This window comes from Massilia aerilata, from assembly GCF_042656905.1.
Taxonomy (GTDB): domain Bacteria; phylum Pseudomonadota; class Gammaproteobacteria; order Burkholderiales; family Burkholderiaceae_D; genus Telluria; species Telluria aerilata.
On the sequence record NZ_JBHSMZ010000016.1, the window covers coordinates 53,527 to 111,197 of the forward strand.

The 57,671-nt window shown below is 63.0% G+C and carries 44 protein-coding genes, 2 pseudogenes and 1 other annotated feature (2 of these 47 only partly in view); of the genes and pseudogenes, 13 read left to right on the forward strand and 33 right to left on the reverse strand.

Features of this window, described 5'->3' with window-relative positions; genetic code table 11:
- Nucleotides 1-780 carry the 5' portion of a tRNA dihydrouridine(20/20a) synthase DusA gene (gene dusA, locus ACFPO9_RS19795; RefSeq protein ID WP_379773870.1) on the reverse strand. Its footprint begins 213 nt before the window's first position, so the window shows 780 of its 993 coding nt (coding positions 1-780); it begins with the start codon at nt 778-780; its stop codon lies beyond the left edge, outside the window.
- A 101-nt stretch (nt 781-881) separates the two neighbouring features.
- Between dusA and ACFPO9_RS19800 the strand changes: the two genes are divergently transcribed.
- From ACFPO9_RS19800 to ACFPO9_RS19835, 8 genes are all read left to right on the forward strand, one after another.
- Nucleotides 882-1,916, forward strand: a complete 1,035-nt coding sequence (locus ACFPO9_RS19800) for a tyrosine-type recombinase/integrase (RefSeq protein ID WP_379773873.1) — start codon at nt 882-884, stop codon at nt 1,914-1,916.
- Between the two features lie 783 nt (nt 1,917-2,699).
- On the forward strand, nt 2,700-3,125 hold the full coding sequence (locus tag ACFPO9_RS19805; RefSeq protein ID WP_379773876.1) for a hypothetical protein: 426 nt from the start codon (nt 2,700-2,702) through the stop codon (nt 3,123-3,125).
- A gap of 41 nt (nt 3,126-3,166) precedes the next feature.
- Entirely contained in the window at nt 3,167-3,877 is a 711-nt protein-coding gene (locus ACFPO9_RS19810) for a CPBP family intramembrane glutamic endopeptidase (RefSeq protein WP_379773877.1), read from the forward strand.
- Nucleotides 3,870-5,129, forward strand: coding sequence for an HlyD family efflux transporter periplasmic adaptor subunit (locus ACFPO9_RS19815; RefSeq protein WP_379773880.1), 1,260 nt, complete (start codon nt 3,870-3,872; stop codon nt 5,127-5,129). Before ACFPO9_RS19810 ends, ACFPO9_RS19815 begins: the two co-directional genes overlap by 8 nt.
- Before the next feature lie 245 nt (nt 5,130-5,374).
- On the forward strand, nt 5,375-6,307 hold the full coding sequence (locus tag ACFPO9_RS19820; RefSeq protein WP_379773883.1) for a hypothetical protein: 933 nt from the start codon (nt 5,375-5,377) through the stop codon (nt 6,305-6,307).
- 36 nt (nt 6,308-6,343) lie between these two features.
- Nucleotides 6,344-6,781 (forward strand): hypothetical protein, encoded by a 438-nt coding sequence (locus ACFPO9_RS19825; protein ID WP_379773885.1) that lies wholly within the window; start codon nt 6,344-6,346, stop codon nt 6,779-6,781.
- On the forward strand, nt 6,778-7,215 hold the full coding sequence (locus ACFPO9_RS19830) for a toxin-activating lysine-acyltransferase (RefSeq protein WP_379773888.1): 438 nt from the start codon (nt 6,778-6,780) through the stop codon (nt 7,213-7,215). The genes ACFPO9_RS19825 and ACFPO9_RS19830 overlap by 4 nt, the downstream gene beginning before the upstream one ends.
- On the forward strand, nt 7,190-9,328 hold the full coding sequence (locus ACFPO9_RS19835; protein ID WP_379773890.1) for a peptidase domain-containing ABC transporter: 2,139 nt from the start codon (nt 7,190-7,192) through the stop codon (nt 9,326-9,328). Before ACFPO9_RS19830 ends, ACFPO9_RS19835 begins: the two co-directional genes overlap by 26 nt.
- 120 nt (nt 9,329-9,448) lie before the next feature.
- Here ACFPO9_RS19835 and ACFPO9_RS19840 read toward each other — a convergent pair.
- From ACFPO9_RS19840 to ACFPO9_RS19885, 10 genes and pseudogenes are all read right to left on the reverse strand, one after another.
- A pseudogene (locus ACFPO9_RS19840) lies at nt 9,449-10,554 on the reverse strand (IS3 family transposase).
- Nucleotides 10,277-10,393, reverse strand: a sequence feature (AL1L pseudoknot). (Overlaps the previous pseudogene by 117 nt.)
- Nucleotides 10,545-11,132: a TadE/TadG family type IV pilus assembly protein gene (locus ACFPO9_RS19845; protein ID WP_379773892.1), complete on the reverse strand. Its 588-nt coding sequence runs from the start codon at nt 11,130-11,132 to the stop codon at nt 10,545-10,547. Before ACFPO9_RS19845 ends, ACFPO9_RS19840 begins: the two are co-directional and overlap by 10 nt.
- 1 nt (nt 11,133) lies before the next feature.
- Nucleotides 11,134-11,646 (reverse strand): TadE/TadG family type IV pilus assembly protein, encoded by a 513-nt coding sequence (locus ACFPO9_RS19850; protein ID WP_379773895.1) that lies wholly within the window; start codon nt 11,644-11,646, stop codon nt 11,134-11,136.
- On the reverse strand, nt 11,643-13,091 hold the full coding sequence (locus ACFPO9_RS19855) for a TadE/TadG family type IV pilus assembly protein (RefSeq protein WP_379773897.1): 1,449 nt from the start codon (nt 13,089-13,091) through the stop codon (nt 11,643-11,645). The genes ACFPO9_RS19850 and ACFPO9_RS19855 overlap by 4 nt, the downstream gene beginning before the upstream one ends.
- A 533-nt stretch (nt 13,092-13,624) precedes the next feature.
- A complete protein-coding gene (locus ACFPO9_RS19860; protein WP_379773899.1) occupies nt 13,625-14,152 on the reverse strand; it encodes a hypothetical protein in 528 nt (175 codons plus the stop codon).
- A 325-nt stretch (nt 14,153-14,477) separates the two neighbouring features.
- On the reverse strand, nt 14,478-15,230 hold the full coding sequence (locus ACFPO9_RS19865) for a hypothetical protein (protein WP_379773901.1): 753 nt from the start codon (nt 15,228-15,230) through the stop codon (nt 14,478-14,480).
- Nucleotides 15,231-15,252: 22 nt separating this feature from the next.
- On the reverse strand, nt 15,253-15,792 hold the full coding sequence (locus ACFPO9_RS19870) for a DUF2059 domain-containing protein (protein ID WP_379773903.1): 540 nt from the start codon (nt 15,790-15,792) through the stop codon (nt 15,253-15,255).
- 39 nt (nt 15,793-15,831) lie between these two features.
- Nucleotides 15,832-17,427 (reverse strand): OmpP1/FadL family transporter, encoded by a 1,596-nt coding sequence (locus ACFPO9_RS19875; protein WP_379773905.1) that lies wholly within the window; start codon nt 17,425-17,427, stop codon nt 15,832-15,834.
- Nucleotides 17,427-18,467: a transporter gene (locus ACFPO9_RS19880; RefSeq protein WP_379773907.1), complete on the reverse strand. Its 1,041-nt coding sequence runs from the start codon at nt 18,465-18,467 to the stop codon at nt 17,427-17,429. Before ACFPO9_RS19880 ends, ACFPO9_RS19875 begins: the two co-directional genes overlap by 1 nt.
- Nucleotides 18,468-18,488: 21 nt before the next feature.
- Nucleotides 18,489-19,250, reverse strand: coding sequence for a C39 family peptidase (locus ACFPO9_RS19885; RefSeq protein ID WP_379773910.1), 762 nt, complete (start codon nt 19,248-19,250; stop codon nt 18,489-18,491).
- A gap of 198 nt (nt 19,251-19,448) precedes the next feature.
- Between ACFPO9_RS19885 and ACFPO9_RS19890 the strand changes: the two genes are divergently transcribed.
- Both ACFPO9_RS19890 and ACFPO9_RS19895 read left to right on the forward strand, forming a co-directional pair.
- A complete protein-coding gene (locus ACFPO9_RS19890; RefSeq protein ID WP_379773913.1) occupies nt 19,449-20,279 on the forward strand; it encodes a helix-turn-helix domain-containing protein in 831 nt (276 codons plus the stop codon).
- Nucleotides 20,280-20,429: 150 nt separating this feature from the next.
- Nucleotides 20,430-21,464 carry an AraC family transcriptional regulator gene (locus ACFPO9_RS19895; RefSeq protein ID WP_379773916.1) on the forward strand — a complete coding sequence of 345 codons (1,035 nt, stop codon included), beginning with the start codon at nt 20,430-20,432 and terminating at the stop codon, nt 21,462-21,464.
- Here ACFPO9_RS19895 and ACFPO9_RS19900 read toward each other — a convergent pair.
- The 18 genes and pseudogenes from ACFPO9_RS19900 to ACFPO9_RS19985 form a co-directional block, all read right to left on the reverse strand.
- Nucleotides 21,461-21,919, reverse strand: a complete 459-nt coding sequence (locus tag ACFPO9_RS19900; protein ID WP_379773919.1) for a hypothetical protein — start codon at nt 21,917-21,919, stop codon at nt 21,461-21,463. The two genes, ACFPO9_RS19895 and ACFPO9_RS19900, sit on opposite strands and share 4 nt — an antisense overlap.
- Nucleotides 21,916-22,770 carry a hypothetical protein gene (locus ACFPO9_RS19905; protein ID WP_379773921.1) on the reverse strand — a complete coding sequence of 285 codons (855 nt, stop codon included), beginning with the start codon at nt 22,768-22,770 and terminating at the stop codon, nt 21,916-21,918. Before ACFPO9_RS19905 ends, ACFPO9_RS19900 begins: the two co-directional genes overlap by 4 nt.
- Complete coding sequence (locus ACFPO9_RS19910) at nt 22,770-23,549, reverse strand: hypothetical protein (RefSeq protein ID WP_379773924.1); 780 nt, start codon at nt 23,547-23,549, stop codon at nt 22,770-22,772. The genes ACFPO9_RS19905 and ACFPO9_RS19910 overlap by 1 nt, the downstream gene beginning before the upstream one ends.
- 82 nt (nt 23,550-23,631) lie before the next feature.
- The gene (locus ACFPO9_RS19915; protein WP_379773926.1) at nt 23,632-24,168 is read right to left on the reverse strand and encodes a DUF6160 family protein; all 537 of its coding nucleotides are present in this window, start codon (nt 24,166-24,168) and stop codon (nt 23,632-23,634) included.
- Between the two features lie 430 nt (nt 24,169-24,598).
- Complete coding sequence (gene typA, locus ACFPO9_RS19920; RefSeq protein WP_047824427.1) at nt 24,599-26,434, reverse strand: translational GTPase TypA; 1,836 nt, start codon at nt 26,432-26,434, stop codon at nt 24,599-24,601.
- 306 nt (nt 26,435-26,740) lie between these two features.
- A complete protein-coding gene (gene truB, locus ACFPO9_RS19925) occupies nt 26,741-27,661 on the reverse strand; it encodes a tRNA pseudouridine(55) synthase TruB (RefSeq protein ID WP_379773928.1) in 921 nt (306 codons plus the stop codon).
- Nucleotides 27,658-28,086: a 30S ribosome-binding factor RbfA gene (gene rbfA / locus ACFPO9_RS19930; protein ID WP_379773930.1), complete on the reverse strand. Its 429-nt coding sequence runs from the start codon at nt 28,084-28,086 to the stop codon at nt 27,658-27,660. Before rbfA ends, truB begins: the two co-directional genes overlap by 4 nt.
- Before the next feature lie 189 nt (nt 28,087-28,275).
- The gene (gene infB, locus ACFPO9_RS19935) at nt 28,276-31,146 is read right to left on the reverse strand and encodes a translation initiation factor IF-2 (protein ID WP_379773933.1); all 2,871 of its coding nucleotides are present in this window, start codon (nt 31,144-31,146) and stop codon (nt 28,276-28,278) included.
- A gap of 44 nt (nt 31,147-31,190) precedes the next feature.
- Nucleotides 31,191-32,756 (reverse strand): transcription termination factor NusA, encoded by a 1,566-nt coding sequence (gene nusA, locus ACFPO9_RS19940; protein ID WP_379773936.1) that lies wholly within the window; start codon nt 32,754-32,756, stop codon nt 31,191-31,193.
- Complete coding sequence (rimP, locus tag ACFPO9_RS19945; RefSeq protein ID WP_230027462.1) at nt 32,753-33,241, reverse strand: ribosome maturation factor RimP; 489 nt, start codon at nt 33,239-33,241, stop codon at nt 32,753-32,755. The genes nusA and rimP overlap by 4 nt, the downstream gene beginning before the upstream one ends.
- Nucleotides 33,242-33,640: 399 nt before the next feature.
- Entirely contained in the window at nt 33,641-35,722 is a 2,082-nt protein-coding gene (gene rluB / locus ACFPO9_RS19950) for a 23S rRNA pseudouridine(2605) synthase RluB (RefSeq protein WP_379775038.1), read from the reverse strand.
- A gap of 23 nt (nt 35,723-35,745) precedes the next feature.
- A pseudogene (gene scpB / locus ACFPO9_RS19955) lies at nt 35,746-36,369 on the reverse strand (SMC-Scp complex subunit ScpB); the annotation flags it as partial.
- A 357-nt stretch (nt 36,370-36,726) separates the two neighbouring features.
- Nucleotides 36,727-37,767 carry a glucokinase gene (locus tag ACFPO9_RS19960; protein WP_379773939.1) on the reverse strand — a complete coding sequence of 347 codons (1,041 nt, stop codon included), beginning with the start codon at nt 37,765-37,767 and terminating at the stop codon, nt 36,727-36,729.
- A gap of 161 nt (nt 37,768-37,928) precedes the next feature.
- The gene (locus ACFPO9_RS19965) at nt 37,929-38,882 is read right to left on the reverse strand and encodes a DedA family protein/thiosulfate sulfurtransferase GlpE (RefSeq protein WP_379773941.1); all 954 of its coding nucleotides are present in this window, start codon (nt 38,880-38,882) and stop codon (nt 37,929-37,931) included.
- A gap of 67 nt (nt 38,883-38,949) precedes the next feature.
- Complete coding sequence (locus tag ACFPO9_RS19970) at nt 38,950-39,858, reverse strand: Gfo/Idh/MocA family protein (protein WP_379773944.1); 909 nt, start codon at nt 39,856-39,858, stop codon at nt 38,950-38,952.
- Between the two features lie 119 nt (nt 39,859-39,977).
- The gene (locus ACFPO9_RS19975) at nt 39,978-41,666 is read right to left on the reverse strand and encodes an ABC transporter ATP-binding protein (protein ID WP_379773946.1); all 1,689 of its coding nucleotides are present in this window, start codon (nt 41,664-41,666) and stop codon (nt 39,978-39,980) included.
- 7 nt (nt 41,667-41,673) lie between these two features.
- A complete protein-coding gene (locus ACFPO9_RS19980) occupies nt 41,674-42,690 on the reverse strand; it encodes an ABC transporter permease (protein WP_379773948.1) in 1,017 nt (338 codons plus the stop codon).
- An 8-nt stretch (nt 42,691-42,698) separates the two neighbouring features.
- Entirely contained in the window at nt 42,699-43,637 is a 939-nt protein-coding gene (locus ACFPO9_RS19985; protein ID WP_379773950.1) for an ABC transporter permease, read from the reverse strand.
- 306 nt (nt 43,638-43,943) lie between these two features.
- Between ACFPO9_RS19985 and ACFPO9_RS19990 the strand changes: the two genes are divergently transcribed.
- Nucleotides 43,944-46,715 carry a TonB-dependent receptor gene (locus tag ACFPO9_RS19990; protein ID WP_379773952.1) on the forward strand — a complete coding sequence of 924 codons (2,772 nt, stop codon included), beginning with the start codon at nt 43,944-43,946 and terminating at the stop codon, nt 46,713-46,715.
- Between the two features lie 100 nt (nt 46,716-46,815).
- On the opposite strand, the gene aroG is transcribed toward ACFPO9_RS19990, so the two are convergent.
- Nucleotides 46,816-47,874, reverse strand: coding sequence for a 3-deoxy-7-phosphoheptulonate synthase AroG (gene aroG / locus ACFPO9_RS19995; protein WP_379773954.1), 1,059 nt, complete (start codon nt 47,872-47,874; stop codon nt 46,816-46,818).
- Nucleotides 47,875-48,284: 410 nt separating this feature from the next.
- Between aroG and ACFPO9_RS20000 the strand changes: the two genes are divergently transcribed.
- Together ACFPO9_RS20000 and ACFPO9_RS20005 are read left to right on the forward strand one after the other, a co-directional pair.
- Nucleotides 48,285-51,155: a TonB-dependent receptor gene (locus ACFPO9_RS20000; protein WP_379773957.1), complete on the forward strand. Its 2,871-nt coding sequence runs from the start codon at nt 48,285-48,287 to the stop codon at nt 51,153-51,155.
- 12 nt (nt 51,156-51,167) lie between these two features.
- A complete protein-coding gene (locus ACFPO9_RS20005; protein WP_379773959.1) occupies nt 51,168-54,023 on the forward strand; it encodes a TonB-dependent receptor in 2,856 nt (951 codons plus the stop codon).
- A gap of 180 nt (nt 54,024-54,203) precedes the next feature.
- On the opposite strand, the gene tldD is transcribed toward ACFPO9_RS20005, so the two are convergent.
- From tldD to ACFPO9_RS20020, 3 genes are all read right to left on the reverse strand, one after another.
- Nucleotides 54,204-55,664 (reverse strand): metalloprotease TldD, encoded by a 1,461-nt coding sequence (gene tldD, locus ACFPO9_RS20010; protein WP_379773962.1) that lies wholly within the window; start codon nt 55,662-55,664, stop codon nt 54,204-54,206.
- Between the two features lie 121 nt (nt 55,665-55,785).
- Nucleotides 55,786-56,589: a carbon-nitrogen hydrolase family protein gene (locus tag ACFPO9_RS20015; protein ID WP_379773965.1), complete on the reverse strand. Its 804-nt coding sequence runs from the start codon at nt 56,587-56,589 to the stop codon at nt 55,786-55,788.
- Nucleotides 56,589-57,671, reverse strand: partial view of a YhdP family protein gene (locus ACFPO9_RS20020; RefSeq protein ID WP_379773967.1) — the end only. 3,210 nt of this gene lie beyond the right edge of the window; only the last 1,083 of its 4,293 coding nucleotides appear in the window; its start codon lies off the right edge, out of view; it ends in the stop codon at nt 56,589-56,591. Before ACFPO9_RS20020 ends, ACFPO9_RS20015 begins: the two co-directional genes overlap by 1 nt.

A 57,671-nucleotide genomic window follows, 5' to 3' on the forward strand; every position in this document is an offset into this window, starting at 1 on the left:
CAGCACCTGCTCGCGCGAGGCCGGGCCGCCCTGCTCGTCGCCGTAGAAACGGGCGTCCCAGTCGGCCATCAGCCAGGGGTTGTGATAAGCCTCGCGGCCGATCATGACGCCGTCGACGTGCTGCAGGTGGCTTTCGATCTCGTCGCTGGTCTTGATGCCGCCGTTGATGATGATTTCCAGGCCGGGGAACTCGCGCTTGAGTTCATAGGCGACCTGGTAGCGCAGCGGCGGGATCTCGCGGTTTTCCTTGGGCGACAGGCCCTTCAGCACGGCATTGCGGGCGTGCACGATGAAGGTCTTGCAGCCGGCGTCGGCGATCGTGCCGACGAAGTCGCGCACATAGCCATAGTCTTCGTTGTAGTCGATGCCGATGCGGTGCTTGACGGTCACGTCGATGGAAACGGCGTCGCGCATCGCCTTCACGCAGTCGGCCACCAGTTGCGGCTCGTTCATAAGGCAGGCGCCGAACGCGCCCTTCTGCACGCGCTCGGACGGGCAGCCGCAGTTCAGGTTGATCTCGTCATAACCCCACTGCTCGCCCAGCTTCGCGCTCTTGGCCAGGTCGCCTGGCTCGCTGCCGCCCAGCTGCAGGGCGACCGGGTGCTCGATGTCGTCGTAGCGCAGGTGGCGCTCGACGTCGCCGTACACCAGCGCTCCGGTGGTCACCATTTCGGTGTACATCCAGGTGTGGCGGGTGATCTGGCGGTGGAACACGCGGCAGTGGCGGTCCGTCCAGTCCATCATGGGTGCTACAGATAATTTTCGCTTACTGTATTTCATCAAAATCCTAGTTTTCCCTCTGAGAGGCATCAACCCTACTTCCCTCAGTTTCCCGCAAACTGCCCTACTTTCTCCCTCTCGTTGCTACAAATTTGCTACAGATGGCTTCGATACTTAAAGTTGGGGACGCCTGGCGTGCACAGGTCCGCCGCAAGGGGTACAAGTCCATTTCGGAAACTTTTTCTACGAAGGCGCAGGCCGTCGCGTGGGCGCGTAAGATCGAGGCTGAGATGGATGCCCGGCGCTTCAACGACACTCGCGGGCTAGCGAATATTACCGTAAAAAAGCTCATTGATTGGTACTTCGAGGAAGTCGGCACCGCCCACCAGTTCGGAAAGAACAAGATTGCGGTGCTGCTGACGTGGCAGCGCACGCGCGGTCACATCAGCCTGGCCGACAGCTCGGCCGACTACCTCACCACCTTCGTACGCGACCGTCGTAAAGCCGGAGCCTCGGGGATAACGATCAGCATCGATCTGACGTACCTGGGGAGCGTCTTCAAGTCGGCACGAGACCTCCGCAAACTTCCCCTGGACCTCGAGCCTCTTAACAGTGCTCGGGCGAACATGGCGCATCTCAAAATCTCGACAAAGTCCAACGAGCGAGCGCGCCGGCCGACCGAAAAAGAAATTTCTGATCTATGCGATTACCTGGACAAGCATTCAAGCTTGCCTATGCGCGACATCATCCATTTTGCGACAGAGTCAGCGATGCGCGTAGACGAAATCACTCGCCTTCGCTGGATTGACCTAAATGAAACCGATCGAACCATCATCATTCGCGATCGAAAACATCCTCGGCAAAAACAAGGGAATGATCAGGAAGTGCCTTTGCTCGGCAAAACGTACGAGATAATTCAACGCCAACCTCGGCCGGCGCAGATCACATGCGAATCGAGGATATTCCCGGTGAAAGTCGATACCATTACCACGATTTTCCCTCGGGCCAAGAACGCCCTCGGGATCAAGGATCTGCACTTCCACGACCTACGGCACGAAGGCGTGTCTCGACTCTTCGAGCAAGGCTACCAGATCCATGAGGTCGCATTGGTTTCCGGCCACCGCGACTGGAAGATGCTGGCGCGGTACACAAAAATTAAAGCCAAGGATCTTCACCACGCGCGCACTAAGCCATAAGGTATGGCTAACCACTCAACTGCTTATTCCGGTCACAGATCCTTGACTGACAGCTGCCTTACTTGGACGGCTTTCGCTGACCTATTCTATTGAACAACTTGGCTCGACAGATAATATCAAGACGCAGATTCTATCGGTTTCGACTATTAGAACCGCCGCTATTGAACGAACATCTGGTCTATGGAAGTCTTTTACCTTCTAAAAATTCTTTGCTTCTAATCGAGTCTGGCGTGCTTAGTGCCGGACATATTCAGAACAGGCTGGCTTGCTGAATGCCACCCCTTCACCTGCGCGCGTTGAGATGCCCCGGGCACTGAGGGGAAACGCCACTCGCCGATAACTAGCCGCTACGACGGCCTGCGTGAGGCGGTCAACCATGCGTGTCGTTACCGCTAAACTCAAGGAATTATTGGGTCTGCATAGGATGACAGGTACCTAGGCTGATCCGCCAGAGCAAGGTGAAAGCGCAGTCACATCGTCGAAATGGCTCATTGACGAGCTGCTGCTCACGGACTACACCGATCGCGCCATGCGCTCGTTGAGTCATCAGATGAACGCGCCACCAAATTCCTCATGCACCGGGACTTGGCCGGATTCGACTCTGTGGCGTCCAAGTGCAGCAGGCAGACAGGCGGGGCGGCTTACGCCATCCCCGATGCAGATTGATTGATTTGGTGATCCTTGGTGAGGTGGGGATTTACCGTTCAGCCTAATCGGTGCCATCTTGAGATAGTTTGTTGCCCTTGCGCAATTCCCATGGGGATTTCCTGCAGTACATTTAATGTGCTGGTGATGTTCTACTTTGATGGTTATCTTGATAATCTTTTGCAGGTTCGCATGCGCATCATATCTAAACTTGAGTTGGATCACGTGTCTGGCGGCGATGGCTCTACCGTTCATGTAACTGGTCACAACATCGGTGGCTCCACGAATGCACTGGGCGCCGACTTTTCCGAATACACGACCGAGAATACCTCCGTGGAAGCCAGCGGCGGCAAGCCCGTTTCGCAAGCTACCAAGATTGCATTGGAGGCACTAGCTTGCAAGGCCGCGATCGATAAAGGGAAAAAGACCCCGACATTGGGAAATGCAGCAGCAGCAGCAGCGGTTTGCACTACTGCAGCGCAAGACGTGATCAGGGGTCTCGATGAGTTTGGGAAGAACAACCCTGACTTCGTGAAGGGAATGACCGTCAAGCCGGTACCTTAACCTCTTTTTAGCGGTCTGGTCTACCGGGCCGCATTTTAACCATGCTCGCGTTCCTTTGCCTAATCGCCATATTCTTTACAAAAGCGGTTTTCTACCCCATGAGCGGACCGCCAGAGACCCTCGGTATCGCGGCTGGAGTTATGGTAATTGCCAGCCTATTTCTGACCCGTTGGAGCATAAGGAGAAGGGCTGGAGAATACCAATGGGTGTCGAGCCTAGTCATTCTCGGACTGTATCTGGGCACGTTTATCACGTTCGTTTGCGCTGTCGTTCCACTATCCCAAGTCATTGAAGCCACAATAGCGCCCCTCGCTGCCAGGATGACTATATACGCTTTTGTTCAGGCATTTGGCACAGCCGCCTTGGAAGAAGTGATATTTCGGGAGTTTATTCAGCAGCAGCTTGCGGAAAAGCTGACCGCACGGATGGCGGTTGTGATTACCACCGTGGTGTTCTACCTGATGCATCTTACCTTGTTGCCAACTCCTCTGTTGTTCGGCTTGGCGGCGGGCGTCCTGCGGGCCTACTCCGGCAACCTTGTAGCAAGCATCATCCTTCATACAATGACCAATACGATTGGTTATATCGCCGTAAGCAAGTTAGCCCTTATGAGTGAGCACGCGTTGGACGATTTAACGTGGTCCCAGCTCCTCATGAGTGCCAATTCGGTGAGCCTTATTACCGCAGCCATCGCTGCCTTCGTAATATTAATTCGAAAAGAGCCTACCCCGGTTCCTTTGTCTTATGCCTGACGATCAAATAGGCGCGCCGACTCCTCTGTTTCGCACCGAAGCTACTCAACAACTTCTTGCCAAAGGCGAAGGTGCGATTGTTCTGTCTCAACCTGTACGGGGCAAGATTGCGTTGCTTGCTGCAGTGGCACTCGGATTTTGCCTTGCCTCTTACATCGTCGCGTTTGATTACACAAAAACGATCACGATCAGCGGCGAACTGAACGTGGTCGGCGGAAACGCAGCGATTATCGCTACTGAAGCAGGAAGAATCAGGACCACGAGCGTCAAATCGGGTGCTCTTGTTGAAAAAGGCCAGCCTCTTTTTTCCATTGTAAGCCAGCGGGACTCTGGGGCGCAGGTCAATGATGAACGGATTACCGCCATTATCGATAGTCGGCTCGCAATGCTGAAATCGCTCAGTGCTGCTCAGCGCCGGGTGTCTGACGTCCAGTCAGCAAAATCCTGCGAGCAGGTGCAGGAAATTACCAGTCAACTCAATGACGTAAAAATGCAGACCAAGCTGCAACAACAGCGGGTCGAAAATCTTCGAAAAATCCGCGCGAATCTGGAAACTTTGCGAAACCAGGGTTACATATCAAATGTTCAGTGGCTTCAGCAAGAAAATGAACTCGTTAGCGAAGAATCGCGACTGATAGAGTTGAAGCGGTCCGCAAGTGGAATGATTGTACAGCAGACGCAGTACGTATTCGATTGCAGGGAACAGCGAGCTAACAAAGAAGTAACCTCTACCAATGCCAAACTCATGCTTGCCGGTCTCGCCCAAGAACAACTGGAGCATCAGCTCAACAGCCAAACAATCTATCGCAGTCCAATATCCGGAACAGTTATCCTAAATGTCATTAGCCCCGGCGGTAGCATTATTCCGGGCCAAGAGCTTGCCACCGTGATGCCTCGGGGCAAACCCGTAGAAGCCGTGTTATCTGTTCCGTCCCGTGCCGTCGCGTGGCTAAAACATAATCAGAAGGTTTTCCTGCAAGTGGAAGCTTTCCCGTATCAACGCTACGGCTATTTGGTCGGCCAAGTACGCTCGATAGATGCGGCACCCGTGGTTACTTCTGCTACAACAAAGCAGCACGATGGCCCACTTTACCGCGTGTTTGTGGAAGTCGATTCATCTGCTTTTCGTTTGCCACGAACCTCAGCTGGATTGATGCCAGGCATGAGCGTCCTCGCACGTATCGAAGTTGACCGGCGACCAATCTATCGTTGGATTATTGACCCCTTGAACCGTATGGACACGCACGGATAACAGATGAACTTGACTGATCTCTTACCATCCAGTTCTTTCGTGAGATGCACTGTTGTACCAATTCGCAGTGCCTCAACCTTATGGGAGAACCCTCGCCTTCAGCCTAGAAGAGGGCTGCTGGAATACGCGTATGCACGCCCGGATTCGGCAGAAGCTAACCTGCTAGGCGGTACAGGACAGTGTACGGAGAGCGCTATGGTGGGCAAGGCCTTGCGGCGAACGGTGGTGGCGTCAGATGCGGGCTGATGGGAGACGTGCAGATCAAGGGGGTTGGTCCCAACCGACTTGCCGGTATGACAACTGAATTTTTTCACCGTTTTGGCGGGGCGACACTACAGGAGGGAATTCTCGAAGCAACATGGGGCGAAATCGTTTCTCACGTTCTCCCTTACGGGAGTGCTCGAACGTACGGGTTGCTTGACACATCTATGACTGTCCCTGTGAAGTTCCCTCGGACTGATGGACCGACGCAAATCGCGCGCGTTCTCATCTTGCGTGAGCCGAAGCTTCGTCCAGCGCATTTTTTCCGCGCTGTGTTCTTCAAACCTGACGATACTACAAGGTTGCCACATGACACTCAACGTACACGACGCGCGATCCGCCGAATCGGCCACGCCATGGCTTGTCAAGGCTTGATCGCCCCCGAAACCTTAGCAAATATACCCTCGATCGAACAAGGACTGATTAAGCTCTTTGTCCGCCACGCTCAACAAATTGCGACAGCGAGGGCCAAACGGCTCATGCATGGATCCCTCACGTCATCAAATGTCGGAATGGATGGATCTTGGCTTGACTTTGGGAGCATCTCTGCTCTCAGCGATTACGGTCGTATCATCATTCCTAGAGGAGCGCCAGATTTTCTTCGGGAAGAAGCGCTCTTCTTTAACACGGCAGAGAACCTGATCTTCTATTTACGTAAATACTTTCCCCGTTTTGCAGAGGAGTCAGAGCTCACGGCAACTCAACTATTCACTGTGATGCAGAAAGAGATAAAACGGACATTTTCGTGCGAACTCATAAAACTCAGCGGTTTTTCGGAATCTCAGCTAAAAACGTTTCCACGGGAGTTAGCTCACAATTTCGCGAGTGTGTTGCAGACCATACAGCAAAGCGGAAACTCGATGCCGTTCACTATCCTTTCCACTAATAATGACGACCTGCCAACGATGCCGCATTAAAGCGGCACTTATCATCTCAACACGATATTGCAGCAGTTGGCGATCTCGCATACCCCTGCGATTGCCGAACAGCGGGTTACAACGCTGCCAAATGCTCTACGGCATCAGCTCATCTCCGCCTATTTTAGCTGCCTCAACATATTAGCGCACGAGGAAGGCAAAACTCCGGACTGTCTTATTACCCGTTTGCATGCGTTAAGGCTAAATGCTCCCCTGACGCGCCTTTGGCGGACCAATCTCTATCCGGAAATTGAACAACTTATTCCTGGAAAAGATGATTTCCGAACATTCATTAACGGGCTTGTAGAGTATGGAATCGAACGACTGTCGAATGAGAATGAGGTCACATTTAAAGCAGTAGACAATCTCCACTATGCTCTAAATAGGGTGGGATTGTTCAGAACTGGCCTTCGACTCGGCGCTGACGAGGCACTCGACATCATTCAGAAAACCTTCGGACAAAAAGAGCTATGAAAAACTTCTTGCTTCTGCATGAGGATCAGGCCCAAAGCACGGTGCAGTCATTGGGCGCACTTACACAAATTATGACGGCGAGCAAGGCGCATCAGACGCGCGACATGGCTTACTTCCGCCATGTGATCAATTCGCTGCTGGCACATGACCAGATTGTCATCCTTTATAACGCTCGGAAGGAGGCAGTTGCTTACTATTGCTGGGCATTTCTGGCGCCCGACGTGGAGAAACGCGTGATCAGCACAGGCCAGTGGAATCTGCACATCAGCGAATGGAATGAAGGAACTTCGCTATGGCTCGTCGACCTGGCGGCGCCTTTTGGCCACATCAACATGGTCGTGCGGAATATGAAGCAACGCTTTATCACTCAGCCACGTATAAGGTACGGCCGTATCCAAGCAACCCGGTATGTCGTCCGTGAAATCCAGAAATAAGGTGCTGGAATTGCATAAGACACTTGAATTTGGAACGAAGCGGGTTCATGCGATATTCCAGAGTGAGGCCAGCGAGTGCGGATTAGCGTGTCTCGCGATGATTGCCGACTTTCATGGCCTCCAATACGATCTTCGCTCTCTAAGAAACCGCTTTGGATCTGCAGGAAACGGCCTTACCCTGTCCAATCTAGTTAAACATGCAAATGCTCTTCAGTTGAACGCACGCGCGATAAGACTGGATCCTCACGAACTTATTCAACTAAAATGCCCATGTATTCTCCACTGGAACATGAATCATTTCGTCATCCTGGAACGCGTCGGGGGTCGCTCAATAGTTATTATTGACCCAGCAGTTGGACGGCGCAAGATTACTTCCAAAGAGCTTTCGAAATGTTTCTCGGGCGTCGCCCTTGAACTGACGCCAAGTCTTGAATTCAAACCAAGAGACGAGCGCCAAAAAGTCCGCATCGGTAGCCTTATCGGTAGTGTAACCGGCCTTTACCGAGCGTTGACAACAGTGTTTGTCTTTGCTCTACTGCTCGAAATGATCGCGTTGTTATCACCATTACTTAACCAATGGATGGTCGACGATGCCCTATCTGCGCTCGACGCTGACTTGGTCAAGTCGCTGGTGTTCGGCTTTGGCTTGCTGCTTATTTTACAGACCATGATTGGGTTGGCTCGTTCATGGACTATGATTTACCTGTCCACACATCTCAGCCTGCAATGGTCTGCTAATGTATTCCTACATCTACTTAATCTTCCTGAGACATGGTTTCAACGTAGGAGCCTGGGGGATATCACGTCCAGATTCTCCGCACTTGGTGCAATTCAAGGCACATTAACTGGCGGCGTCATCGGTGCGATGCTCGACGGAATCATGGCAATCGCTACTATTTACATGATGTTCGTCTACGGCGCTCAACTGGCGATAGTGGTCTGTTTCGCTGTCTTAATGTATGCCGTGCTCCGGGCACTTTCCTATTCGTCATTTCGGCAAGCCGGGTACGAAGGGCTCATATTAAGTGCGAGAGAGCAGAGCTACTTTTTGGAGTCGATTCGTGCGGCTCAGGCAATTCGTCTATTTAATTATCAAAAGACGAGGCAGTTACGCTGGACCAATCTTCGGGTTGATGTTTTGAACCGTGCTCTGCGAACCCAGCGCTTTGCAACTATTTTCGGCTTGGCGAACACCGCAATCTTTGGTGTTCAGAATCTGCTGGTGTTTTGGATTGGATCTCGACAAATTATGTCAAGCAATGGCGCATTTACCGTCGGTATGCTTTTGGCATTCCAAGGCTATGCTAGTCAATTCAGCGGGCGCTTGAGTGCTTGCATCGACAGGGCCATCGACATGTTTATGCTATCGTTGCATGGCGAACGGCTCGGCGACATTGTCCTGACTGAGCGCGTCGATTTGAAGCAACTGCCTGGCTCAGCTCCTTCTCTTCCCCACTACCGGATCGAATTGGTTGACGCTGGATTCCGTTACGGACCTGATGAGCCGTGGGTGTTCCGGCAATTGAACGTGTCTATCGCTCAGGGTGAACATGTGGCAATCACGGGCATCTCCGGGTGCGGCAAATCGACACTCGCAAAGGTCATTCTCGGACTCCTAGAGTTATCGGAGGGGCGTCTTATCATTGGCGGCAGAGACGTAACCGAGGCCCCATTGCAGATCGATGGAATTGTCGGAACTGTTATGCAGGAGGACATGCTGCTATCTGGCTCCCTACTGGACAATATTTCGTTTTTCGACGATCAGGCATCCATGGAACGGGTTGAGCGCGCCGCCACGCTGGCGCAAATCTCTGACGAAATTGAAGCGCTCCCAATGAAATATCTAACCCTTGTCGGGGAGGCCGGAGGCACGTTTTCCGGAGGGCAAAAACAACGTATTCTTCTCGCGCGCGCGCTCTACCGAGAGCCAAAGGTGCTTATTCTTGATGAAGCCACGAGCCACTTGGACACTAAAAATGAAGCCCGTGTGAACGCAGCAATCTCTCAGCTCCGCATGACGCGGATTAGCATTGCACACCGCCAAGAGACAATCAATAGCGCAGATAGGGTCATTCGTCTGCCCCTCGAAAATGTGTCGATGCCGAATAAGTAGCTCACTCTCGACCTTCTCTGGCAGCACCGGCTTCTTGACTTTGATACCAACGCCGTTCAGGGAATCAAACGTAAGTCAGGCTGAACCGCCCCGGCTTTCGTGGAGGCCGGTTAGTGTGAGTCAGGCCGGGATGGCTTGACTGCTCAGTTGCTCGTAATAGTTTGCCTCAGCTTCCGCCAGCGGTATATAGCCGAGCGGTTCCAGCAGGCGGTGGTGATTAAATTAGGACACCCATTCCAGCGTGGCCAGTTCGACGGCCTCACGCGTTTTCCACGGAGTCCGACGGTGGATCAACTCCGCCTTGTAGAGTCCGCTGATAGCCTCGGCCAAGGCATTGTCATAGCTGTCTCCCTTGCTGCCCACAGACGGCTCGATGCCGGCTTCTGCCAGGCGTTCGCTGTACTTTATCAATACGTATTGCGAGCCCCTGTCGCTATTATGGACCAGCTCGTTTCGTTCGGGCTGACGGGTGTACAGCGCCTGCTCCAAAGGGTCGAGCACGAAGTCGGTCCGCATCGAGTTGCTGACGCGCCAACCAACGATGCGCCGAGCGAAGACGTCGCTCACGAAAGCGACATAGACGAAACCCTGCCAGGTCTAGACGTAGGCGAAATCGCTGACCCACAGCTGGTTTGGCCGCTGTGCCTTGAACTGGCGATTAACCCGATCAAGCGGACACAGCGCCTTTGCATCGGCAACCATCGTGCGCACAACCTTGCCACGCATGACGCCACGCAGGCCGGCCTTGCGCATCAGGCACTACACCGTGCAGCGAGCCACCTCAGTTCCCTCACGTTGAAGTTGGCGCCACACTTTGTCGGCGCCGTACACCTGCAGGTTTGCTTGCCAAACCCGCTCAATGTCGACGCTCAGCACATCGTCACGCTGGACTCGTGCACAGCGCAATGCCGGGTTGCGCTGCTGCGCTGCATAACGCCAGTAGCCCGACGGCGCGACCTGCATTACCTTGCAGATCGGCTCGACACCGTAGGCATGGCGGTACTGGTCGATAAATGCCCTCACGACTTGAAGTGGCGGCCGAGCTCCGCTTGGGCGAAAAACGCACTCGCCAGACACAGGATCTCGTTTGCCTTGCGCAGCTCGCGCACTTCGCGCTCCAGGGCCTTGATGCGCTCTTCTTCAACAGTGATCGGCCCTAGACGCTGGCCGGTATCACGCTCTTGCTGGCGTACTCAGCGACGCAGCGTTTCAGGTGTCAGGTACACGGTATGGCACCGGCAGTGGCGCCAAGGCTGCCAGCTGGAACGATCGTCTCGGCGGATGGCAGTTTCATCCCGGAGAGGTCAAGGAACGGGAACACCATCTGGTAGGGTAGCTGGGTGCAGTTGCCCCCGTCATCCATTGATGCGCAAATCCTTGCACGAACGAAGCGAATGCAACTGTCACCAGTCGGGTCGGTCATACAGTTCGACCGATTGCCGGCGGGGCATGCTGGAAGTTTACTCATGTGGTTGAAGTCCCAAGTCGCCTTTGAGACCGACAAATAATCAATCTTGACGTGATCGGCGGTGACGGGGTCTCCCAATGGCAGTGGACCAGCTGAATTACGGAAGACCGCGTCGGCCTGGATCTTGCGTATTGCGGCAGTGTCCGTGTAATCGGCGTTTGCCGCGGCGGCGGCGGCACGGCGGGTAACTTCTTCCAATGTGTTCAGCAGGAACTCCACGCGTGCCAGCTCGAGTGTGGCGAACACAACCGTAAAAAAAAGAATCGCGACCACCGAGAATTCAACGGCTGCGCTTCCCGCCTGCCTTGTCCGTCCTTTGAATGCAGTCCGCTTCATATCAATTCCCCAGGTAGCGAACTGGCGCAACAGGTGACATATACATGCCTTCAACTTCGCTGCCTGTGATCGGATTGATGTAGGGTACGTTGACCGCTACGTCCATTCGAAACAATGTGTTGTTAGCACCTTTAAAGACCTGCGGCGAACATCCATTCATCTGTGGCGTTTTGCCTGTTCCTACTAGGTACATGCATGAGATAACTGGATCCACGGAGACGCTTTCCGGGACAATGCCGGCCAACTCCTTTGCAATGAGCTTCTTTGCCAGAGTCACGGCAGCAAAGTTGCCATCCGGCCCTGCCGTTGTCATTTCCAACCTTGGCGCTGTTGAAAGATAGACTGCAGCATCGTGCGCGGCTTTTTGCACGGCCATGTACTGCCGGAAATAAAAAGCGTAGAGGATGGACGGCAGACCAAGGAATAACAATAAAAGAGGAAGTACGATCGCCGCCTCGACCGCAATAGCCCCGCGTTCGTACTGACGAGCACTTGTCTTGAATGTTCGTTTCATCGGTAAAGCCTCGCATTTCCACCTAAGACAGTCTCGGTGTTCATCCCGGCGAACTCCGCATAAAGGGAGGATGAGCTTGCTGGGACCGTCATGAAGAACTTCGCAATTCCGAGCACGGTTGCCGTCGAGATCTCGTCTGAGGAAACCGGGCAACTCAACAATGGGACGTTGAGCACTCGGGTGTTGCGGTAGGACTTGTAGCTTGAGCTTCCACCGGCTGCTTGATATGGCGTTGTGCTTGGATAGGATTGTGCGACAGGCTGCCCTGGGTTGTAGACCAAGCCCCAATCCGTCGCAGCGAAGGTGAGATAGCCTGTTACGGGCTCGACGCCTCCGTGCGCTACATAGTCGGAATATTTGGCTGCCTTGGCATACGACCACAATGGGCCGTAAGCCGTCTTCGTCGCATCGCTCGGCTTTTCCGCCACCGTCAGTAGCGGATCCGGCGCCGCCAATGCGTTGGCGGAAAGATTGTCCGGCTTATATTTCATCCATGTTGCGCCGGCAAGATCGAAGCTCTTGACGACCGGATCCGCCGGCGCCGTCGATGACTGACATGCCGCGACAGTACCGAACCGGGAGTTTAACTGCACGTAGAGCGGGTCGATCGGAAAGCCCCGCTCGACCGTGACTCCACCTCGCAATGTCGGTATCGCCATCTTCCCGGTACAGATGAACGGTCCGACGACGTCCATCCGATCTTTCATAGTCGTGCCAAGCGTGCCAGGTGGTGCGACTGGATTGATGAGGAAATTTTCAGGCAAACGCCCATTGGGGTTCAGGTTCATGAGGTTGTAGCTGACGCCTCGCCTGAAGCCATACTCTACCAGTTCTCCTGATGGGAGAGATGCTGCGCTCGTAGTCGAGTTCGCGCAGATCGCGAGCGGCAAGACATTGAGTGCATCGCGGCCAGCCACCGCCGATGCTGTCACATGCGATTCCGCCAGGGCGGACGACAGGACTGGGATGAAGAAGTTCGAGACCTTCCCATGCTTGGCGTCGAGGGCCGACGTGTCGACGCGGGCAAAAAAAATCTGCGAAGCGCGCCCTTTTGCTGTTGCCGCGTCCATCCAGCCGCCTGAGCCACCATCGGCATCCGTACCAAATTTAATCGCGTCGTTGGACCAGGTAACACCATCAGTGCTGTACGAGAAGGTCGAATACTCTGCAGTTGCCCCAGCCTCCGCGACTGCCTTGTCGATGCCCTCCGGCGTGCCATCCAGGGCGACGGCTGCAATCAAGGCGGCGGCATCAACAGCCGTTTGCAGTTCCGCTTTCCTGTTATAGCTGCGGCTGAGGTCAAGCGCCATTCCGAACATGCCCAGCATGATGAGAATGACAAAAGGGGTCATGATCGCAATGGCCCCATCTTCCGCCCCTTTCCGGCGAAAGCGCCGGTGATGCCTCGCGATAGGTAAAGCTGGCTTCGTTGTTTCGATGGGCACGGATCGCTCCTGCTGGTGGCTCAGCCATCTGTCGGGACAACTTGCAAATAGGAATCGTAGAGGCTTGCAAGCGTAATACATTGAGGGGCCGCAACATGATGTAACTGGGTAGCCAGCGAACTAGGCGCTTAAAGTTGATGAACGCCGACTCATTGCTCATCTTGAGTTGCTACGTAGACATAACTACTTCAGGGTCGAAGTCGCCAAGCGGGTAGCCCGCGACTTACCAGCGAAGGAGTTTGTATGCGACCACCAATGAAAAGACCAAGCAATTTGCCGCAAACAGCCTATTCCCAACGTTCTTTTATGCGGCATTCGGATTCTTACTCGTTCAGGTAGCAGCGATGCCAATGCATGGTTCCTGGGGCTTTTACGTTTGCTTTGGCCTACCAGGACTCGTCTTTTGACCCACGGCCGACACCGTCATACCGGCGCGTCGCGCACGTGCTGTAAGCTGGCATCTGCTGCTGTTCATTGCAGGTGTTTGCGCAGGCCTCCGAATTTCTGCTGGTTCAGTAATGCTTCTTGACGAACTAAACCGCTGCCGACAAGACCGCGGCCGGGGCCACGCCCGCCGCCGCACCCGGCGCCCGCAGCGCGATGCGCCAGCAGTCGTCGGACGCCCAGCTGAACGCCCAGGTGCGCCAGCTGGTCTCGACCCTCGCAGCGCGCCGCAAGAAGGCGGGCGGCGGCGTCGACAGCAACCTGAATTTCAGCGGCAAGCCGGCGGTCCAGCGCTTCCGCATCCGCGGCCTGGACCTCGCTTCGCTGCGCGGCAACGGCCCGCAAAGCCTGGCCTTCTCGGTCGGCGGCGTCGGCGGCCCGCAGCTGTCGGTGAACATCGACCCGAACCGGACCGACGAAGAAATCGCCGCCGCCGTCAACCAGGCACTGGCGCCGATGGGCGTGAACGCAGGCCTGGATGGCCAGGGCGGCTTCGTGTTCACCACGCCGGAAAGCAACTGGCCGGCGGTGAAGGACAGCATCGCGATCAGCGGCCGCGGCCGCGTGGGCACCGAAGAAGTCGCGGCCGAACTCGCGCCCCAGCAGTGGACCGGCAACGGCATCGGCGGCGACGCCCTGCGCGCCAGCCTGCGCGAAGTGGTGCAGGCCCTGGAACGCGGACGCCGCTCGCGCGACGACGCCAGCAACGCGCTGTCGGCCGCCACGGTCGAAATGACCCAGGCCATCACCCCACCCCCGGAAGCCGAGGAAGCGGTGCAGGAATTCGCGACCGCCGCGTCGAATCCGGATTACGAGTCGCTGCTGTCGCTGACCTCGGCGCTGATGGGGGGGCAGCCGGAAGCGGGTGCTGGCGCTGCCGGGACTGAAGTAAAGTTGGCACGTCGTGCCCGCGAAGGCGGGGACGACGTTCAGCCCAATCGGCTATCTGGGCTTCACGCTGATCGTCGTCCCGCGCAAGTCGATATCCTTGATCTCCACGCTGCCGAAGCTCGGTCCCGGCGCACTGCCCACGCGGATATTCTTGAAAGCGATCTCGCCGATGGTACTCGGCATGCGCAGCGTGATCGAGCCGTCCTTGTTCACCACCGCGTGCGAATTCGCCGCATCGTAGGTCACGCCGCGCACGGTGGTGTCGGCCGACAGGAACATCGCCAGCGGATTGAAGACTTGTACCAGTTCGCCCAGCACGCGCACCCCGCCGTCCGGCAGCGCGTGCGTGACGTTTTGCGCGGTATGCACACCGGCGAGACCGGTCAGCATCGCCAGGCGCTGGTCCAGCTGGCGGGCCTGGTCGCGCAGCGCGTCGTCGTCGCGGCCCTGGGCCATGATCTCGCCCAGCTCCTCGTCGGACAGTTCGCGCAGCGCGCGCTCGCCCAGCGCGCGGGTCGAGACCGCGGCGGCCGGCGCCGCCGTCACCGCGGCGTAGGCGTGCAAGGGTCCGAGCAGGGCCGTCGCCAGCGCCGCCGCCATTCGCAGGTTGCGCTGGCGCCGGATCGCGCCGCGCACCTGGGCTTCGGTGATCAGCTTCATGTCGGCCAGGATCTCGCCCAGCCGCCGGCCGCTCTTGCCCTGCTCGCGGATTGCCGCGTCCAGCTGGTCTTCCGAGATCAGCTTCTTGCCGAGCAGGATCTGCCCGAGCTGCGATTTCTCGCGGGTCTGCGTGCTCCAGTTCATCGCCCTGTCCTCCCCTCAGGTTTTATTGGCCGACCGCCGTGCGCAGGCGCAGGCCCACGCGGTTCTGCAGCTCAGTCATCTTCGGCTGGACCTGCGGGCCGTTGGCCCTGGCCACGTTGTCGCCGACGGTCTTCTTCATCTCCGGCACCAGGCCCTCGAACTTGGCCAGCACCGGCGATTCGAGGATGTCGGCCAGCTGCTTCAGCTCTTCAAGGCTGAACTTCTGCGCCAGCAGCGGCGCCACGCTGGACTGCACCACCGCCTGGGTGCTGGCGCGCAGCGGCGGGGCTTCCTTCTCGAGGAAGGCGGTTGCTTCCGCCGTCACGTCCTTCATCGCCGCCTCCTGCTTCTCCGCAGGCACCCGGCTGGTCACCACCACGCGCGACTGGCGCACCATCTCGGCCACCGGCGCCTGCAGCATCTGCAGGCCGACGTTCTCGAGCGCCATCTTGGCCAGCACACGGTTGACAAGCACCTGCTTCTCGGCAGGCACGCCGGACGCGGCCTGGGCGCAGGCGCCGCCGCCGAAGACCAGGCCCAGGGCCACAGCTATCACAGACATCGATCGGGACATGCTCATCACCACACTCCAGGTAAAAGTTCAGAACGGACGCACGTAGGAAGCGCCAAAGTACCGCACGATCAGACTGCCCGACACGGTGGTCGCCGCATACGGGTTGTAGATCAGGTTGAAGAAATCGTCGCAGTTCAGGTTGCAGTTGCTGCGGGCCGGGATGTCGTAGCTGCCCTTGATGTAGCTGCCGGTAACGTTAACCTCGGCGCCGCTGTCGAACTTGTAGCGCAGGCCCAGGCTTTTCAGTTTGGTGTCGGGCAGCGGGGCCAGGAGGCTCATCTGGTTGCCCGGGATCGAACTCTTGCGCGGCTCGTAGCCGGCGCGCAGCGACAGCTTCTTCGTCACGTTGATCTGGGTGCCGAAGCTGTAGTTGACCACGCTCTTGAAGCCCATCTTGAAGGTCGCCTGGTGCGAGTTCGCATAGCCGAACAGGCGCGCCATCTCGAGCAGCTTGACGCTCTGGTCGAACTCGAAGGTCAGCTGGTTCCACTTGTTCCAGTCGGCGTAGCTGACGTCGGCGTTCAACTGCACGTAGTCGGTGGCCATCAGCTTGATGCCGGCCTGGACCCGCCACGGGAAGGGAATCTTCGCCGTCATGTTCCCGCTCTGGTACTCGGGAATCTCGGCCGGCATGCCGGTAACGGCGCCGACGATGGGGCCGAGCAGGCTCGAATTCAGGCCGCGCACGAAGCTGCGCAGCATCGGGTCGGCGTGGACCATGTACTGGCCGCGGAAGGTCGTGTCGCTGCCGCCCTGGTACACCAGCCCCAGCGCCAACCACTTCTTCGGCTCCCACAGGATGCCGATGTTGAAGGTCGGGTCGAAGGAGGCGTGCATGTCGAAGTCGATGTTGGCCGCCTTCTTGAAGGGGTCGACCATGCCTTCCGGGCCGCCGCCGCACAGGCCGAAGGTGAGCGTGTCGATCACCGTGCCGTTACCGTCCGGGCACATCGCCCTTTGCAGTTGGCCGACGGTGCCGAGCAGCTTGTTCGGCGCGCGGAAATCGGTGTTGATCGCGAAGTTCGTGTACGCGATCGGCACCGCCAGGCCGATGCGCAGCGTGTCCGAGACCTTATACGCGGCGGTCGGCGACAGGTAGTTCAGGCGCTGCAGCTGGATCAGGCGGCCGTCGAAGCGCGCCGGATCGTTCGGGTCCTTGGTGCGGTCCACGCTCATCGCCTGCGACAGGTAGACCAGGGTGCCGAAGGTCCAGTTCGAGCCCGGCGCGTTGTACGAGAAGCCCAGTCCCGGCACCGCCACCGCCGGCAGGCGCGCCTTCGGGATGCCGATGTAGGGCAGCGCCACCGCCTGCCGCACCGGCCCGCTCGACATGCCGTTGATCGGGTCGTCCTTGAAGCCGCCGATGTCGATGTCGGGCGCGGTCACGAACTTGTTCGGGTTGCGGATCGAGGCGACGAAGATGGTGTCGATGTGGTGGGTGCCGGTCAGGCGCGCCAGGCCGGCCGGGTTGAAGTGGATCGACTCGATCCCGGGCGGGTCGGCGGTCACCGCGTTCCCCATCGCCATCGCGGTCGGGCTGGTGGCCAGGTTGTCGGTCACGCCTGCGCGCGCGCCCGGCGCGAGCACGGACAAAGCGGCGGCGATGGCGAGCGGGCGGCGCATCATTTCAGCAGCAGCGGCACGCTCATGGTCAGCGACAGGTTCGGCGCGGATGCCGTCAGGCCCGCGCCGACGGTGACGTTGACCGTGGTCTTGGGCGTGAAGCGGTAACCGAGGCCGATCGACAGGATGCCGGCGCTCTGGGTCTGGGTCTGCGCCGTGGCCAGGGTACCGGCCGCGTTCTCGAAGCTCAGGGTGGAGCGCGCCGAGATCGATTCCTGGAACGAGAACGAGGTCGTGATCTTGTACGACAGCGCGTAGGCGAAGCCGAGGCCGAAGCCGAAGCTGGCGCCCGGTTTCACTTCGCGCAGCGTGGCGCCGGACAACTGCTGGTGCAGGTGCTTGGCCTTCAGGCCGTAGCCGACGTTGACGGAGCCGAACAGCGCCACCGGGTCGACGATGCGGGTCACGTTGGCGCCCAGGCTGAAGTTGTTGGTGCCGGAGCCGGTGGCGAGGCCTTTCTGGCTGTCGACCTTGAACGGGCTTTCGCCGGTCGCCAGGCGCACGCCGCCGGTCACGGTGAAGGTCGGCTCGTCGCGCTTGACCTCGAGCGGCTGCCAGCGCACGTTCAGGCCCAGGTCGCCGAGGGTGTGCGAGACGCCCGAGTAGCCGGCATTGTCGGCGTAGCGGCTGATGAAGGGCATGACGACGTTGGCGGTCAGGTTGTTGCGCACACCGTAATCCATCATCAGGGTGTTCGTGACGGTATGCGAGCTGCTGTTCTCGATCGAGAACAGGGTCGCCAGGCCGGAACTCAGGTCGGTGTTGATCTTGTCCTGGCCGATGTAGGCGTAATTCAGCTCGTAGTTCAGCTGGATCTGCCCCTTGCGGATCAGCGAATACTGCTTGTCGACGGCGGTCAGGGTTTCCTTCAGCAGCGTGGTATTGTCGGCGTCGCCCTCCTTCTTCGCCAGCGCGTCGCGCACCGCATCACTGGTCGCGGGCGTGGAAGTCTGCTGGGCCCGGGCCAGGGGTTGCACGAACAGGCTGCTCAGGGCCAGCGTCAGGCACAGGAGCGGCGCCGGCAGGGAACGGATCTTCATTGGTGGTCCTTCGTGATTGGTCTATTGTTTGCGGATCGAGACGCCGCCGAAGCCGTTCAGCAGGCGCTCCATGCGCAGCTGGTCGTCGATCGGGCGCAACAGGCCGCGGTCGCGCACGCGGTCCATGTCGGTCACGCCCAGCTCGTTGTCGGACAGCGCCAGCTTCAGGGCCGGCGTCCTGTCCTTGGGCGGATAGGCGATGAACAGGGTGTTGCGGTCCCACAGCGTGGCGAATTCCTCGACCGGGAAGGTGATGTTGCCCATCGCCGGATCGGCCAGGAACACCAGGCCGCCGCGCACGCCGCGCAGCACCACGAAGTGCTTGAAGCCGGCGTAGTCGATCGGCACGATGCCGGGCTGGTCGAGGGTGAGGAGGTCGGCGATCTCGGCGCGGAAGCCCGCGCTCTGGACGTTGATCGACGCCAGGTAGCGCTTCATGTCGAGCAGCGAAAAGCCGCGGCGCTCGATGATCTTGTCCTTCTCGCCGAAGGCCATCATGCCTTCCATCGACTGCTGCTCGCTGACGTCGATGCCGAGGTGGTATTTGAGGATGGTGACCAGGGCCGCCGAACCGCAGCTGTAGTCGTAGGCCTGGTGGACGATGTTCTTGTACTTGAGCTCGGAGAACGGCTCCATGCTCACCGTCTGCACACCGGCGGCGGCCACCGACATCGTGGTCGGGATATCGAAGCTTTCGAGCGGACGGTCCTTGGCCTCATGCTTGGCAAGTATGCCCGCGCCTCCCAGCATCGCCGCCAGGACTCCCAGCAGGATTGCGATCATTCATGTCTCCCCGGGACGCGTCTTGCGTTCCCTTTATGGTTCTGCTTCCGGCGTGGCGTTTTGACCACGTTTATTGCAGTTTTTCTATATTTTGTATGCAGGCAAGCTTTCTCGGTGTTATAAAACGCTGTCGATTTTGTAAAAAACCGCTCATTCGAAAGCGCGGCTATGAATAGCTGGGACAGGATTAGCAGTGCATTGGGAGAACCCGTGGTCAGCGTGGAGATCGGCGGGGTGCCGTTGCGCGCCGAGCGCTACATCTTTCAGCTCGGCGGGTGCGAGGTGCCGCCGCTGGATTCGCTGGTGCTGGCCTGCCACCTGGGCGGGGCGCGCGCCACCGCCGGCCGCAGCGCCGGCCGTTCCTTCGACTTCCTGGCCGGCGCCTCGACCGTGTTCCAGCCCGGCTTCGCCAGCCGCTGGACCTTCTGCGGCGCGATCGACATGGCGATGTTCCACGTCATCGACCCCGGCCACGAGCTGGTGCGCCATCTGCAGCGCCTGCTGAATGCGCGCACCAAGGCGCCACCCTTCTCCGACCCGCTGGTCAACGCCTGCGCGCAGCAGCTGCTGGGTGAACTGGCGCGCACCAGTTCACCCAAACTCGCGGACCACGCCTTCGTCGAGCGCCTGGGAGAAGTGATGATCGAGCAGACCTGCCGCGTCCTCGAGGGCAAGACCGGGCGCCACGCGCCGCACGACGCCCTGCAGCTGGGGCGCCTGCAGGGGGTGCTCGAATGGATAGGCGAGAACCTGTCGAACGAGCTCTCGAACGCCGAGCTGGCCGAACGGGCCGGCGTGTCGGAGTCGCACTTCCGCCGCATCTTCCAGGAAGCGATGGGCATGACGCCGCACCGCTACGTGCTGCGCCTGCGCCTTGAGCGCGTGCACGAACTTCTGACCCGCACCAGTTTTTCGATCGCCCGTGTTGCGGCGCAATGCGGCTTCAACAGCCAGAGCCACATGACGTCCTGCTTTTCCAGCGCCTACGGCATCACGCCGGCGCGGGCGCGCCAGCAGTCGCGCTTATAACAAAAAATGAGCGTTTTTTGAAAAAGAAAGGATCATTTTCCGACGCGCCGGTATTTCGCATGCACACATAATAAAAAAACGGCAAGCGGGCGACAGACCCTGGCGCCGCATAACTAGGAGACAAGTCATGGTCATCGCACGAGGTCCCGCGTGAAGTATTTGTCGGCCACGGACGTGGTGCAGCGCATCAAGAGCTGCCTCTCGGCCGAAGGCGTCGACGTCGACGGCCTGTTCGGCAAAGCCGGGCTCGGCTGGTTCGGCAAGGTCCAGGCCGACGGCGCCGAACGCGCCGCCGACTTGCTGGCGCTATCCGACCAGTTCAGCCAGCTCTGGGAGGGCCTGGCCCTGGCCAGCGGCGACCCGCTGATCGGCTTTCGCGTATGCGCGCCCGATCCACTCAGCTGGCTCGGGGTGCTGGGCCACCTGATGCTGGCCTCGCCGACTCTGAAGCAGGCCGCGGACAACCTGATGCGCTACATGCCGCTGGTGACGCCGGTGGTGCGCGCCACCATCGAACCGAGGAGCGACCGCGTGCGCGTCGGCCTGAACCTGGTCGGCGGCGTCCGCCCGGTGCCGGTGCAGCGCTACGACTTCACCTGGGGCCTGCTGCTCGACACCCTGCGCTTCGTCGGCGGCCGCCCCGACCTGAAGCCGGTCGCCGTCGAATACGCCTATCCGGCCCCCGCCGACAGCGCCCCCTACGCCGAGCGCTTCGGCTGCCCCGTGCGTTTCGGCGCACCCGCCAACGCCCTCGAATTCGCCAACGCCGACATCACCGCGCCGATCCCGACCGCCAACCCGCTCGCCGCCGAAGGCCTGTTCCGCCTGCTCGATGAGCGCCTGATGCAGGCCGAAAGCAGCAGCTTCGCGGCGCGCGTGCGCGAGATGCTGCCGGCCATGATCGACCAGGGCGGCGCCCTGCGCGATGCCGTCGCCCGGCGCCTCGCGATCAGCGAACGCACCCTGCAGCGGCGCCTGGCCGACGAAGGCACCGACTTTTCGACCCTGGTCGACGAAGTGCGGCGCACCATCGCCCAGCAATACCTCGGCAGCGACCGCATCAGCGTGAAGAACCTCAGCTACAAGCTGGGCTTCTCCGATCCCAGCGCCTTCCACCGCGCCTGCCTGCGCTGGTTCGGCAAGGCGCCCGGCGAGTTCCAGCAGCCGAAAATAAAGAGCGCCTAATGTGACCACAGGCGCAGTTGGCCCTGCATCATCATCTCCCCGTTCAGGCTGATCCTCCCCAGGTTGCCGCTCACCGCGCCATGCGGGTCGGCCTGCACGCTGATCGAATCGAAACCGGTGTCCGTGAAGCGGGTGTAGCCCGGCAGGGTCAGCGCCACGTAATTGGTGCCGTCGGCCGCCGTCTGCGGGCTGATGTTCAGGCCGACCATCTGAATCCGGCCGCCGATATTCCTGAGCACGATATAGGTCGTGCGCTCGTCGACCTTCTGGCCGATGATCAGGCGGCTGTCCCCTAGCGTGTTGTCGGGCTGGCGGTTCAGGTTCAGGTCGACCGCGAAGCTGATGCCGTCGGCGCCGCGCACCGCGGCCAGTTCGCTGTCCGGCAGCGGCTTCGGACCAGCGGCCAGGGCGGCGAGCGGCACCAGCAAAACAAAGGCGGCGAGCGACTTCATCATGGCCGGAATTTGATGTCCAGGTACTGCAGCTGGATCGAGCCGATGCGCGAGCTGCCGAGATCCACGTTCGGCGCCACGGTACCGCCGGCGTCGCTGCGGAAGCTGATGTTTTCGATCTGCAGGGCGCCGGCGGCGGCAGATGCGCCGGCCTCCGGCCAGTTGATGCCGATGTGCAGGCGCGAATTGCCCGCTTCGTCGGTCCGCGCATTGAATATCCCGGCCTGGGCCGAGACGTCGGCCAGGCGCCACGGCGATACCGGCGCCGAACCGTCCTCGGTGGCGGCGCCGATCTTCACGCCGGACAGCACCATCGCCTCGCCCACCGCCGTGCGGCCGTTCGGCTGCAGCGACAGGCTGCCGATCTCCATATGGGTCGCCATGCCGAAGGCCAGGCCGTCGCCCGCCGCCGGCGTCGACCACTGGAAGCCGCCGCCGTAGTACACGAGGTCCTTCAGGATCACGCTGCCGCCGTAGACGACCATGCCCTTGTCGCCGACGTCGAAGTCGAAGGCCATCTGCCAGGCTTCGCGCCCCAGCACATTCTGCGGCATGGCGATGTTGACGATCTCCGCCCCGCCCTGCCCCCGCTGGATCACGTCCAGGCGATAGGGGTCGGCGAAAGGCGCGTCGACATTATCCGAGCGCGAGGCGGACAGGTTGCCGATGCCGAGGCTGCCGCGGCCGTCCGGCGTGGTATAGCGCATCACCGCATTGCCGGACATCGCGAAATTCGACAGGTTGAAACTCATGCCGTCGCGGCCGCCGATCTTCGCGAGCGCGTTGTCGGACAGCGGCTCCAGCGCGAACGCGGTGCATGGAAGCAGCAATAGCAGCATGAGGGCGCGGCGCATCAGTGTCCCGGCGGATTATTGACCGGCACCATGCCGTTCAGGTTCAGGGCCATCAGCTTGTCGCGCCAGTTCAGCCAGACCCCGGCCTGGGCTTCGGTCAGGGCCGGCATGCCGGCCGCGGCCTGGAAGGTCACCGGGGTCTTCAGCACCGAGATCCAGAAGTCGCGGCTCGGACCGCTGGCGTCGCCGGCGGTGACGGCGCCGACATCCGACAGCTTGAGCGTGCAGCCGCTGCAGGTACCGTCCCAGCGCTTGCCGCCGCCAGGATCGGTCATGGTGTCGATGGCGCCCTGCGCGCCGGCGTCGATGCGTATCGCGCCGGACAGGGTCGCGATCTTCATGCCGATGTCGCCGGCGATGCTGTCGAAGCCAAGGCGCATGCCGATGACTTCGCGCTGGCCGGCGGTGCCGGTATTGCGGTACACGAATTCGAAATAGGGATTGGAGATTTGAACCAGTCGCTGGGCGTCGCCGGCGTCGCTGCGGCCGAAGCGCAAGGCGCTGATGTCGAGGTCGGCGCCGCTGCCGTTGCGCGGGCCGTAGGTGTATTCGCCCAGGCGCATGTTGGCCAGGTTGGCGTTCAGGGTCACGTCGGCATCGAGGGCGATGCGGGTGAAATCGAAGCCCTGGTAGCTGGAATTACTGACGGTGAACAGGCCCTGCCCGCTCACGGTGGACATCTCGCTGTCCGACAGCGCGCGCATCTGGGCCGCGGCCTGCCCTGCTGCCAGCAGGCTGCATGCGGCGAGTGCCAGTGCGAGGAAAAAACGTCTGCTCATGGACCATCCCGACGAGCGCTTCAAGTCAAAAACGGCCCGGGGCAAAAGCGCCCACGGGCCGTCCCATCACCAACCGGGGGGATTAGTGAGCCCAGATGTAGACGGTGGTGCCTTGCAGCTTGATGTTGTTCATTTCGAACTTACCGTAGGAAGCGTCCGAATTGCCCATCTTGATCGAGTCGACGCTCATCGACAGGTTCTTGGTGGTGTCGACCAGCGGGATGGCGATCTTGACGACGTCACCGGTCGGTGCGAAGGCCGCCAGGCCGGCGCCGCCGCTCACACCCAGGGTGGTGTTGGCGTTCGGGACCAGGGTGCCGCCTGCGCCGGGCAGGGCAGCCATGGCTTCCGATTGGAAGGTAGTGTTGTTGATGATGTCGATCGTCGCAGCGATCGCGCCGGAGATCTTGATGTTGTTGAAGCTCACCGAGCCGCCATCCGCACCGGTGTCGGTGTACTTGAATTCACCGATGTTGATATGCAGGTCGGCTGCGATCGACACACCGTCACGGCCCGAGACTTTGGACAGGTCGCTGTCGGCGATCGGGGTCAGGGCCGATGCGTAGGAAGCGATCGAGGACAGGGCGGCGACGACGGCGAGTTGTTTCAGCAGTTTCATGGTATCTCCAGTAATTATTGTGATCGACGGGTGTCTCTTCGGCTCCGCAGCGCCTGGGAGCTTATTTCTTAATTGGAAGTCAATTAAGTGATAAGGATGTTATTACTTCCATTTCATTTAAGGCATTTTTTGTCCTGCCTCAACGAGCCAAATCGATGGATTCCTGAGCCAGTCGTTTGACGCCTTGTTTTGCAGGCTTGGGGGAGCTCAGCTGTATACGGTGTGCATGATCGCAGCCGGGACGCGCCCTTTTGCTATGAAGGCGGCGCTGGAAATGGTGCCGCCCGCGGGTCCGCGGCGAAGCGTCGTGCGGCGCTGCGGGACCGGTCATGCAATCTGCTGCTGAGTATGAAGAGCGCAACGCCATCGGCGTGGACGAAAAAAAACCCGCTGCAAGCAGCGGGTTTTTTCATGCAGCGGGAAGCGCGAATTACGCGGCTTCGCGGCTGGCCTTCTTGCGCTCGTGCTCTTTCAGGTGACGCTTGCGCAGGCGGATGCTCTTCGGGGTGATCTCGACCAGTTCGTCGTCCTCGATGAATTCCACGGCGTATTCGAGCGACATCTGGATCGGCGGCACCAGGCGCACGGCTTCGTCGGTACCCGACGAACGCACGTTGGTCAGCTGCTTGCCCTTGATCGGGTTGACGACCAGGTCGTTGTCGCGCGAGTGGATGCCGATGATCATGCCTTCGTACACCGGGGTGTTGTGCTCGACGAACATGCGGCCGCGGTCCTGCAGCTTCCAGATCGCGTAGGCCACGGCGGCGCCGTCGTCCTGCGAGATCAGCACGCCGTTACGGCGGCCGGCGAGTTCGCCCTTGCTGTTGTCGACCGGTGCGTATTCATGGAACACGTGGCTCATCAGGCCGGTGCCGCGGGTCAGGGTCATGAATTCGCCCTGGAAGCCGATCAGGCCACGGGCCGGGATCAGGTATTCCAGACGGACACGGCCCTTGCCGTCCGATTCCATGTTCTGCAGGTCGCCACGGCGGCGGCCCAGCTCTTCCATCACGCCGCCCTGGTTGACTTCTTCGACGTCCACGGTCAGGTTTTCGTACGGCTCATGGCGCACGCCATCGACCATCTTGTACACCACGCGCGGACGCGACACGGCCAGCTCGAAGCCTTCACGACGCATGTTTTCCAGCAGGATGGTCAGGTGCAGTTCGCCGCGGCCCGAGACTTCGAACACGGTGTCGTCCGGGGTCGGCAGCACGCGCAGCGCCACGTTGGCCTTCAGCTCACGCTCCAGACGCTCGCGCAGCTGGCGGCTGGTGACGAACTTGCCTTCGCGGCCGGCCAGCGGCGAGTTGTTGACCATGAAGTTCATGGTCAGGGTCGGCTCGTCGACGGTCAGCATCGGCAGCGCTTCCGGGGTATCCACGGCGCAGACGGTCGAACCGATGCCGATGTCTTCGATACCGTTGATCAGGCAGATGTCGCCGGCGACGGCTTCATCGACCAGCACGCGCTCCAGGCCCTTGAAATTCAGCACCTGGTTGATGCGGCCCTTGATCGGGGTCGAATCCGGGCCGTTCAGGACGATCACGTCCTGGCCGGTCTTGACGCGGCCGCGGTTGACACGGCCGATACCGATCTTGCCCACGTAGGACGAGTAGTCCAGCGAGGTGATCTGCATCTGCAGCGGGCCGTCCGGGTTGTCGTCACGCACAGGCACGTATTTCAGGATCGCGTCGAACAGGGGCTTCATGTCGCCGCTGCGCACGTCTTCGGTCAGGCCGGCATAGCCGTTCAGGCCCGAGGCGTAGACGATCGGGAAGTCCAGCTGCTCGTCGTTCGCGCCCAGCTTGTCGAACAGTTCGAAGGTCTGGTTGATGGCCCAGTCGGCGCGCGCGCCCGGACGGTCGACCTTGTTGACCACCACGATCGGCTTCAAGCCCAGGGCCAGCGCCTTGCGGGTCACGAAGCGGGTCTGCGGCATCGGGCCTTCCTGGGCATCGACCAGCAGCAGCACCGAGTCGACCATCGACAGCACGCGCTCGACCTCGCCGCCGAAGTCGGCGTGGCCTGGGGTGTCGACGATGTTGATGTGGGTGCCTTCGTACTCGACTGCGCAGTTCTTCGACAGAATCGTGATGCCACGTTCTTTTTCGAGATCGTTCGAGTCCATCACGCGGGTGTCGACCGCCTGGTTTTCACGGAAAGTGCCGGATTGGCGCAGCAGCTGGTCCACCAGGGTGGTCTTGCCGTGGTCAACGTGGGCGATGATTGCGATATTACGAATCGCGCGTTTGGTGTCTGACATATGCGTTTTCAACAGTAAATGTTGCGTGATGGGTGGAGGCGTCCGCTCAGGGCCGCTCGGCTAGTGGCGCTCGGCATAGCCGATTTCCAGAACCCGCTACTATAGCACGGTTATGCGTCGTGCTGCGCCGCAGCGACGGGGAAAGACCTGATTTTTCAAGGATTTGCCGCCAACAGGCAGCTTAGCGGCGAAATATTGAATGTCGATGACATCCCGGACGCCGCTGGCAGCATGGGGCTGCTGCCTTTCCGGGCCAGGGACGAGATGGGGCGGCGGCGGCGGATTTCAAGGCCCGCCGCCCGATATTTACTGCTTCGCCGCGATCAGGCGCTCCGGCGCGAGGATGGCATATTCGCCGAGCAGGGCAGTGCCCAGCAGCCGGCCATCCGCGTACACCCGCACCCTGCCCTGCTCGGCCGGCACCTGGACCGGCTCCTTGCCCAGCGCCAGACGCTGGCCATTCAGGAAGCGCTTCTCCAGCTCGGGCGTCAGGTCGACGCGCGGAAAACTCGACAGCAGCGCATCGACCGGGGCCAGCAGAGACAGCGGATTTTCAATCGCCTGCAGCTCTTCCAGGGTCACCATGTTTTCCGTGGTCAGCGAGCCGACCTGCACCCGGCGCAGCGCGCTCAGGTGGGCGCCGCAGCCCAGCGTGGCGCCGATGTCCTCGCCCAGCACGCGCACATAGGTGCCCTTGCTGCACTTGACGCGGATGGTCAGGAAAGGCGCGGCATACGCGACCAGATCCAGCTCGTAAATCGTGACCGGGCGCGCCTCGCGCTCCAGCGTGATGCCTTCGCGCGCATATTCGTACAGCGCCTTGCCGTCGCGCTTGAGCGCCGAATACATCGGCGGCACCTGCAGGATGGGGCCGCGGAAGCGCGCCAGCGCGGCTTCGACCTGTTCGGTGCTCACGGCGACGTCGCGCGTCTCCAGCACTTCGCCCTCGGTATCGCCGGTGGTCGTGGTAATGCCCAGGTGCACGGTGGCCAGATAGGTTTTATCGGCTTCCAGCAGGTCCTGCGAGAACTTGGTCGCCTCGCCGAAGCACAGCGGCAGCAGGCCGGTGGCAAACGGGTCGAGGGTGCCGGTGTGGCCGGCCTTCTTGGCGTTGACGATGCGCTTCACTTTCATCAGCGCGTCGTTCGAGGAGAAGCCGACCGGCTTGTCGATCAACAGCACCCCGTCGACGAGGTCGCGGGGCTTCTTCGGGGGCCGTGCGTTCACTCGCTGTCCGAATCTTCGTCAGTGACCGCCGGGGCCGACTCGTCGACGTAGTCGGCGGCGCGGGTGGCGTTGGCCTGGTCGATCAGGGCCGACATGGCCAGGCCGCGGCTGGTCGAGGTGTCGTGCAGGAAATGCAGCGTCGGCAGCGTGTGGATGTGCAGGCGCTTGCCGAGCAGGTTGCGCAAGTAGCCGGCGGCCTTGTTCAGGCCATCGAGGGTCTGCTTGATCTCGTCCGGGCTGTCCTTGAGCAGGGTGAACCAGATCTTCGCGTGTGCGTAGTCCGGGGTCAGCTTGACTTCGCTGATGGTGACCATGCCCACGCGCGGATCCTTGAGCTCGTACGCGATGAGTTCCGACAAATCCTTCTGGATCTGGTCGGCCACGCGCAGGCCGCGCGATGGAATGCTTTTACTGTGTTTGGGCATATTGTTATCCGATGCTCGTCGTCCCCGCGAAGGCGGGGACCCAAGTTTTGCGAATGGCCAACGAACTTGGATTCCCGCCTTCGCGGGAATGACGGTTCAAGCGTTGGCGTTCAAAAAACTTAGGGCTAGTGACCCCGCGCCGATGAAGCGGGGGGCAACTAGCCCCAAATATTACTCCGTAGCCGGTAATTACAGCGTACGCGCCACTTCCGTCACTTCGAACACTTCCAGCACGTCGCCGACCTGGATTTCGTTGTTGTTCTTCAGCGACAGGCCGCACTCGAGACCGGCACGAACTTCTTTCGCGTCGTCCTTGAAGCGCTTCAGCGAATCGATCTCGCCGGTCCAGATCACGATGTTGTTGCGCAGCAGGCGAACCGAAGAGGTACGCTTGACCACGCCATCGGTGACCAGGCAACCCGCGATCGCGCCGATTTTCGACACCAGGATGACCTGGCGGATTTCGACCTGGCCGGTAATGGTCTCGCGCTTCTCCGGCGCCAACATGCCCGACAGCGCGGTCTTGATCTCGTCGATCGCATCGTAAATGATGCTGTAGTAACGGATGTCGACGCCGTTGGTCTCGGCCAGCTTGCGCGCCTGGGCGTCGGCACGGGCGTTGAAGCCGATGATGACTGCCTTCGAAGCGGTTGCCAGGTTGACGTCCGATTCGGTGATGCCGCCGACCGCCGCGTGGACGATCTGCACACGCACTTCCGAGGTCGACAGCTTCTGCAGCGAACCCACCAGTGCTTCCTGCGAACCCTGCACGTCGGTCTTGACGATGAGCGGCAGGTTCTTGACTTCGCCTTCGCCCATCTGGTCGAGGATGTTTTCCAGCTTCGCTGCCTGCTGCTTCGCCAGCTTCACGTCGCGGAACTTACCTTGACGGAACAGGGCGATTTCGCGCGCCTTGCGCTCATCGGCCATGACCATGACTTCTTCACCGGCGCTCGGCACTTCGGTCAGGCCCTGGATCTCGACCGGCAAGGACGGACCAGCTTCGGTGACCGACTTGCCGTTCTCGTCCAGCATTGCACGGACGCGGCCGAAGGACGAACCCGCCAGCACGACGTCGCCGCGCTTCAGGGTACCCGACTGCACCAGGATGGTGGCGACCGGGCCGCGGCCCTTGTCGAGGCGGGCTTCGACCACCAGGCCACGGGCCAGCGATTCCACCGGCGCCTTCAGTTCCAGGACTTCGGCTTGCAGCAGTACCTGCTCCAGCAGCTCCTCGATACCGGTACCGATTTTCGCCGACACCGGGACGAACGGCGAATCGCCGCCGTATTCTTCCGGCACCACGCCTTCGGCAACCAGTTCCTGGGTCACGCGCTCGGGATTCGCACCCGGTTTGTCGATCTTGTTGATCGCCACGACCAGGGGCACGCCGGCAGCTTTCGCGTGGGCAATTGCCTCCTTGGTCTGGGGCATCACGCCGTCGTCGGCTGCCACCACCAGGATGACGATGTCGGTCGCCTTGGCACCGCGGGCTCGCATGGCGGTGAACGCCTCGTGGCCCGGGGTATCCAGGAAGGTGACCATGCCGCGCGGGGTATCCACGTGGTAGGCGCCGATGTGCTGGGTAATGCCGCCGGCTTCGCCAGCAGCCACTTTGGCGCGGCGGATGTAATCCAGCAGCGAGGTCTTGCCGTGGTCGACGTGGCCCATGACGGTCACGACCGGTGCGCGCGGCTTGGCCTCGAACTCGGCGTGCTCGCCCTGGTCGGCCAGCAGCGCTTCCGGATCGTCCTCGGCGGCGGCGAAGGCCTTGTGGCCCATCTCTTCCACCACGATCATCGCGGTTTCCTGGTCCAGCACCTGGTTGATGGTGCACATCTGGCCCAGCTTCATCAGCTGCTTGATGACTTCCGATGCCTTCACCGCCATCTTGTGCGCCAGTTCGGCCACGGTGATGGTTTCCGGCACGTGGACGTCCTTGACGATCGCCTCGGTCGGAGCCTGGAAGTTCGATTCGCGATCGTCGTGGCCGCCACGACGGCCGCCACGGCCGCCGCCGGCACGCCAGCCGTCACGGCCGCCGGTCGACGGGGCGCCGCGGCCCTTCATGCCGCCGCCAGGGGCGCCGCGCTTCTTCTCATCCGACCAGGTCGAGGCCACGTTGGCCGACTTGATCGATTTCTTGTCGCCCGGCTTGGCACGCGCGCCGGTCGATTCGCCCGGCTTGGCTTCGCCCGGCTTGGCCGTCGTTGCTGGCTTGTGCAGGGTGGCGGCTTCGGCCGTCTTCGGCTTCGGCGCCGGCACTTCCGGCGCCTTGATGACGCGGCGCGGCTGGGCCATCATGGCCTTGATCTGGGCCACTTCGTCGGCCACGGCCTTGCGTGCACGCTCGGTGGCGGCAGCGCGTTCGGCGGCTTCCTTGGCGGCTTCGTCGGATTTGCGCTTGGCTTCCTCGGCGGCTGCTTTCTTGGCTTCGTCGGCGGCTGCCTTCTTGGCTTCGGCTGCGGCATCGGCGGCGCCGGCTGCGGCGTCGGCCTGGGCGGCTGCATCGACCTGGGCGGCGGCGGCGGCTTCACGCTGGGCGCGTTCGTCGGCGTCGCGCTTGGCCTGCTCTTCGGCCGCGGCGGCCTGTGCGGCCTTTTCGGATTCGAGCTTGGCCAGGCGTTCCTGCTTTTCGCGCAGTTCCGCTTCCTGGCGCGCCAGCAGTTCCGACTGGCGGCGTGCTTCCTCGTCGCGGCGCGCCTGCTCGGCGGCGTCGACGACCGGGGTTTCGGCGGCCTTGGCGGTCACCAGGTCGTCGCGCTGCACGAAGGTGCGCTTCTTGCGGACTTCCACCTGGATGGTGCGCGATTTGCCGCTGGCGTCAGCCTGCTTGATCTCGGAGGTTTCCTTGCGGGTCACCGTGATCTTCTTCTTTTCGCCCGACTCGACAGCGCCGTGGGTACGGCGCAGGTGGTTCAGCAGCTTATCCTTATCATCTTTGGACAAGGGATCTGACGTCGAACTTTTTTCGACGCCGGCAGAACGCAGCTGCGTCAGCAGCAAGTCCGCAGGCATCTTCAGTTCGGTGGCAAATTGGGCTACGTTGTTACTCGCCATTCAGTCCTCTTTTCTTGTGTCGCGAGATGATAAAGATTTGCAAATTATGCCTTGGCCGTTTCTGCCAGGCTCCAGGCTTTCGCCTGCAGCGCCTTGGCGCGGTCATCATATTTACTGTCGACCAGCTTCATCTCATCGTCGGTCACATCGTTAAATTCGTTTTGAATCAGTTCGCGGGCGCGGTCGGTCGGCAGCGCCAGGATGGCGCTGAACTCGTCGTAGGCCAGGCCGGCAAATTGTTCGAGGGTCTTGATACCGGCCAGGCCAAGCTTGCCGGCGGTGGTGCGGTCCATCCCTTCCAGGTTGGCCAGCGCCTCTTCCATTCCCTCGAGTCCTTCTTCGGAAGCGATCGCTTCGGTCACCAGCGCGTCACGGGCGCGGGTGCGCAGTTCGTTGACGGTGTCTTCGTCGAACGATTCGATTTCGAGCATTTCCGAAATGGGGACGTAAGCGATTTCCTCAAGGCTCGAGAAACCTTCCTCGACCAGGATGTTCGCCACTTCCTCGTCCACATCCAGTTTTTCCATGAACAGCGCACGCACGACCGCGGTTTCCTGCTCGGCCTTGTTGGCGGACTCTTCGGCCGTCATGATATTGATCTTCCAGCCGGTCAGCTCCGACGCCAGGCGCACGTTCTGGCCCGAACGGCCGATCGCGATCGCCAGGTTTTCCTCGTCCACCACGACGTCCATCGCATGCTTCTCTTCGTCGACCATGATCGAGGACACGTTGGCCGGCGCCAGCGCGCCGATCACGAACTGCGCCGGATCTTCCGACCACAGCACGATGTCCACGCGCTCGCCGCCCAGCTCGCCGGTCACGGCCTGCACGCGCGAACCGCGCATGCCGACGCAGGTGCCGATCGGGTCGATGCGCTTGTCGGCCGTGAAGACGGCGATCTTGGCGCGCACGCCGGCGTCGCGGGCCGCGGATTTAATTTGCAGCAGGCCCTGTTCGATTTCCGGCACTTCCAGCTCGAACAGCTTCATGATGAATTCCGGCGCGGTGCGCGACAGGATCACCTGCGGGCCGCGCATGTTGCGGTCGACGCGCAGGATGAAGGCGCGGACGCGGTCGCCGATACGCAGGTTTTCCTTCGGGATCATCTGGTCGCGCGGCAGGCGCGCTTCGATCTTGCCCGACTCGACGATCGCATCGCCGCGCTCCATGCGCTTGATGGTGCCGGTGACCATCGAGTCGCCGCGCTCCAGGAAGTCCTGCAGGATCTGCTCGCGCTCGGCATCGCGGACGCGCTGCAGCACGACCTGCTTGGTGTCCTGGGCAAAACGGCGGCCGAACTCGACCGACTCGATCGGGTCTTCGATGTATTCGTCGACTTCGATGTCGGCGATCTGCTCTTTCGCTTCGAAATGCAGGATTTCCTGGTCGGGCAGCTGCAGGCCGGCTTCGTCCGGCACCACGTGCCAGCGGCGGAAGGTTTCGAATTCGCCGCTGTCGCGGTCGATGCTCACGCGGATGTCGACCTCGCCCTCGTAGCGTTTTTTCGTGGCCTGCGCCAGCGCGAATTCGAGCGCGCCGAAGACGACCTCTTTATCGACGTTTTTTTCGCGCGCCAGCGCATCAACCAGTAACAAAATTTCGCGACTCATGCTTTGCGACTCCTAAAATCCACCTTCGGCACCAGGCGTGCCTTGTCCAGTTCGGCCAGCGTAAATTCCAATAACGCCGGACCATCCTTGCCTTCAAATTCCAATCCGATCTTCTCGCCTTCCGGTGCATGCAGGATGCCCGTCCAGGTTTTGCGGTTCGCGGTGCCGGGCATCGCGACGCGCAATTTGACGGTGCATTCATGGCCGGCAAAGCGCTCGAAGTCGGCCAGGGTACGCACCGGACGGTCCAGTCCGGGCGACGATACTTCCAGGCGCTCGTAATCCACGTTTTCGACCGTGAACACGTGCGACAGCTGGTGGCTCACCGTGGCGCAATCCTCGACCGAGATCGGTCCTTTTTCGTCCGCTACCGCCGCCGGAAAATCGATGTACACGCGCAGGATGCCTCGCTCGGCACGCTCGATATCGACGAGTTCGTAGCCCAGTCCTCCGACTGTCGTGGCAATCAAATCAAACAGCTGCACTGACTTCTCCAGATTCCCGGTCCGGGTCCGGACCTCGTAAAACGATTCAACAAAAAAAAAATGGGCAACTGCCCATCTTCTTATATTTCCAACCAGATGAAAGTTCCTGCACCAACGCAAAACGCTCGGGAGAACTTTAATTGGTTGCGAATTATAACCCAACACAGGGCAGCCCGCAATCGCTGCGCTGCAAAATGAACAGGTATGCAACAGTTTACACCTTTGGCGGCCGGAGCGATGGAAGCGCTCTGATTTACGCGCGCAAACATCGTTTCGGCCACTTCAAAGGCGCGTCCGGCAAAGCCCCAGGGCAAGGCGCACCGCCGCAGTGGCGGACCACGAAGACAGTACGCCAGTACGGCGAGACGGTGCGACGCCGCCATGGGGTTTACCGGGCGCTCAGCCCCTACGGCCGCGGCGCGGCATGCCGTTGTCGGCTACGCGCGGACCATGCGGACGGCGGTTCTGGCCGGCGCCGGCAAAGCCGAAGGTGGTCTGCAGCGGATCCGGCTGGCGCGGCCCCTTGCCGCCAGCGCTTCCAGCGCTGCGGCCCTGACCCTGGCCCTGGCCGGCATTCCTGCCCTGTCCTTGACCCTGGCCGCCGGGGCGCCCCTGGCCGCCGAAACCGTTGCCGCCGCGGCCCTGGGCGCCGCCCATGCCGCCACCCTGGCCGCGCCCGCCCTGCTGGCTGCCCACGCGCGCCACCGGCGGACCGAAGGGGTCGACATTGCGGTTGGCGTCGGCACGGTCGATGCGGTTGCCGTTGCTGCGGTCCTGCGCCACGGGGCCGCTGCGATCCTTGCCGCCGCCCTGCTTCTGCCTCTGGCCGCCCTGGCCCTGGCCTTGCGCCTGGCCGGCGCCGCCCTTCTCGATGCCGAAGGCGCTCATGAAGTTGCGGACGTCGTTTTCTTCCATTTCTTCCCAGCGGCCGCGCTTCAGGCCGGTCGGCAGGGTCATCGCGCCGTAGCGGGTACGGATCAGGCGCGAGACGGTCAGGCCGACCGCCTCGAACATGCGGCGCACCTCGCGGTTGCGGCCTTCGCCGATCACCACGCGGTACCAGCGGTTGACGCCTTCGCCGCCACCGTCGGCGATCTTGGTGAAGGAGGCCAGGCCGTCTTCCAGCTCGACGCCGGCCAGCAGCTTCTGGCGCATGCCTTCTTCGAGCTCGCCAAGGGTGCGCACGGCGTACTCGCGGTCGATGTTATAGCGCGGGTGCATCAGGCGGTTCGCCAGGTCGCCGGAATTCGTGAACAGCAGCAGGCCCTCGGTGTTGAAGTCGAGACGGCCGACGGCCAGCCACTTGCCGGTCTTCATGTTCGGCAGGCGGTCGAACACGGACGGACGGCCTTCCGGATCGTCCGCGCTGACGATTTCACCGGCCGGCTTGTGGTACACCAGCACGCGCGGCGGCTTGTTGTTGTTCACGCGGCGCTGCAGCAGCTTGCCGTTGATGCGTACGGCGTCGGTCGGCAGGATGCGCTGGCCGATGTGGGCCGGCTCGCCGTTCACCGACACGCGGCCGGCGATGATCAGCTCTTCCATGTCGCGACGCGAACCCAGGCCAGCCTCGGCCAGCACCTTGTGCAGCTTCGGCGCATCGTCGTCCGAGGTCAGGTCGCGGCGCGCCTTCGACGGTTGGGCCTGGCCGCGCCCGCCCTCGCTGGCGTCGAAATCGCCCGAGGTGACGAAGGAGAACACGGCGTCGGCGTCGTTGCCCTTGCCGCCCTTGCTGTCCTTGCCGCCGCGGGTGTTCTTGTTCCTGCCCTGTCCCTGCTGCTTGCCTTGCTGGCCTGCCTGCCCCTGTTGACCGCCCTGGGCCTGCTGACCCGGCTGACCGCCCTGGGCCTGCTGACCCTGCTGGCCGCGCTGCTGGCCTTTCTTGCCTTGCTTCTGGCCCGGGCGGGCGTCGCGGCGCTGCTCGGGGCGCTGTTCGCCACGCGGCTCGGCGCCCTGCTCCGCAGCGGCCTGGGCCGGCTGGGCGGCGAGGGCGTCGGTCCCGGCGGACTCCGCAGCCTCGGCTTGCGGACGCGGCTGGCGTGCTTCGCGCACCTGGCGCTGCTCGCGCATCTGGCGCGGGCCGCGCGGCTTGCGCTGGGCGCCGTCCTGCGCGTCCTGGCCTTCGGCCTGGCTGGCCGCGGCCGGCTGTACAGCCAGGGCGGCTTCGACCGCCGGCGCGGCGGCGGGCGCCGGCACTGCTGCGGCCTGCCCGGCGTCAGCCTTCTTCGCACGCGGCTTGCGGGCCGGCTTGGCGGCCTGCTCCACCGGGGCGGCGTCAGGCGCCGGCGCGGCGGCCGGGCTGGCTTCGCCCTCGGCCGGCTTGGCGGCGGCCTTGCGGGTGCGCTTCGGCTTGGCCTCGGCGGCGGTTTCCGGCTGCGCGCTCTCGGCGGCGGCCTGCGCGCGCGTGCGGCGCTTCGGCTTGGCGGCCGCGTCCAGCCCTGCTTCGGCAGGGGTCGTCTCGTTGGTGTCGGTTGGATTCATCATTCGTTTTTTACTTATTCGCCGGTTGCGGGCGCAGGTTCGTGTTCATCAAATTGTTGCAGGGCCGCTTCCAGCGCTGCCAGGCTGCGCCCTTCGGTGCCGTCCGCCACCTGCTGCAGCGGCGGCAGCTGCGACAGCGAGGCCAGGCCCAGGTCGTCGAGAAATTGCCGGGTCGTACCCAGCAGGGCCGGGCGTCCCGGCACCTCGCGGTGGCCGAGGACATCGATCCAGCCGCGGTCTTCCAGCATCTTGATCGTCTGCGAGTTGACGGCCACTCCGCGGATTTCTTCGATGTCGCCACGCGTGACCGGTTGGCGGTAGGCGATGATCGCCAGCGTTTCCAGTGTTGCGCGCGAGTATTTCGGCGGCTTTTCCGGTGCGATCCGGTCCAGGTAAGGCTTCATTTCCGGCCGGCTCTGGAAGCGCCAGCCGGATGCCAGGCTGACGATCTCGATGCCGCGGTCCTGCCAGTCCTGGCGCAGTTCTTCCAGCAGAATCTTGATCGTGTCGGCGCCCACGCCCGCGCCGAGCTGCCGGCCGTTCGCATCGACGTCGGCAAACAGTTTCTTCATGCCGTGGATGGTCAGCGGCTCGCGCGCGCACAGCAAGGCGGTCTCGAGGACCTTCTTGGCCTCATCAGTGTTCATAACACCATAGAAAAAATCACTACAAACCGTTCAACGGCTTACGCCCCCGGATGAGACAGTACGCGTTGAAACTGGGTTCCGTGGCCAGGTGGGGAGCACCGGGCGGAATACCGTAGAAACCTCAGGGGTCTGCTACGCGGCAGCCCGACGGCAAGCGGACTGCAAAGATTGACTTTCAGGAGAAACGGGGCTGCTGGCGCAGGAAGGAAACCAGGCTAAGGAGGCAAGGCTCCAGGGCGTGCCAGGCAAGCGTACGACATCGTTTCTACCAATTGGCGGCCATTGTACCCGATAAAACCAGGAAAGGGCGATGCTGCGCGCAGAGGAACGCGCGGCGGGCGGCCGGCCTGCGCCCGCTCAAGCGCCGAGGCGCTCGGCCAGGATCGCGGAAACGCCCAGGAAAGCCGGATACTCGGCCGTGATCACATAGGTGGGAACGGCCGCCAGGTAGCCGGCAAAGCGGCCCTTCTGCTCGAAACGGCGGCGGAAGCAGGAGCGCGCGAAGCGTTCGCCCAGGCGCGGCACGATGCCGCCGCCAATATAGACGCCGCCCTGCGCGCCGAGGGTGACGGCGAGGTTGCCGGCCACCGTGCCCAGCATGCCGCAGAAGGCTTCGACGACTTCCTCGCAGAGCGCGCATTCGCCGGCCAGGGCGCGGCGCGAGATCTCCGGCGCGTCCAGCGGCCCGGCAGCAAGCTTGCGGTGATCCGCCAGCGCCCGGTAGATCAGTTCGACGCCGGCGCCGGACAGCAGGCGCTCGGCCGAGACGTGCTCGAATTCGCGCCAGGCGTATTGCAGGATCGCGAGCTCGGTCTCGTTGGCCGGCGAAAAGGTGACGTGGCCGCCTTCGCTGCGCAGCGCGGTCCAGCTCTTGCCATCCGGGGCCGGGACCAGGCCCGAGACGCCGAGGCCGGTGCCGGCGCCCAGCAGGCCGATCGGCGCGCCCGTCACCGGCGCACCGCCGCCGACCTGCACCTTGTCGGCGTCGAGCAGCCAGGGCAGCGCCATCGCCAGCGCCTCGAAATCGTTGACCACGACAAAGGTATCGAAGCCGCACTCGCGGCGCAGGGCTTCGATCGAGAATTCCCAGTGGTGATTCGTCATGCGCACCATGTCGCCCATCACCGGATTGGCGATGGCGATCGCCGCGTGGCGCACCGCGCCTGCCGCAGCCACGTCCGGCAGCGCCAGATAGGCGCGCATGGCATCGCCGAGGGTCGGATAAGCGCTGCAAGCCAGCACCTCGATGTGGTTGACGCGGCCCGCGCCCAGTTCCAGCGCGAAGCGCGCGTTGGTGCCGCCGATGTCGGCGAGCAGGCGCGGGCTGGCGTGAGCGGCAAGCGGGGTCACGGACGCGGCGGATGGCTGGAGGGCGGCGGATGCAGGTGCAACGGTCATGGCGAATGCTCGGAAACAGATTCCCGAAGCTTAAGGATTTATTGGCTTGCGCGCAAGCGTTTATTGTAGTTTAGGTACAGAGGCCCGTGACGCGCTGGGAATTTAGCGCAGAAGAGCCACATTTGGCGAGTAGTCGAGCTACCAAGTGAAGGCGAAACTGCTCAGCCGGCCTTTGCCTTGAGACGGGCGTCCGGCTGGGCGGCGCTGCACTGCGCATGCCAGGCATCGAGGCCGCCGCGCAGCGGCCGCGCGCGATGAAAACCATTGGCGACGAAGGTTTTCGCGACCTGGGCCGCGGTGACGTCGTTCGGGCAGGTGCAATACACCACGATGTGGCGCTCGCGGTCGAGGGTGGCCATCAGGCGCTCGGGTTTTTCGTCGCCATAGATGAGCGCGCCCGGGATACCCTGCTCCATCTGGCGCGCGGTGAGGCTGCGGGCGTCGACGATCAGCGGGTCGTGGCCGGCTTCGAGCAGCGCCTTGAGTTCCTCGGCGGTGATGCGCGGCAGGTCGGCGGCGCCGAGGTTGCGGCGGCGCTCTACGTACTTGAGCAACACGAACAGGGCCAGCAAGGCGCCGAGCACCATCAGCGCGGTGCTGCCGAGGGTCTCGAACCAGCCGATGACATCGTCGACGCTGCCGTGGAACCAGGCGCCCAGGCCCATGCCCACGCCGCTCCACAGCAGGCCGCCCGCCACCGACAGCCACAGGAAGCGCTGGGTGGTGGTGCCCATGGCGCCGGCGAGCGGCGGCGCGATCGTGTTGAAGCCGGGGATGAACTTGGCCACCACCAGGGACTTGGCGCCCCAGCGGGTGAAATTGTCTTCGGTCTGGCTGACGCAGGAATCCGGCGACAGCGAAATCTTGCACAGCAGGCGCAGCACGCGCTTGCCGTAGAAGCGGCCGGCGCGGAACCAGAAAAAGTCGCTGATCAGGCAGGCCACGACGCTGGCCGCCAGGAACAGCGGCCAGTTGGCGCCTTTGTCCACCGCCAGCGCCCCCGCAACGATCAGCACCGGAAACGCCGGAATCGGCAGCCCGATCTGCTCGAGCAGCACGACGCCGAACACGATCAACGCGCCATAAATATGTAGCAGGTGGGAGAGCTGGGCCATGCTCTCATGATAACGCTTATCCTTCCTGTTGTGGCTCCGGTCCGCGGGTCTTTCCGGGGGCGCTCAGCTACTTGTGGGCGGCGTAGCTGGTGCTGCAGCTGGCCATGAAGCCGCTGGGGAAGCGCAGGATGAACTGGCAGGATTCCTCGACTTCCTTGAAGCGGGCGTCGCCGGGGGTCGACCAGGTGTTGCCGATCACTTCATTCGGCTCCTCGCCGCTCAGGAAGCGCGCCGCGTTGATGCAGTACAGGCCGATGTCCGGCAGCGCGCCGCCGCCCGCCAGCGCGCGCTTCAGGCGCCAGTGCTGGGGACCGCCCATGTTCTGCGAATTCACGGAGATGAACTCCTTCAGCGCACCCAGCTTCTTTTCCTTGACCATTTTTACCAGGGCGCGGTCCATCGGCTCGTACTGGCTACGGTAGGCGATCATCAGCTTCTTGCCGGCTTTTTTACAGGCGTCGATCATCTGCTGGCACTCGGCCACGCTGTTGGCCATCGGCTTTTCGCAGAGCACGTGCTTGCCCGCGCGGGCGGCGCGCACCGTATACTCGGCGTGCATGCCGTTCGGCAGCGCAATGTAGACGCCCTGCACTTCCGGCATGCTGGCCAGCTTGTCGTAGTCCTTGTAATCGAGGATGGCGCTTTCCGGAATGTTGTACTGGTGCGCGATCTTGAGCGCCTTGGCGCGGTCGCCGCTGACCAGAGCCACCGGCTTGGCGTTCTTGCTCTGGGCAAAGGCCGGCAACATCTCGTTCACCGCGATGCGGCCCAGACCGACGATGGCGATGCCGACCCGCTCACCCATCGGATCGGCCGGCGGCTCGGTCTTCTCGGGCTTCTCGGTCCTGGCGTCGATCGGCGGAAAAGTGATCCTGTCCTTCTCGCTGGCGGCGGCCTGCATGGCAGGCGCCGACATGGCGGCAAGGGTGCCCATATAGCGCAGGAAGTCCCGGCGCAGCGGCTGGCTCTGATTCATACGTTCGCGCTTTCGGATTGGATGAAAATGAGTCTCATCATCACACGCGATGTTGAACACCAGCGCCAGTTTGACCAAAAGCAAACCGGGGTCAGACCCCGGTTTTATTTACCTCAAGCTCATGCGCCGCGCGGGATGGCGGCCAGCAGGGTTTGGGTGTAGGGATGCTGGGGGTTGCGGTAGAGCTCGTCCGAGTCCGCCATTTCGACCACGCTGCCGTGATGCATGACCATCACGCGGTCGGAGATGTACTTGACCACCGACAGGTCGTGCGAGATGAAGATATAGCTCATCTTGTACTCGTCCTGCAGGTCCTGCAGCAGGTTCAGCACCTGGGCCTGGACCGACACGTCCAGCGCCGACACCGACTCGTCGCACACCAGGATCTCCGGCTTCATCGTCAGGCAGCGCGCGATGGCGATGCGCTGGCGCTGGCCGCCGGAGAATTCGTGCGGATAGCGGTGGAAGGCCTGCTCCGGCAGCCCGACGCGTTTCAGCAGATAGTAAGCATGTTCCACGCGCTCGGCATCGTTGGCGCCGATGCGGTGGATGCGCATCGGTTCCAGCAGGATCTGGCCGACCGTGAAGCGCGGGTTCAGCGACGCATACGGATTCTGGAAGATGATCTGGATCCGCCGTTTATAGGCCTGGTACTCGCGGTCGCTCATCGCCAGCAGGTCGCGGCCTTCGAACAGGGCGCTGCCGCCGGTGGCGCGGTGCAGGCGCAGCAGGGTCAGGCCGACCGTGGTCTTGCCGGAGCCGGACTCCCCGACCACGCCCAGGGTCTTCCCGCGCGGCAGCGTGAACGACACATCCTTCACCGCCTTGAACTCGCGCTTGCCGAACAGGCCCTCGCGCAGATAAAAACTCTTCGCCAGCCCGCGCACCTCCAGCACATTGTCCTCGCCAGGCGCATACCCCCGCGCGCGCTGCGGCAGCACGATCCCCGCTGAATGACGCCCGCTCAAATAATCGTCGATGACCGGCAACCGCACCGGGCGCTCGTCCAGCTTCGGCCGGCAATGCAGCAGCGCCCGCGTATAAGCATCGGCGGGCTGGCCAAGAACCTGGGACGCAGGCCCCTCCTCCCGCACCTCGCCATGCCGCATCACGATCACGCGGTCGGCAATCTCGCCCACCAGCCCCAGGTCGTGGGTGATGAACAGCACCGACATCTGGTGCTTCTTCTGCAGGCGCGCGATCAGCTCCATGATCTGCTTCTGGATGGTCACGTCCAGCGCCGTGGTCGGCTCGTCGGCAATCAGGAGGCGCGGCTCGCAGGCGATCGCCATCGCGATCATCACCCGCTGCTGCTGGCCGCCCGACATCTGGCTCGGGTAGGCGTCGATCTTGGCCGCGGGGTCGGGAATGCCGACTTCGTCCAGCAGCTCGAGCGTGCGCGCGCGCGCCTGGCGCCCGTCCATGCCCAGGTGCTGGCGCAGCACCTCGCCGATCTGGAAACCGACCGTGAACACCGGGTTCAAGGAAGACATCGGCTCCTGGAAGATCATCGCGATGTCCTTGCCGCACAGCTTGCGGCGCGCCTCGATGGACTGCCCCAGCAGCTCGCGGCCGTCGAAGCGGATCGAGGAGCCCTCGTGCATGATCGTGGTCTCGGCCGGCAGCAGGCCCATCACGGCCAGCGAGCTGACCGACTTGCCGCTGCCGGACTCGCCCACCAGGGCCACGGTGGCGTTCTTCGGCAGACTGAAGGAGATGCCCTTGACCGCTTCGAACGATGTTTTTTTATCGATGCGGAAGGACACGCGCAAATCGCGCACTTCGAGCAATGGCTGGTCAACACTCATGGCAGGCTCACTTCAATTTCGGATCGAGCGCGTCGCGCAGCGCATCGGCAAACAGGGAAAACGCCGTCACCAGCAGGGCCATCGCACTGGCGGCCGCCGCCAGCTGCCACCACTTGCCGAGGATGAGTTCATTCTGCGCCTCGTTCAGCATGCTGCCCCAGGACACCACGCCCACCGGCACGCCGAAGCCCAGGAAGGACAAAATGACTTCGGCCTTGATGAAGCCGACCACCAGGATCGACATCTGCACCAGCGCCACGTGCGAGACATTCGGCAGGATGTGCGAGAACATGCGCCGCCAGGAAGACGCTCCGATGGCGTCCGCCGCCATCACGTATTCCCTCGCCTTGTGCTTGATGTACTCGGCGCGGATCAGGCGATACGGCCCGGTCCAGCCGGTCAGGCCCAGGATCAGCACGATGGTCAGCACGCCCCTGGTCTGCAGCACCGCGGCCACCGTCAGGATCATCAGGATCGACGGGATCGAGGTGAAGATGCTGTAGAACCAGTTGAACAAGTCGTCGACCTTGCCGCCGTAAAAGCCGGAGACGGCGCCGAACAGGGTCCCCAGCGCCACCGCCACCACGGCCGCCACCAGACCGACCACGATCGAGGTCTGGCCGCCCTTGATGGTCTTCTTGACGATGTCGTGGCCCCATTTGTCGGCGCCGAAGGGCAAGGTCGAGGCCTTCACCACCTGCGCGGCATGCCCATGCCGGGCCAGTTCCGCCTTCAGTTCGGACAGGTCGCCGGCCAGCGGATCGAAGGCATTCGGCGGCGTCGGCGCGGGCGGACGGCTCAGCGCTGCCAGCGCGGGATCGGGACCGATAAAACCGGGCGGCGCATAGTTCACCGCCACCTCGTCCTCCCAGTCGGCGGCCACCAGGCCGGTGGCGGACAGCAGCACCGACAGCAGGAACAGGATCACCACCGCCAGCGCAGCCATGGCGATGCGGTCGGCGCGCAGGCGCCGCCAGGCGAGCGCCCACAGGCCGGGCGACACATTTTCGATCATTTGATTCATTCAGATACTCATTTGAGCTGCACCCGCGGATCCACCGCCTGGTACATCAGATCGGCCAGCAGGTTGAACACCATGGTCGCCGCGGCCACGTAGACCGTGATCGCCTTGATCACCGGGAAGTCGCTGCGCTCGACCGCCAGGATCACTTCGCGCCCGATGCCCGGGATGCCGAAGAAGCGCTCCAGCAGGAAGGCGCCGATCAGCAGCGCCGGCAGGTTGGCCATGACGTAGGTGATGATGGGGATGGCGGCATTGCGCAGCACGTGCACCCAGACGATGCGGCGCTCGGACAGGCCCTTGGCGCGCGCGGTGCGCACGTAGTCCTGGCCCACTTCGTCCAGCACGAAGCTGCGGAACAGGCGCAGGGTCGGCGCCACCGACACCGTCAGGCCGATCAGGATCGGCAGCGTGGCGTAGCGCAGCAGGTTTTCCAGGAAATGGTCGCCCCAGCCCTGCACCGGGAACAGCCCGAGCTTGTAGGCCAGTCCGTACTGGAACACGATGATGTAGACCAGGATCGAGATCGACATGCCGACCGTGCAGGCGACCATCACCAGGCGGTCGGTCAGCGAGCCGCGCACGAAGGCGATGCCGAGCGCCAGCGCGATCCCGATCAGGGTTTCCAGCACCGTCAGCGGCACCAGCACGGTCAGCGAAGGCCCCAGCCTGGTCGACAGGATGTGCGAGACCGGCTCGCCGGTGCTCCAGGCGTTGCCGAAATCGAAAGTCAGGATTTGCCGGACGAAGATCCCGAGCTGCACGTACCAGGGCTGGTCCAGGCCGAGCTGGGTGCGGATGTTGGCGATCGCCTGCGCATCCGCCATCTTCCCCGCCAGCAGGTAGGACGGATCGCCGCCGACCCAGTTGAACAGCACGAACACCAGCACCACGACGCCGGCCATGGTCGGCAGCATCTGCCACAGCCGCCGGAAGATATAAGCAAACATCGGTGATTCCGGATGAAAAGCAAAACTATAGACCAGATTCCTCCTATTGCAGAGTAAAAAAAACTTTGGTCCCCTATAAGAAAAAGAAATACAACTGTGGCATTTATACAATGTCACAAGTGAATCATATTGACACTGTATTGACGAGATGATCTGATGAGACGTTAAGTGAAAACATTCTAACTTTTCACTAAACGCCAATTGGTTACATTTAGCGCTCGTACTTTTTGGTATATGCATGCCAAAAATTGTAAGAAATGCATATATATTTGTAGGCCAATCTTCAGACCATTTCTTGGAGTAGTAATGTTGAAAAGAAAAGCTGTAGCCCAAGCAGTTTCCTTCGCCCTCGCCTATGCGGCGTTCGGCATGGCCGCCATGGCCCAGGACAGCTCGACGACCTCGATCCAACGTGTCGAAGTGACAGGCTCGAGCATCAAGCGCGCCACCGCCGAGACGGCTTCGCCGATCCAGGTGATCAGCCGTGACGACCTCGTCAAATCCGGCAAGGCCACGGTTGCCGAATACCTGCAGACCCTGACCGCCGACGGCGCCGGCTCGCTGCCGACCGGCTTCGGCAACGGCTTCGCCGCCGGTTCGACCGCGATCTCGCTGCGCGGCCTGGGCGCGACCTCGACCCTGGTGCTGCTGAACGGCCGCCGCATGGCGCCGTTCGCGCGCGCCGACGACGGCCAGAAGAGCTTCACCGACCTGTCGACCGTCCCGATGGAAGCCGTCGAGCGCATCGAAGTCCTGAAGGACGGCGCCTCGGCAACCTACGGCGCCGACGCGATCGCCGGCGTGGTCAACATCATCCTGCGCAAGGACTTCACCGGCCTGGCGTTCAAGGCCGAAGCCGGCACCTCGCGCTACCACGACGCCGAACAGGGCAAGGCCACCCTCACCTGGGGCAAGGGCCGCCTGGACGAAGACGGCTACAACTGGATGATCAACGCCGAGGTCTACGGCAACCATGAACTGATGAACAAGGACCGCGCCGGCCGCGAGTGGATCGGCGCCGGCGATATCCGCCCGTGGGGCTACGCCGCCAACGGCCAGTTCGCTTCCGGCTACATCACCCCGGGCACCGCCACCGCCAGCCCGGCCGGCGCGCTTCGCGATCCGAAGACCGGCAACTATGTCGGCCTGCCGGGCTGCTCGCAATTCTCGCCGGTGACGGCCCAGGACCCGAACGGCGGCTGCCTGTGGTACGCCGACCAGTTCCGCTCGATGCAGCCGAAGATCGGCGGCCTGAACCTGTACACCCGCTTCACCAAGAACCTCGACAACGACCTCCAGCTCTACGCCGAAGCCGGTTACTCGAAGCGCGACACCGAATTCACGCTGGTGCCGCCGAACACCAACGGCACCGTGGCCTTCCCGCCGAATGCCGCCAACCCGACCGGCATCATCGTCTACGGCAACACCATCCTGCTGGCCGCGAATCATCCGCAGAACCCGTACGGCACCCCGGTCCGCGTGCGCTATTCGCTGTTCGATGTCGGCGCCAGCACCCGCTCGGCGGACAACGCCTTCAGCCGCTTCGTGGTCGGCCTGAAGGGCTCGCGCCTCGGTTGGGACTTCGACACCGGCTACACCCATTCGGAATCGGCGCTGGACCTGAACTACAGCAACATGCTGAACATGAAGGTGCTGCAGGACGCGCTGGGCAACCCGACCAGCAAGTACTTCCCGTACTACATCGGCGCCCAGGCCAACAAGAACCCGGCATCGCTGTACGCCGCGCTGGTCGTGAACGCCAAGTCGCACTCGACCACCAAGCTGGACGTGGTCGACTTCAAGGCCTCGCGCGAATACTTTGCACTGCCCGGCGGTAACCTCGGTGTGGCGGTCGGCGGCGAGTACCGTCGCCTGCAGCTGGACAACCCGTCGCTGTCGGGTTCGGAAGACGGCACCATCAACTCGAACTACGTGGCCGCCAAGGGCACCGACGACGTCAAGGCGGTGTTCGTCGAAGTCGCGGCGCCGGTGCTCAAGACGGTCGAACTGACCGCCGCCGTGCGCTATGACCGCTACAAGAACTTCAGCTCGACCACGCCGAAGCTCGGCGCCAAGTGGACCCCGCTGAAGACCTTCGCGCTGCGCGGCACCTATTCGGAAGGCTTCCGCGCACCGGGTCCGGCCGAAGCAGGCGCCCAGAGCCAGAGCACCGGCAACTCGTCGGTCCGCGATCCGATCCGCTGCCCGGGCGGCGTCCCGGCCGCCGGCGGCGCGACCCAGGCCGACTGCTCGATCACCATCGGCGCGGTCAAGGTCGGCAACCCGAACCTGCAGCCGGAAGAGTCGAAGGGCTACACCCTGGGTCTGGTCTGGGATCCGCTGCCGAACACCAGCTTCTCGCTGGACGGCTGGAAGATCAAGCGCAGCAACGAGATCAACCCGCTGTCCTACGTCGAAGCGGCAGCCCTGCCGACCGCGATCCGCAGCGACAACAACCTGGTCGTGAACGGCGTCGTCAAGCCGAACACCGGCACCCTGCTGCTGTCGAACGCGCCCTACCTGAACTCGAGCTATACCCAGGTCAAGGGTATCGACCTCGACCTCAAGCAGCGCATTCCGATGGGCGACTACGGCCGCGCCGTCGTCGGCCTGACCTGGACCCACGTCGCGACCTGGGTGCGCGCCGAGAAGAGCGGTTCGATCTTCCAGTACGCCGGTACCCACGGCAACTGCGATACCTCGAACTGCGCCGGCACGCCGAAGGACAAGATCAGCGTGAACGCCACCTGGGAACGCAATGCCCTCAGCGTCAGCGCAATCGCCAACTATCGCAGCGACATGGAGAACGTGCGTTTCGCCGGTGACAAGTGCGCCTCGCAATTCGCCGACGGTTCTTCGGCGCCGGGCAACTGCCGCCTGGCTTCGTTCACCACGGTCGACCTGTCGGCGCGCTACAAGCTGAGCGCCAACTGGCAGATCTACGGTTCGATCCAGAACCTGTTCGACAAGATCGCCCCGCTCGATCCGCTGACCTACGGCGGCCTGAGCTACAACCCGATGGACGCCAGCGGCGCGATCGGCCGTTACTTCAAGGCCGGCGCACGCTACCAGTTCTAATCGCAACACCGGCCGCCCTTGCGGCGGCTGGAACAAAAACGGCGAACCTCGGTTCGCCGTTTTTTCGACAACGTCGTCCCCGCGCAGGCGGGGATCCAAGTTACTCCTCTCGCACCCGGCGCTGGCGCACCGCCGCCGCCAATCCCTCCAGCACGCCGACACTGGTCTCCCAGTCGATGCAGCCGTCGGTCACCGACTGGCCGTAGGTCAGTTCCTGTCCCGGCACCAGGTCCTGGCGCCCCGCCACCAGGTGGGACTCGACCATCACGCCGACGATGCGGTCGTCGCCGCTTGCCAGCTGGCCGGCGATGTCGGCGCACACCGGCACCTGGTTCTGCGGGTTCTTGCTCGAGTTCGCATGCGAAGCGTCGATCATCAGGCGGCTGGCCAGGCCGTTGGCGGCCAGCTGCTTGCAGGCGTCCTCGACGCTGGCGGCGTCGTAGTTCGGCGCTTTTCCGCCGCGCAGGATGATGTGGCAATCCTCGTTGCCCGCGGTCGACACGATCGCCGAATGGCCGCCCTTGGTCACCGACAGGAAGTGGTGCGGCTGCGAGGCCGCCTTGATGGCGTCGGCGGCGATCTTGATGTTGCCGTCGGTGCCGTTCTTGAAGCCGACCGGGCAGGACAGGCCGGATGCCAGCTCGCGGTGCACCTGCGACTCGGTGGTCCTGGCGCCGATCGCGCCCCAGCTCACCAGATCGGCGATGTACTGCGGCGAGATCACGTCGAGGAATTCGGTGCCGCACGGCAGGCCCAGCTCGTTGATGTCGCGCAGCATTTCGCGCGCCATGCGCAGGCCGTCGTTGATCCGGAAGCTGTTGTCCATGTAGGGGTCGTTGATCAGGCCCTTCCAGCCCACCGTGGTGCGCGGCTTCTCGAAGTACACCCGCATCACGATCTCCAGCTCACCGGCAAAGCGCGCGCGCTCCGCGGCCAGGCGGCGCGCGTACTCCATGGCCGCCTTCGTATCGTGGATCGAGCATGGGCCGATCACCACCAGCAGGCGGTCGTCTTGGCCGTGCAGGATGCGGTGCAGCGCCACCCGCGCGGCGGCCGCGGTCTGCTCGGCCGCCGGCGTCACCGGAAACTCGCGGATCAGGTGCGCCGGCGGCGTCAGTTCCTTCATTTCGCGGATGCGTAGATCGTCGGTACGTGGCATTGCTGTTCTCCGTTCTGTAAATAAAAAAACCGCCATCGCTGGCGGTTTTTCTGGAATTTTGCGTCGGACTTCGTTCTGCTGTCGCGTGAACCTGCCGCTACTCCACCGCCGTTGGGCTGGAATGGCTAAACCAAAAATAAAAGGTAAAGGAGGCAGTGTGGCGCATGGCGTCGTCCGGGATGGTCCGACTGACTATAACAACAATATATGAGCATTGGCAAGCGCTTTATCCGCCACGCGCCGTCGGGTGCGCATGTCCTTACAGGCGATCCGGTTGCATGAATCCGACACCGTTAGGGGGTCTGCTGGAGACGGTTGAGGGATGTCAGTCGCTGATGCCGTTTGAATGCAAAAGTCGCGGCATGCCCCGGCCAATCCGGCAGGGATCCCCATAGCCACTGGAGTTGGACATGACTGAAACCCCACTATCCCTATCCGTGCGCCGTCTGTTCGCCGGTGGCGGCGCCGTCGGCCTGGCCCTGCTCGCCTTGCCGGCGCCGGCCGCGGCCCAGGAGACCACGCCCGCGCCCAAGATCCAGCGCGTCGAGATCACCGGCTCGAACATCCGCCGCTCGGAAGCCGAGACCGCCTCGTCCGTGATCGCCGTGAACCGCGCCGACATCGAAAAATCCGGCAAGGCCACCGTCGCCGAACTGCTGCAGACCCTGGCGGTCGACAACCAGGGCTCGGTGCCGACCACCTTCGGCGCCGGCTTCGCCTCCGGCGCCTCCGGCATTTCCCTGCGCGGCCTGGGCGCGGCCTCGACCCTGGTGCTGCTGAACGGCCGCCGCATGGCGCCCTACGGTCTCGCCGACGACGGCCAGAAGCAGTTCTCCGACCTGAACGTGATCCCCAGCGACGCCGTCGAGCGCATCGAGGTGCTGAAGGACGGCGCTTCCGCCATCTACGGTTCCGACGCCATCGCCGGCGTGGTCAACGTCATCCTGCGCAAGGACTACACCGGGACCACGATACGCGCCTCGCGCGGCGCGACCCAGGACTGGGACGGCAAGCGCACCAATGTGGCCTACACCCAGGGCTTCGGCAAGCTCGACACCGACCGCTACAACCTGCTGTTCAGCCTCGAGTACAAGAAGTTCGACGAAATCTGGTACCGCGACCGCGCCGACCGCGACTACATCGGCCGCATCGACCTGCGGCCCTGGGGCTATTCGGCCAACGAGGTGCTGGGCGGTACCGGCGCCATCGTGCCGAACAGCGGCGCGGCCGGCAACGCCGTCAACGGCAACGTGCGCAATCCGGCCGACATCGCCAACTACTACAACCGCGGCAACCTGGCCGGACCCGGCTTCACCCGCAGCTTCCCGGGCGCGGCCTGCGCCAACCTGACCTCGCACCCGCAGGGCGGCCCCGGCGGCGGCTGCATCATCGACTCGACCCAGCAATACAACCAGATCGAGCCAAAGCAGGAAAACCTCAGCTTCTTCACGCGCGGCACCTGGCAGTTCACGCCCGAGGTCCAGCTGTACAGCGAGCTGAACTGGTACACCAGCACCAGCGATACCGCCACCACGCCCTCGGCGATCAGTACCTCGGTCGGCTATCCCGGCGGGCCGGTCAACAACGCCGGCGTCCAGTTCGGCGCCACCCACCCGGACAACCCCTATTTCGGCACCGCCGCGCGCCTGCGCTACCTGGCCTGGGACGTCGGTCCGCGTAAGTCCGGGGTCGAGTCGAACTTCATCCGCTGGCTGGGCGGCGCCAAGGGCAGCAATTTCGGCTGGGACTGGGACACTTCCCTGCTGTTCTCGCACAGCCACGTGAACAACAACCGCAGCGGCTACCTGCAGCGCGACGTCACCTTCGCCCTGCTCGATCCGAGCCCCGCCAACATCGCCAACGCACTGCTGAACAGCCCGGCCTATGCGGCGCTGCCGCTCGGGACGGTCTGGCGCATCGGCGAGAACGCCGGCCTGAACTCGCCGGAACTGTACGCGGCCCTGTCGCCGACCATCGGCAACAGCGCCAACAGCAAGATCGGCCAATGGGACTTCAAGGCCACGCGCGAGTTCGGCGGCATGCCCATCCTGTCCGGTCCGCTGGGCCTGGCGCTCGGCGGCGAGTGGCGCCACGAGAAGACGGAGCTGCAGCCGACCTCCGGCACCGAGCGCGGCAACATCATCGGCCTGGGCTATTCCGCCTATGCCGGCCAGCGCAACGTGTTCGCGCTGTACGGCGAGGCCCTGGCGCCGCTGCCCTACAACGTCGAAGCCTCGGCGGCGCTGCGCTGGGACCATTTCACCGACGTCGGCAATTCCTACACCCCGAAATTCGGCCTGAAATGGACGCCGGTGCGCGAGTTCGCCCTGCGCGGCACCTTTGCACGCGGCTTCCGTGCGCCGAGCCCGGCCGAGAACGGCGTCGGCGGACTGGCGGCCTTCTCGACGGCGGCCGATCCCCTGCGCTGCGCACTGGGCGTGACCAGCGTCTGCAACCCCGCCGCCATCGCCCTGATCACCTCGCCCAACCCCGACCTGTCGCCGGAACGCTCGCGCAGCTTCAACCTGGGCATGATCTGGGACCCGCTGCCGCGCACCAGCCTCTCGGTCGACTACTGGACCATCAAGCGCAAGAACGAGATCAACCAGGACCAGGTGGATGCGGCCATCGCCGCCGGCAGCGTGGTGCGCGACCCGGCCAGCGTCAGCAACATCCCGGGCGACCCCGGCGCCATCACCGCGGTGCTGACCCGCTACGTCAACTCGGCCCAGACCAAGGTGCGCGGGCTCGACATCGACGCGCGCTACGCCCACCGGCTGCCGGACGACTGGGGCCAGGCCACCTTCGACATCAAGTACACCCACATGTTCGAGTGGACCCGTACCGAGCAGGACGGCAGCTCGCGTGATTTTGCCGGCACCCACGGCAACTGCGACGTCACCAACTGCACCGGCACGCCGGACAACCGCGCCAACCTGCGTCTCGGCTGGGAACGCGACGCCTGGCGGGTCTCGGCCAACGTGAACTACCGCGGCAAGCTGGAGAACCGGCTGTTCAAAGGCGATCCGGATTGCGCCAGCCACCTGGCGAACGGCGCCGACGCGCCGGGCGGCTGCGAACTGGCTTCCTTCACCACGCTCGACCTGGTCGCGCGCTGGAAGCCGATGCCGAAATGGGAAATCTTCGGCTCGATCGAGAACGTGTTCGACAAGGTCGCGCCGCTCGATCCCCTCACCTACGGCGCCCAGGCCTACAACCCGCTCGACTATGCCGGCGCCCGCGGCCGCTACTACCAGCTGGGCGCACGCTATTCCTTCTAAATGGAGTTGGACATGACTGAAACCCCACTATCCCGCTCGATACGCCGCCTGTTCACCGGGGGCGGCGCCGTCGGCCTGGCCCTGCTCGCCCTGCCGGCCGCTGGCCTGGCCCAGGACGCCGCGCCCTCGCCCGAGGCCAGGCCGGTGCCCCGCGTCGAGATCACCGGTTCGAACATCCGCCGCTCGGAAACCGAAACGGCGTCGTCGGTGATCACCATGAACCGCGCCGACATCGAAAAGTCCGGCAAGGCCAGCGTGGCCGAGCTGCTGCAGACCCTGGCGGTCGACAACCAGGGTTCGGTGCCGGCCAGCTTCGGCGCCGGTTTCGCGGCCGGCGCCTCCGGCATTTCGCTGCGCGGCCTGGGCGCGGCCTCGACCCTGGTGCTGCTGAACGGCCGCCGCATGGCGCCCTATGGCCTCGCCGACGACGGCCAGAAGCAGTTCTCCGACCTGAACATCATCCCCAGCGACGCGGTCGAGCGCATCGAGGTGCTGAAGGATGGCGCCTCGGCCATCTACGGCTCGGACGCCATCGCCGGCGTGGTCAACGTCATCCTGCGCAAGGATTACACCGGCACCACGGTGCGGGCCGAGCGCGGCATCACGAAGTACTGGGACGCCCACGAAACCACCGCCGCCATCACTTCGGGCTACGGCAACCTCGACACCGACCGCTACAACTTCCTGTTCAGCGTCGAGTACAAGAAGTTCAATCCGATCTGGTACCGCGACCGTTCCAAGCGCGACTGGATCGGCAGGGACGACCTGCGGCCCTGGGGCTATTCGTCCGAGCAGGGCCTGGGCGGCACCGGCGCCATCATCCCCGGCAGCGGCACCGCCGGCAGCGCCATCAACGGCAACGTGCGCCCGGTGGGCTCGACCGACGACTACGTCAACCGCGGCAGCCTGATCCCGACCGCGGCCTGCTCGAACTTCACCAACCATCCGCAGGGCGACCCCGGCGGCGGCTGCGTGATCGACTCCGACAACCTGTACGGCCAGGCCTTGCCGAAGCAGGAAAACCTCAGCTTCTTCGCGCGCGGCACTTGGCAGCTCACGCCGGCGATCCAGGCTTATAGCGAGCTGAACTATTACACCAACCAGACCAGCACCTCGGCCGCGCCCTCGGGGGTCAGCGCCTCGGTCGGCTACCCCGGCGGCCCCGTCAGCAACAGCATCAACCGGCTCGGCCCGACCCACCCGGACAATCCCTTCCCCGGCACCCCGGCGACCCTGCGCTACCTGGCCACCGACGTCGGCCCGGTCACCGCCCGCATCGAGGGCCAGTTCGTGCGCTGGGTCGGCGGCGTCAAGGGCAGCAACTATGGCTGGGATTGGGATTCCGCGCTGCTGTTCTCGCACAACCACATCTACAGCACCAACACCGGCTTCCTGCAGCGCGACGTCGCCCGTGCCCTGCTCGACCCGAGCCCGGAAAACGTGGCGGCGGCAACGGCCAACAGCCCGGCCTATGCGGCCCTGCCGCCCGGCACCGTGTGGCGCATCGGCGAGAACGCCGGCCTGAACTCGCCGGCCATGTATGCCGCGCTGTCGCCGGCGATCGGCAACCCGGCCAACACCAAGATGATCCAGTGGGACCTGAAGGCAAGCCGCGAATTCGCCGGCCTGCCGGTGCTGACCGGTCCGCTGGGCCTGGCGGTCGGCACCGAATGGCGCCATGAATTCACGAAACTGCAGCCAACCACCGGCACCGAGCGCGGCAACGTGATCGGCCTCGGCTACTCGGCCTACGAGGGCCAGCGCAACGTGTTCGCGCTGTATGGCGAAGCGCTGGCGCCGCTGCCCTTCAACATCGAAGCCTCGGCGGCGCTGCGCTGGGACCACTTCACCGACGTCGGCAATTCCTATACGCCGAAGGCCGGCCTGAAATGGACGCCGGCGCGTTCCTTCGCCCTGCGCGGCACCTTCGCGCGCGGCTTCCGCGCCCCGAGCTTCGCCGAGAACGGGCGCGGCGGCCTGGCGGCCTTCGCGACCGCGGCCGACCCGGTGCGCTGCGACCTCGGCATCGCCAGCGCCTGCAACACGGCCGCGGTCGCCGTGATCACCTCGCCCAATCCAGGCCTCTCGCCGGAGCGCTCGCGCAGCTACACCCTGGGCATGATCTGGGACCCGCTGCCGCGCACCAGCATCTCGGTCGACTACTGGAAGATCAAGCGCACCAACGAGATCAACCAGGAGCAGATCGATTCCGCCATCGCCGCCGGCTCGGTGGCCCGCGATTCGACCAACCTCAGCGGCATTCCCGGCGACCCGGGCCCGATCACTGCGGTCCTGACCCGCTACATCAACTCGAACCAGACCAAGGTGCGCGGTATCGACATCGATGCGCGCTATGCACACAATCTGCCGAACAACTACGGGAAGGCGACCTTCGACGTCAAGTACACCCACTTCTTCGAATGGCTGCGCACCGAGCCGGACGGCACCTCGCGCGAATTCGCCGGCACCCACGGCAACTGCGACGTGACCAACTGCACCGGTACGCCCGACAACCGCGCCAACTTCCGCTTCGGCTGGGAGCGCAAGGAGTGGCAGGCCTCGCTGAACGCCAACTTCCGCGGCAAGATCGACAACACCCTGTTCCGCGGCGACGACTGCGCCATCACCTTCGACAACGGCGGCAACACGCCGAACAGCAGTTGCGAGCTGTCCTCCTTCATCACCTGGGACCTGACCGCACGCTGGAAACCGGCGCCGCAATGGGAAGTGTTCGGCTCGATCCAGAACCTGTTCGACAAGGTCGCGCCGCTCGATCCGACGACCTACGGGGCAACCTCGTACAACCCGCTGGACTTCGAGGGCGCGCGCGGACGCCTGTTCACCCTGGGGGCGCGTTACACGTTCTGAAGCCCCAAGCACGTCGTCCCCGCACCCCAAAAACGTCGTCCCCGCGAAGGCGGGGACCCAAGTTCTGCATGCGCAGTCGAAACGCAGACAAACTTGGGTCCCCGCCTGCGCGGGGACGACGTGCAAAGCTTGCGGGGACGACGTGCGAAGCTTGCGGGGACGACGTACTATGGATCTGGCTTAAGCCGTACCGCCCACCGTCACCTCATCGATGCGCAAGGTCGGCTGGCCCACGCCGACCGGCACGCTCTGGCCTTCCTTGCCGCACACGCCCACGCCCGAATCCAGGCGCATGTCGTTGCCGATCATCGAGATGCGGTTCATCACGTCAGGGCCGTTGCCGATCAGGGTCGCGCCCTTCACCGGATAGGTCACCTTGCCGTCCTCGATCATGTAGGCTTCGCTGGCCGAGAACACGAACTTGCCGTTGGTGATGTCGACCTGGCCGCCGCCGAAGTTGACCGCGTAGATGCCGTTCTTGACCGAGGCCAGGATCTCCTGCGGGTCCTTGTCGCCGGCCAGCATGTAGGTGTTGGTCATGCGCGGCATCGGCAGGTGGGCGAAGGATTCGCGGCGCGCGTTGCCGGTCACGGGCATCTTCATCAGGCGCGCGTTCATCGTGTCCTGGATATAGCCCTTCAGGATGCCGTCCTCGATCAGCGTGGTGCACTGGGTCGGGTTGCCCTCGTCGTCCATGTTCAGCGAACCGCGGCGGTCCTGCAGGGTGCCGTCGTCGACCACGGTCACGCCCTTGGCGGCGACGCGCTGGCCGATCATGCCGGAGTAGGAGGACGAGCCCTTGCGGTTGAAGTCGCCTTCCAGACCGTGGCCGACCGCCTCGTGCAGCAGCACGCCGGGCCAGCCCGGGCCGAGCACCACGGTCATCGGGCCGGCCGGGGCCGGGCGCGCTTCCAGGTTCACCAGCGCCGACTTCACGGCTTCGCTGGCGTACTGGTCGAGCAGCTCGTCGCTGAAATAGCTGTAGTCGTAGCGGCCGCCGCCGCCGGACGAACCCACCTCGCGGCGGCCATCCTGCTCGGCGATCACGGTGACGGAGACGCGCACCAGCGGGCGGATGTCGGCCGCCAGCACGCCGTCGCTGCGCACTACCAGCACCACGTCGTATTCGCCGGCCAGCCCGGCCATCACCTGCACCACGCGCGGGTCCTTGGCGCGCGCGATCTTCTCGACACGCTCCAGGAGCTTGACCTTGGCGGTGGCGTCGAGCGAGTTCAGCGGATCGTGCGGCAGGTAGAGCGAGCGGCCGCCGCTCTGCTGGATGCTGGACGCGACCTTGATGCGGCCGGCGCCGGCGCGTGCGATGGTACGGGTGGCCGCGGCGGCGTCGAGCAGCGCGGTTTGCGAGATCTCGTCGGAGTAGGAAAAGGCGGTCTTGTCGCCGGACACGGCGCGCACGCCGACGCCCTGGTCGATCGAGAAGCTGCCGCTCTTGACGATGCCTTCTTCCAGGCTCCATCCTTCGCTCTTGGTGAACTGGAAATACAGGTCGGCATAGTCGACCTTGTGCGTGAACATCGTTCCGAGCGTGGTGATGAGCTTGCCTTCGTCGAGCCCGAACGGCGTCAACAGCACGTCGCGCGCGACGGCGAGGGAGGAAAGATTCGGTTCGAATGGCTTCATGTTCAGGTCTTTCTGATAGGGATAAGGCATTTTGCCATATAGCGTCGTAGGGTGGGCACACCGTGCCCACGCATGAGGTTCGCGTATTGTTGGCGTCTCGCGTGGGCTCGGGGCGCCCACCCTACATTTTGCGGTGCTTCAGCGCAGGTAGACTCTGCCTTACTTCGGCCAGGAAGCCGGTATCGATGTCGCCGACCACCACGCCCTCGCCTTCCGGCAACTGGGCGCACACTTCGCCCCACGGCCCGATCAGCATGCTGTGGCCGAAGGTGCGGCGGCCGTTGCGGTGGGTGCCGCCCTGGGCCGAGGCCAGCACATAGCACTGGTTTTCGATCGCGCGGGCGCGCAGCAGCACTTCCCAGTGGGCCATGCCGGTGGTGTGGGTGAAGGCGGCCGGCACCACGATCAGCGCGCATTCGCCCATCGCCCGGTACAGTTCCGGGAAGCGCAGGTCGTAGCAGACCGACAGGCCGACCCGGCCGAAGGGCGCTTCGAAGCTGCCGACGGCGCCGCCGGGCACGATGGTGCGCGCTTCGTCGTAGCTTTCATCGCCCCTGGTAAAGCCGAACAGGTGGATCTTGTCGTAGCGGCTGACCGGCTGCCCATCCGGGTCGTAGACCAGGGTGGTGTTCAATACCCGGCCGCTGTCGGCCGATGCGATCGGCATGGTGCCGCCGATCAGCCAGATGCCGTGCTGGCGCGCCTGCGCCGCCATGAACTCCTGGATCAGGCCCTGGCCCGGCTGCTCGGCGAGGCCGACCTTGTCGGTATCAAGCATGCCCATGATCGGCCAGTATTCGGGCAGCGTGACCAGCTTCGCGCCCTTCTCCGCCGCCTCGAGCAGCAGGCGGCGCGCGGTTTCCAGGTTCTCGTCCACGCTGGGCGAGGACACCATCTGCACTGCTGCGACTGTCGTCTTGCTCATCATTGCCCTTTCTTCTTCGCTGCCGCTTCGGCTGCGGTGGCGGTGGCCGCCGCATTCGCCGCCTGGCTGTCCAGCTTGATCACGTTCGGCGACTTCCACGGCCCCGTCACCTGCATGTGGTAAGTGAGCGCCTTCATCACCGGCGCCCGCAGGAACAGCTGGGCCAGGTAGCTGCCCAGGCCGATGACCGGGTTCACCGCCAGCGCATACACCAGCGGGCCGGTGCCCAGGTTGAATTCCGGGATCACCACCACGTGCAGATTGGTCGATTCGTTGGCGATGTCGGCGGTGCCGTCCATCAGCACGGTAGCCGCCACCCCATGCATTTTAAGGTTATCGGTGTGCACCACCCCGCGCGAGATCATGGCGTTGGCGGTGATGCCATCGAAGGCCAGGCCTTCCGAGAACACGTCGTGGAAGTCGAGCTTGAGCATGCGCGGCAGCATCTGCAGGCTCAGTACGCCCAGCAGCTTGGCCGCGCCCGGATCCTTCTTGAGGAACTGGCCGTCCTCGACGTTCATCTGGACCTGGCCGGACAGGCTCGGGATGTCCAGCGAATACGGCAGGCCGGACCAGGAGATGTCGCCCGCCAGCGAGCCCTTGCCGCGGCGCAGGGTGCCCGGGAAGCCGAGACGGTCCAGCAGGCGGCCGGCGTCGCTGATGTCGAGGTTGAAGTTCAGTGCGGTATTGCTCTTGCCGTCGCGCGTGAGCCAGCGCCCGTTGGCCTTCAGCTGGCCGTCCGGATTGGTGATGGCAAGGCGGTCGATGCGCCATTCGCGCCCGGCCAGGGCCTGGGCATTGCTGGCGACGAGTTCAAGGCGGCCGAACTGCTTGTCGAACAACTCGAAGCGCTCGGCCACGATGTCCAGGCCGGGGATGCCGGCGCCGGGATCCTTGCCGGCTTCCAGCAGGTCCTTGACCTCGGCGGCCGAGGATTCCGGAATGTCCAGCGAGGCCAGGCGCGCCGTGACCTTGCCCATGCCCTGGCCACTCGAGGCTTCGTTCCAGGTGACGTAACCGGTGATCTGGCGCGAATCGACGCTGGCCTGCCACACGCCCGGCTGGTGCGACACGCCCAGCAC

What these genes read in the sequence shown, in the direction of transcription:
- ACFPO9_RS19905 (WP_379773921.1), bottom strand. Translation starts at nt 22,770, where the DNA reads ATGCGCCGCGCCCTCATGCTGCTATTGCTGCTTCCATGCACCGCGTTC.
- ACFPO9_RS19885 (WP_379773910.1), bottom strand. Translation starts at nt 19,250, where the DNA reads ATGATCGCAATCCTGCTGGGAGTCCTGGCGGCGATGCTGGGAGGCGCG.
- infB (WP_379773933.1), bottom strand. Translation starts at nt 31,146, where the DNA reads ATGGCGAGTAACAACGTAGCCCAATTTGCCACCGAACTGAAGATGCCT.
- ACFPO9_RS19985 (WP_379773950.1), bottom strand. Translation starts at nt 43,637, where the DNA reads ATGTTTGCTTATATCTTCCGGCGGCTGTGGCAGATGCTGCCGACCATG.
- ACFPO9_RS20000 (WP_379773957.1), top strand. Translation starts at nt 48,285, where the DNA reads ATGACTGAAACCCCACTATCCCTATCCGTGCGCCGTCTGTTCGCCGGT.
- ACFPO9_RS19980 (WP_379773948.1), bottom strand. Translation starts at nt 42,690, where the DNA reads ATGAATCAAATGATCGAAAATGTGTCGCCCGGCCTGTGGGCGCTCGCC.
- ACFPO9_RS19910 (WP_379773924.1), bottom strand. Translation starts at nt 23,549, where the DNA reads ATGAGCAGACGTTTTTTCCTCGCACTGGCACTCGCCGCATGCAGCCTG.
- rbfA (WP_379773930.1), bottom strand. Translation starts at nt 28,086, where the DNA reads ATGCCCAAACACAGTAAAAGCATTCCATCGCGCGGCCTGCGCGTGGCC.
- ACFPO9_RS19815 (WP_379773880.1), top strand. Translation starts at nt 3,870, where the DNA reads ATGCCTGACGATCAAATAGGCGCGCCGACTCCTCTGTTTCGCACCGAA.
- aroG (WP_379773954.1), bottom strand. Translation starts at nt 47,874, where the DNA reads ATGCCACGTACCGACGATCTACGCATCCGCGAAATGAAGGAACTGACG.
- ACFPO9_RS19880 (WP_379773907.1), bottom strand. Translation starts at nt 18,467, where the DNA reads ATGAAGATCCGTTCCCTGCCGGCGCCGCTCCTGTGCCTGACGCTGGCC.
- ACFPO9_RS19875 (WP_379773905.1), bottom strand. Translation starts at nt 17,427, where the DNA reads ATGCGCCGCCCGCTCGCCATCGCCGCCGCTTTGTCCGTGCTCGCGCCG.
- tldD (WP_379773962.1), bottom strand. Translation starts at nt 55,664, where the DNA reads ATGAAGCCATTCGAACCGAATCTTTCCTCCCTCGCCGTCGCGCGCGAC.
- ACFPO9_RS19915 (WP_379773926.1), bottom strand. Translation starts at nt 24,168, where the DNA reads ATGAAACTGCTGAAACAACTCGCCGTCGTCGCCGCCCTGTCCTCGATC.
- ACFPO9_RS19990 (WP_379773952.1), top strand. Translation starts at nt 43,944, where the DNA reads ATGTTGAAAAGAAAAGCTGTAGCCCAAGCAGTTTCCTTCGCCCTCGCC.
- rluB (WP_379775038.1), bottom strand. Translation starts at nt 35,722, where the DNA reads ATGAATCCAACCGACACCAACGAGACGACCCCTGCCGAAGCAGGGCTG.
- ACFPO9_RS19830 (WP_379773888.1), top strand. Translation starts at nt 6,778, where the DNA reads ATGAAAAACTTCTTGCTTCTGCATGAGGATCAGGCCCAAAGCACGGTG.
- ACFPO9_RS19960 (WP_379773939.1), bottom strand. Translation starts at nt 37,767, where the DNA reads ATGACCGTTGCACCTGCATCCGCCGCCCTCCAGCCATCCGCCGCGTCC.
- ACFPO9_RS19845 (WP_379773892.1), bottom strand. Translation starts at nt 11,132, where the DNA reads ATGAAGCGGACTGCATTCAAAGGACGGACAAGGCAGGCGGGAAGCGCA.
- ACFPO9_RS19965 (WP_379773941.1), bottom strand. Translation starts at nt 38,882, where the DNA reads ATGGCCCAGCTCTCCCACCTGCTACATATTTATGGCGCGTTGATCGTG.
- ACFPO9_RS19800 (WP_379773873.1), top strand. Translation starts at nt 882, where the DNA reads ATGGCTTCGATACTTAAAGTTGGGGACGCCTGGCGTGCACAGGTCCGC.
- ACFPO9_RS19810 (WP_379773877.1), top strand. Translation starts at nt 3,167, where the DNA reads ATGCTCGCGTTCCTTTGCCTAATCGCCATATTCTTTACAAAAGCGGTT.
- ACFPO9_RS19975 (WP_379773946.1), bottom strand. Translation starts at nt 41,666, where the DNA reads ATGAGTGTTGACCAGCCATTGCTCGAAGTGCGCGATTTGCGCGTGTCC.
- ACFPO9_RS19970 (WP_379773944.1), bottom strand. Translation starts at nt 39,858, where the DNA reads ATGAATCAGAGCCAGCCGCTGCGCCGGGACTTCCTGCGCTATATGGGC.
- ACFPO9_RS19850 (WP_379773895.1), bottom strand. Translation starts at nt 11,646, where the DNA reads ATGAAACGAACATTCAAGACAAGTGCTCGTCAGTACGAACGCGGGGCT.
- ACFPO9_RS19870 (WP_379773903.1), bottom strand. Translation starts at nt 15,792, where the DNA reads ATGTCTGTGATAGCTGTGGCCCTGGGCCTGGTCTTCGGCGGCGGCGCC.
- ACFPO9_RS20005 (WP_379773959.1), top strand. Translation starts at nt 51,168, where the DNA reads ATGACTGAAACCCCACTATCCCGCTCGATACGCCGCCTGTTCACCGGG.
- typA (WP_047824427.1), bottom strand. Translation starts at nt 26,434, where the DNA reads ATGTCAGACACCAAACGCGCGATTCGTAATATCGCAATCATCGCCCAC.
- ACFPO9_RS19835 (WP_379773890.1), top strand. Translation starts at nt 7,190, where the DNA reads ATGTCGTCCGTGAAATCCAGAAATAAGGTGCTGGAATTGCATAAGACA.
- ACFPO9_RS20015 (WP_379773965.1), bottom strand. Translation starts at nt 56,589, where the DNA reads ATGAGCAAGACGACAGTCGCAGCAGTGCAGATGGTGTCCTCGCCCAGC.
- ACFPO9_RS19865 (WP_379773901.1), bottom strand. Translation starts at nt 15,230, where the DNA reads ATGAACTGGAGCACGCAGACCCGCGAGAAATCGCAGCTCGGGCAGATC.
- ACFPO9_RS19900 (WP_379773919.1), bottom strand. Translation starts at nt 21,919, where the DNA reads ATGATGAAGTCGCTCGCCGCCTTTGTTTTGCTGGTGCCGCTCGCCGCC.
- ACFPO9_RS19820 (WP_379773883.1), top strand. Translation starts at nt 5,375, where the DNA reads ATGGGAGACGTGCAGATCAAGGGGGTTGGTCCCAACCGACTTGCCGGT.
- nusA (WP_379773936.1), bottom strand. Translation starts at nt 32,756, where the DNA reads ATGAGTCGCGAAATTTTGTTACTGGTTGATGCGCTGGCGCGCGAAAAA.